The organism is Streptomyces sp. NPDC008125 (assembly GCF_042957125.1).
Classification (GTDB): Bacteria; Actinomycetota; Actinomycetes; order Streptomycetales; family Streptomycetaceae; genus Streptomyces.
On sequence record NZ_JBIBHR010000018.1, the window covers coordinates 97,686 to 155,356 of the forward strand.

Below are 57,671 nucleotides of genomic sequence, written 5' to 3' on the forward strand. Positions count from 1 at the left end.
AGAGCGAGGCCAAGGCGATGAAGCGCGACGACGCCGAGCCCGCCACGCCGGCCGCCGAGACCGTCGCGGACCCCGCGCCGCAGGCAGCCGCCACCCGTACCATCCAGGCCGCGCCGGGCGATGTCACCAGCTCCCGCCCCGTCGCCGAGCCCAAGCCCACCACCCAGAGCTGACGGCTGATCCGTTCCACCGACAGCTGCCGCACGAGACGAGGGAAGTGGGTTGCTCAAGTCTGCCCGCAAGCAGGAGAAGAACGACGAGGGGCGGATGCCCCTCATCGATCACCTGCGTGAGCTGCGTAACCGGCTTCTGAAGGCCGTTCTGGCCATCGTCGTGGTGACGATCGTCGCCGCCTTCTTCCAGAAGGACATCTACGACTTCCTTCTGAAGCCGATCCTCTCGTCGGTCGGCTGCAAGAACGGCGTGGTCACCGCGATCAACGGCAAGCCGTGCGCGCTGCTGAAGACCGACACCCTGATGGCGCCGTTCACCAACGCCCTCAAGGTCGCTCTGATGTCCGGCGTGCTTCTCGCCACGCCGGTCTGGCTCTACCAGCTCTGGGCCTTCGTGGCCCCGGGGCTGCACAAGAACGAGAAGCGGTACGCCTACGGCTTCGCCGTCCTCGGCGCCCCGCTCTTCCTGGCCGGCGGCTACCTCGCCTACCTGATCCTGCCGCAGACCGCGCAGATCATGCTCGGTTTCAGCCCGGACAGTGTGCAGAACCAGATCGGGCTCGACAGCTACCTCGACCTGCTGACCCGCATGATCGTGGTCTTCGGCCTGGCCTTCGAGCTGCCCCTGCTGCTCGTGGCGCTGAACCTCACCGGGATCGTCACCGGGAAGCGGATGCTCGGCTGGTGGCGCGGGATGATCGTCGGCCTCACCGCCTTCGCCGCCATCGCCACCCCCGGCGGTGAGCCGCTGTCGATGCTGTTGCTGGCCGGCCCGCTGGCCGTCCTGTACTTCTTCGCGACCGGCTTCTCGATCCTGAACGACAAGCGCCGCAACCGCGGCAACCCCGATGCCGACCTCGACGACGACGAGGCCTCGGAGCTCGATCTCACTCCCGAACGCATCGACACCGTGGAGAGCATGTCCGCGGGCCGGACCACCCTTCCCGGGCAGGCGTCGGGCGAGCAGGACGGTGCCGGATCGCAACGTCTCAACGGTTACGACGACATCACCTGACCTTGTAGGGTCCGCCGGGTGACCAGCGAGATCACCCTCTTCGTCAATCCCACCGCGGGCAGCGGCCGGGGCGCGCACGCCGCGCAGCCGGCCGCTTCCGCGTTGCGGGACGCCGGATTCTCCGTACGGACCGTGCTCGGCGAGGACGCGGACGACGCCCTGGGCCGGGCGCGGGAGGCGGTGGCCTCCGGCACCGGTGCGCTGATCGCGGTGGGCGGCGACGGCATGATCTCCCTCGCGCTCCAGGCGGTGGCCGGTACCCGGACCCCGCTCGGGGTGGTCGCCGTCGGCACCGGCAACGACTTCGCCCGGACGCTCGGACTGCCGGTGCGCGACCCGGCGGCGGCCGGGCGGCTCGCCGCCGAGGCCCTGAAGCGGGACCGCATACGCACCCTCGACCTCGGGCGGGCCGGTGACCGGTGGTTCGGCACCGTGCTGGCGTCCGGCTTCGACTCCCGGGTCAACGACCGGGGCAACCGGATGCGTTCGATCCCCGGCCGCTTCAAGTACGACCTGGCGATCCTCGCGGAGCTGGCCTCCTTCCGGCCGGTCCCGTACCGGATACGGCTGGACGGCGGGGCCGTCCGGGAGGTCGAGGCGACCCTCGTCGCCGTCGGCAACGGAACCTCCTACGGCGGCGGCATGCGGATCTGCGCGGACGCCGCCATGGACGACGGGCTCTTCGACGTGACCGTCGTCGGGGACTGCAGCCGCACCACCCTGCTGAAGGTCTTCCCGCGCGTCTACCGGGGCACCCACCTCACCCACCCCGTGGTCACCGTCCACCGTGCCGCCTCCGTCGAACTGGCCGCCGCCTCCACCACCGCCTACGCCGACGGCGAGCCCCTGGGAGCGCTCCCGGTGACGGCGGTGTGCGTCCCCGGCGCCGTCCGGGTGCTCACCGGCTGAGCCGGCCGCCCCGGCCGGGGCGGCCGGAAAAAGGGCGCATGGACTGTCGGAGGTGGCGGGTAGGCTCGTCGACAAGATGACAGAGGACCTCTCACCAGCCGAGCGCTACCACGCCTCCCGCCTCCGCCAGGCCGAGATGGCCACGGCGCTGTGGCCCTTCCGCGAGATGTACGAGTTCGAACTCGACCCCTTCCAGATCGAGGCCTGCAAGGCACTGGAAGCGGGCAAGGGCGTGCTGGTCGCGGCCCCGACCGGTTCGGGCAAGACCATCGTCGGCGAGTTCGCGGTGCACCTCGCCCTGGAGCAGGGGCGCAAGTGCTTCTACACCACGCCGATCAAGGCGCTCTCCAACCAGAAGTTCGCCGACCTGGTCAAGCGCTACGGCGCCGACAAGGTCGGCCTGCTGACCGGTGACAACAGCGTCAACTCCGAGGCGCCGGTGGTCGTGATGACCACCGAGGTCCTGCGGAACATGCTGTACGCGGGCTCCCAGTCCCTCAACGGACTCGGATACGTCGTGATGGACGAGGTGCACTACCTCTCCGACCGCTTCCGGGGCGCGGTCTGGGAGGAAGTGATCATCCACCTGCCCGACTCCGTGACCCTGGTCTCCCTCTCCGCGACCGTCTCCAACGCCGAGGAGTTCGGCGACTGGCTGGACACCGTGCGTGGCGACACCGAGGTCATCGTCTCCGAGGAGCGGCCGGTTCCGCTCTGGCAGCACGTGCTGGCCGGGCGGCGGATGTACGACCTCTTCGAGGAGGAGACCGACCACGGAGGCCGGAGCTCCGCCCGCCGTGAGACCAACCCCGACCTGATCCGGCTCGCGCGTATGGAGAGCCAGGGCGGGTACAACCCGCGCGACCGCCGCCGCGGCAAGATGGTGCGCGAGGCGGACCGGGAGCGCGAGCGCCGCCAGCGGAGCCGGATCTGGACGCCCTCGCGCCCCGAGGTGATCGACCGGCTGGACGCCGAGGGGCTGCTGCCCGCCATCACCTTCATCTTCAGCCGGGCCGGCTGCGAGGCGGCCGTGCAGCAGTGCCTCGCGGCCGGGCTGCGGCTCAACGACGAGGACAAGCGCCGCCTGGTGCGGGAGATCGTCGAGGAGCGGACCGCCTCCATCCCCGCCGAGGACCTGCACGTCCTCGGGTACTACGAATGGCTCGAAGGCCTGGAGCGGGGCATCGCCGCGCACCACGCGGGCATGCTGCCGACCTTCAAGGAGGTCGTGGAGGAGCTCTTCGTCCGCGGTCTGGTCAAGGCCGTCTTCGCCACCGAGACCCTCGCGCTCGGCATCAACATGCCGGCGCGCTCGGTGGTGCTGGAGAAGCTCGTCAAGTGGAACGGCGAGCAGCACGCGGACATCACGCCCGGCGAGTACACCCAGCTCACCGGGCGGGCGGGACGCCGTGGCATCGACGTCGAGGGCCACGCCGTGGTGCTCTGGCAGCGCGGCATGGACCCGGGCGCGCTGGCCGGACTCGCGGGGACGCGTACGTACCCGCTCCGCTCCAGCTTCCGTCCGTCGTACAACATGGCGGTCAACCTGGTGCAGCAGTTCGGGCGGCACCGCTCGCGCGAGCTGCTGGAGACCTCCTTCGCGCAGTTCCAGGCGGACCGCTCGGTCGTCGGTATCTCCCGCCAGGTCCAGCGGAACGAAGAGGGCCTGGAGGGGTACCGCGAGGGCATGACCTGCCATCTCGGGGACTTCGAGGAGTACGCCCGCCTGCGGCGGGACCTCAAGGACCGCGAGACCGACCTGGCCAAGCAGGGCGCCTCGCAGCGTCGTGCCGCCGCCGCCTCCTCCCTGGAGAAGCTCAAGCCGGGCGACATCATCCACGTGCCGACCGGCAAGTTCGCCGGGCTCGCGCTGGTGCTCGACCCCGGAATCCCCGCCGGACGGACCAACGGCCACCGCGGTTTCGACCAGCACGACGGTCCGCGCCCGCTGGTGCTCACCGCCGAGCGCCAGGTGAAGCGGCTGGCGTCGATGGACTTCCCGGTGCCGGTGGAGGCCGTGGAGCGGATGCGGGTACCCAAGACGTTCAACCCGCGCTCGCCGCAGTCCCGCCGCGACCTCGCCTCCGCCCTGCGGACCAAGGCCGGGCACATCGTGCCCGACCGCCACCGCAAGGGGCGCGCCGCCGCCGCCGACGACCGGGAGATCGCCCGCCTGCGCACCGAGCTGCGGGCCCATCCCTGCCACGGCTGCGACGAGCGCGAGGACCACGCGCGCTGGGCGGAGCGGTACCACCGCCTCAAGCGCGACACCCGGCAGCTGGAGAACCGCATCGAGGGACGGACGAACACCATCGCCCGTACCTTCGACCGGATCGTGGCCCTGCTGACCGAGCTGGACTACCTGCGCGCCAACGAGGTCACCGAGCACGGCCGACGACTGGCCCGGCTCTACGGCGAGCTCGACCTGCTGGCCAGCGAGTGCCTGCGGGACGGGGTCTGGGAAGGCCTCAACCCGGCCGAACTCGCGGCCTGCGTCTCGGCGCTGGTGTACGAGGCGCGGCAGGCGGACGACGCGGTGGCGCCCAAGCTGCCGTCCGGCCCGGCGAAGACGGCCATGGCCGAGATGGTCCGCATCTGGGGACGACTCGACGCCCTGGAGGAGGACTTCAAGATCAACCAAACCGAGGGGGTCGGCCAGCGCGAGCCCGACCTCGGCTTCGCCTGGGCGGTCTACATGTGGGCCTCCGGCCGCACCCTGGACGAGGTGCTGCGCGAGGCCGAGATGCCGGCCGGAGACTTCGTCCGCTGGTGCAAGCAGGTCATCGACGTGCTCGGTCAGGTGGCCGCCGCTGCCCCGCGCGAGGGCAGCACGGTCGCGAAGAACGCCCGCAAGGCCGTCGACGGCGTACTGCGCGGCGTGGTGGCGTACAGCTCGGTCGGGTGAGACGCGGCACGTACGAAGAGCGGGCCCGGGAGCGTGGTGCTCCCGGGCCCGCTCGTGCGTCGTGCTCCCGTCGGGGCGGGCGTCAGCGGACGGTGGTGGTCCGCTGCTCCCGCAGTGCCGCGCAGTTGGAGTTGTCCACCGACACGTACACGTTGTCGATGTTGCCGCCCCAGCTCACGCAGTGGCCCTTGCCGTAGACGCGGGCCGGACCCGCGTACGAGGTGTAGTTCCCGTAGTCCTCGGCGTAGCCGTCGGTGTCCGACACGTAGATGTACGCGGACATGGCCTTCAGCGTGCCCGGGTTGCTGCGGATGGTCGCGACGCAGTTGTTCCCGTTGGCGGAGTTGTAGGTCAGGTAGACGGTCCCCAGCGAACCGACGGGCGCCGAGTTCACCGTCTTGTAGCCACTGCCGCAGACCCCCTGCGGCGTGACGTTGGGCGCGGCCTCGGCGGTGGCGGCGAGTGCCACCGTGCTGCCCGCCAGGAGCGCGGTCAACGCTCCGACGGACGCGACAATGCGCGTGAATCCCATAATTTCCCCCTTGTGGCGCTGAGAGCGTTTGCTCCCACTTGATGTGACCCCCCAACGGCACGGATGGTTGCATGCGGATTTCGTGGAGTCACGGGGGAATCGGCCGGCTCAGCGGGGCGGGCTCCGGACGGTCGCGAGGGGGAGCGCCCGACCTGCACGGACGGGCGCGGGCGGACCACCGCGTCGGGGGCGTGGGGCCGGGCGGCCTCCGACGCCCGGCAGGCCAATCGTCCCCGCCGCGGGCCGTGATCCGCCCGGCTCCGGACCCGGATCAGGCGGCCGACGTCCTCGCGGCGTCCCGCTTGGCCACTTCCTCGCGCACGATCGGGATCACGTGGCGGCCGAAGTCGATCGCGTCGTCGAGCAGGTCGTAACCCCGGGCCGACAGGATCTCGACCCCCAGGTCGTAGTAGTCCAGCAGCGCCTGCGCGACCGTCTCCGGAGTGCCCACCAGTGCCGTGGAGTTGCCGGCGCCGCCCGTCTCGGCCGAGGTCGGCGTCCAGAGCGCGCGGTCGTGGCGCTCACCACGGTCCGCGACGGCGAGCAGCCGCTGCGAGCCCGCGTTCTGCGGGCTGGTCAGCGGGTGGCGGCGGCTCGGCGGGCCGCCCGCCTTGCGGGCCTTGATCCGGTCGAGCGTCCGGTGCGCCTTCTCCCAGGCGAGTTCCTCGGTCGGAGCGACGATCGGGCGGAACGCCACCTGGATCCTCGGCACGTCGGTGCGCCCCGCCGCCTTCGCCGCCGCCTTGACCGAGGCGATCTGCTCGGCGGTCTCGGCCAGGGGTTCGCCCCAGAGGCAGAAGATGTCGGCCTCGGCACCCCCGGCCGCGTACGCCGCGGGGGACGAACCCCCGAACGACACCTGCGGGTGCGGCTGCTGGACGGGGAAGGTGTCACTCACGAAGTCGTTGAACCGGTAGTGCGTGCCCTCGTGGTCGAAGGGCTCGTGGGAGGTCCACGCCTTCTTGATGATCTGGATGGCCTCGCGGGTGCGGGCGTACCGCTCGTCCTTGGTGAGGAAGTCGCCCTCGCGCTGCTGCTCGTGGTCGTTGCCGCCGGTGATGAAGTGGACGGCGAGCCGGCCGTCGCTGATCCGGTCGAGCGTGGCGAAGGTCTTCGCGGCGAACGTCGGGTACGAGACGTTGGGCCGGTGGGCCACGAGTATCTGGAGCCGTTCCGTACGGGCGGCGATGAAGGCCGCGGCCGGGGACGGGTCGGGGGAGCCGGAGCCGTACGCGAAGAGCACCCGGTCCCAGCCGTGGTCCTCGTGGGCGCGGGCCAGCTTGAGCGTGTACTCCTTGTCGAAGGACGCACCCGAGCGGGGCGTCACTTCGGAACCTTCGTTGGTCGCTGCGATGCCGAGGAACTCTACGGGCATGGCGAAGCCTCATCTTCCGCTGCGGGTGGAACCGGCCGGACGGCGCGGTGCTGTCGTACTGACGGAGAAGCAGTCAGGGACGACAGGACGCCGACCACACGCGACCGAAGTCGATGTGGTCGCGGGTGACCAGCCGCAGCTGAGGACGCATTCGCCCAGTGCACCAGTCGCATCGGTCCGGCGTCAACGGGGTGTCCGAACGGTGGGCACGTGATGCACGGGTCAGCCTTCAGCCGCCCAGACGGAGAGCGAGCGCCGTCAGCTCGGCGGTACGCAGGACCCGTTCCCCATGACCGGGCAGCGGTACGTGGAGCGGCTCCGTCCAGCGGGCGGGGATCGCGCTCATGCCGTGCACGGCGCCCGCGAGCGCGCCGGTCACGGCGGCCACCGTGTCGGTGTCCCCTCCGACGTCGATCGCCGCCCCGAGCGCCGCCTCGAACGAGGATGTCGTCCGCAGGGCCCAGACGGCGGTGCCCAGGCAGGGCCAGACCGCACCGTTGAACTCGGTCGCCAGGCCCGGGTGCCAGTCCGGGGCGAGCGCCGCGGCCCAGCGGGCGCGCTGGTCCTCGCCTACCTCGGCGAGGGCGGCGGGCAGGGCGGCGGTCGGGTCGCCGCCGTCCAGTGCCACCCGGACGAGTTCGTGGAGGAGGGCGGTGCCCTCCCAGGCGGCGGGGTCGCCGTGGGTCAGAGCCGCGATCCTCCGGGCGGCGTCCATCGTGGCGGCGCGGGCCCCGGCTTCGTCACCGGGAACGACTCCCGCCGCACGCGCGAAGCGGACGGCCGAACCGGCCGCCCGCATCAACGAGCCGTTGCCCGCCGCACGGCCCTCCACCTGGAAGTGGAGCGCGGCCGCCAGATCCCAGGGATCGCCGCCCAGCAGGACGATTTCCGTCTGGATACCGATGTCCTTGGGGCCGGCCGCGGCCCACCGCCGGAAACGGTCGAAGATGTCGGGGAGGTCGAGTCCGTCCCGTTCCAGCAGGGACTCGGCGACGAGTACGGCCATCTGGGTGTCGTCGGTCGCCTCGCCCGGGTCCCAGCCGCCGCCCCCGCACATCGTGCCGGTGCCGTCCGGGAAGCGGGCCGACCAGACTCCGGCCGGCCCGAACTCGAAAGGTGCTCCGAGCGCGTCCCCAACCGCCGAGCCGACGACGGTGCCCACCACCCGGTCCTGCCTGCTTCCCCATCCCATGGGGGCACCCTACGGCCCGTGTTCGGGGCGGGGCGTCAGCCGCGGGGACCCGGTGTTCCCCGTCCGCCGGCTGCCTTCGTCCCGGCCCGGCCGCCCGTCGAGCCTCCGCTCTTCATGGAGGCCGCCGCGCAGATCAGCCCCAGGACCACGGCGAGTCCGCCGATGATGACGTTGTTCAGAACGACCCCGAGATCGGGGCCGCTGCCCACGATCCACGGTGCGACGATCATCCAGGCTCCCATCGCGCAGATCGCCCAGCTCAGGCCGTACATCCGGGACGGGGACGCGGTGATGCCGAGGCCCAGCACGGCGAGGGCGATACCGATGATCAGGTTGTGCTGCACCAGCGCGGGCTGGCTCGACGTGAAGTGGAGCACCCAGGGCGACACCGCGCAGTACAGGCCGAGGAGGAACACCGGCGCGTCCACGAGGGCGACGTCGCGGCCGCCGAGCGTGCGGTTGTACCGCTCGCGCATCTCAGGGAGGTCCGGATGGTCCGCCATGTCGGCAGGTGCGTCCGCACGGGTGGCGGCACGGGTGTGTGAGAGGTCGGACATGAGTCGTCTCCTTTACGGTCCCGTGGGCCCACCCGCGCCGGCCCGATCCGGCCGGAACACCGGGCGCGAGCGGTACCTCTTTCCCCATGGTGCGCTTATCTCCCATTTACGCGCCGGGGCCGGGGGCGGCTGACTGCGCATATCGCGGCGTGTGCGCGGGTGCGGCCAACTGCCCCTGCGCGCACAGGGTGTGCCGGGTGGCGGCAGGACCTGTGCGCGCTCGTGGCCCGGGCGGGCCGGCCGTCGCCTACTGCGGCGGCATCAGGACCGAGTCGACGATGTAGACCGTGGCGTTGGCCGTCCGGACGTTGCCGCAGACGACCTTCGCGCTGTCGTTCACGGTGTACGTCATGTCCGAGCCGGACGTCGTCAGCTTGCCCTTCTCCAGGGTGGTGAAGGAGCCGTTCGACAGCTGCTTCGGGGCGATCTTCTCGCCGACCACGTGGTAGGTGAGCACCTTGGTCAGCTCCTCCTTGTTCGCGAGCAGCTTCTCCAGGTCGGCCTTCGGAACCTTGGCGAACGCCTCGTTGGTCGGCGCGAACACCGTGATGTTCTCGGCGCTGTTGAGCGTGTCCACCAGCCCCGCCGCCTTGACGGCGGTGACCAGGGTCGCGAGGTCCGGGTTGTTCGAGGCGGCGGTGGCGACGGGGTCCTGCGCCATGCCGTCGAAGGAACCCGCGCCGTTCTTCGGAACGGACGCACAGGCGGAGCCGAAGGGCTGGTCGTCCGAGGGGGCCGAGGCCGGCGCCGACGCACTGGCCGAGCCCGCCTTGTCGGGGCCGGAGCCGGAGGCGGAGTCCTTGGTGTCCGTGGAGGAGCAGGACGTGAGAGCCAGCGGCAGTACGGCGGCGACCGAGACGGCGACGGCGAGACGGCGGAGGTACAGGGCGTTCATGGTGTTTCTCCTGGTTCGGATGGTGGTGCTGGTCCGGTGCGGTCGGGCGGCCCGGACGGCGGGTTCCGGGCGGTCGATCGGCCCGGACGGTTCGGTCGTGGAAATGAAGGCTGAGCAGTGGTGGTGACGGTCTCTCAGTCCACGTCGACCACCACCGAATGCCAGCCGGTCGCACCGTCGGGGACGGTTCCGACCCGGTCGGCGGTCTGGGTCGCGCCGGTGCCGTCCGTCGCGCGGACTTCGAGGGTGTGGTGGCCGGAGGTGGCCGGCCACTCCCACACCCACTGGCGCCAGGTGTCCCGGCCGTCCTCCGCGCCCAGCCGCGCGGTGTGCCAGTCGCCGCCGTCCACCCGGACCTCGACGCGGGAGATGCCCCGGTGCTGGGCCCAGGCGACACCGCCGACCGGCACGGTGCCGGCCTTCGGCGAGGCGAAGGGGCGCGGGGTGTCGATCCGCGACTCCGTCTTGATGGGCGCCTGCCGGGCCCAGTCGCGCTTGACCCAGTAGGCGTCGTACGCGTCGAAGGTGGTGAGCTCGATGTCCTGGATCCACTTGCAGGCCGACACGTAGCCGTACAGACCCGGTACCAGCATCCGCACCGGGAATCCGTGCTCGAACGGCAGCGGTTCGCCGTTCATGCCGAGGGCGAGCATCGCGTCACGGCCGTCCAGGACGGTCTCGACGGGCGTGCCGATGGTCATCCCGTCCACCGAGCGCGAGACGAGCTGGTCGGCCGGACCGCCCTGCGACGGGGCCTTCACCCCGCCCTCGCGCAGCAGGTCCGCCAGCCGCACGCCGATCCACCGGGCGTTGCCGATGTACGGACCGCCGACCTCGTTGGAGACGCAGGCCAGGGTGATGTCCCGCTCGACGACCGTCCGCCGCAGCAGGTCCTGGTAGCCGAGGGTCAGCGGGCGGGCGACGCCCTCGCCGTGGATGCGCAGGCGCCAGCTGCCGGCGTCCACGCGGGGGACCACCAAGGCGGTGTCCACCCGGTAGAAGCTCTTGTTCGGTGTGACGAACGAGCTGATGCCCCGGACCCCCAGGTCCGCACCCCGGGGCACGGCGGGGGCGGCCGAGTCGGGTGTCGGCAGGGTGATGTCCGCGCGTGAGGCGGAGGCCCCGGCCTGCACGGAGGCGGTGAGGCGGCGCCCCACGTACCCCGCACCCGCCGAGGCCGCCGCGGCGGCGGTGGCGGCGATCACGAAACCACGCCGGTCGAAGGCGGGCCCGGTCCCGGCACCCGTCCCCGAGGCGGGTGCCGGTCCGGTCTCCGTCTTCCCAGCCGCGGGAGACGGGGACCGGACCGGAGTCAGCCGTCCGGCCAGGAGATACAGCACTCCCGCCGCGACGACCGCGCCGACCACCGAAGGCAGCGCGTCCGAGGGGCTGCCCTCGGGCCGCCCCACCGCCGACACCGCCCCGACCAGACCGAAGACCAGAACGGCGAAGGCGCCGACCCGTCGGTGCCGCAGTGCCAGGAGCCCCACGGCCATGGCGAAGAGCGCCAGCAGCACCAGGATGCCCAGCTGCAGCACCAACTTGTCGTCCGTGCCGAAGTTCCGTACGGCGAAGTCCTTCACGGCGGGGGGAGTGCGGTCGATGACCGCACCGCCCACCGCCGCGACCGGCCCCGCCTCGGGGCGCACGGCCGCCGCTGCCAACTCGGCGACGCACAGGGCGCAGAACCCGGCGATCAGCCCGCTGAGGGCGGCCAGTGCGGCGCGCACCCAGCGGGAGCGCCGGGACTCCGAAGGCCCCTGATTCCGCGCATCGTTCCGATCTGCTGTCACACCGGGGATTCGGCACCGGTCGGCCGGCGGATTGGTCGTTCACCCGAATGGATCACACCTCGGTTCCGGCCAATCCGCGGGGCATCCGGCGACGAACAACTCGGTGTGGCGCCTGTCCGTCAGGCGCCCGGCAGCTCCGGCCCCGCTCAGGGCGGTCGTGGGGGCGAGGGACCGACTCACGGAAGGTGCAGGGGATGGCAGCGGTACGGCGGCGCACGGCCGTGGTCGGAAGCGGGGTGGCGGGGCTGACCGCCGCCCACGTGTTGACGAAGGCCGACGATGTCACGCTCTACGAGGCGGACGACCGTCCCGGCGGACACGCGCACACCCACGACCTGACCTCGTCGGACGGCCGGGTGCACCGCGTCGACTCCGGCTTCATCGTCCACAACCGCAGGACCTATCCGCATCTGTTGCGGCTCTTCGACGAACTCGGGGTCCGCACCCAGGAGTCGGAGATGTCGATGTCCGTCCGGTGCGAGGGGTGCGGACTCGAATACGCGGGCGCCCGCGGGGTGTCCGGGCTCCTCGCCCAACCGCGCGCGGCCCTGCGCGGCGCCTATCTGCGGATGCTCGCCGAGGTGCCCCGGTTCCACCGGGCCGCCCGCGTGCTGCTCGCGGAGCCGGAGAGTACGGGCGGAGAAGGCCTGCTCACGCTGGGGGAGTTCGCTGAGCGCCACCGCTTCTCCCCTTATTTCCGCGCCCACTTCCTCACCCCGGTGGTCTCCGCCGTCTGGTCCTGCGACCCGGTCACGGCGCTCCGCCACCCGGCCCGCCATCTGTTCCGCTTCCTGGCGCACCACGGCATGCTCTCCGTCGGCGGCTCACCGGTCTGGCGCACCGTCACCGGCGGCTCCCGCTCCTACGTCGACCTTCTGACGAAGCGACTCTCCGCGGTGCGCACGGCCACTCCGGTCCGGGCCCTGCGCCGGCACCACGACGGCGTCGAACTGGTCACCGAGGACGGGACCACGGAGGGGTACGACCGCGTGGTCGTCGCCACCCATCCCGACCAGGCCCTGCGGCTGCTCGCCGACCCCACCGACGCGGAGACCCGTGTCCTCGGCGCGTTCCGGTACTCCCGCAACACCACGCTGCTGCACACCGACACCACGCTCCTGCCGGACGCCGCGAGGGCCCGTGCCTCCTGGAACTACCTGATGCCCTCGTGCGCGGCCGACGCCCGCCAGGTCACGGTCAGCTACGACATGACACGGCTCCAACGGCTCGACGCTCCCGAGACCTTCGTCGTCACACTGAACGACGGCGGACGGGTGGACCCCGGGAGTGTCCGGGCCCGGATGGTCTACGAGCACCCGGTCTTCACGCCGGAGTCGATCGCCGCGCAGGCACGGCTGCCCGCCCTCTCCGGACCGGTGACCGCTTTCGCCGGCGCGTACCACGGCTGGGGTTTCCACGAGGACGGCTGCCGCTCCGGTGTCGAGGCGGCCCTCTCGCTCGGGGTGACCTGGTGACGGGCGCTCCCGGCGCCGCGGCGCTCTACCCGTGCACCGTCACCCATGTACGGACGCGGCCGGGACGCTACGTCTTCCGCCACCGCACCTACCTCTGGTTCATCGACCCCGACCGCCCCCCGCGCCTGCCCCGCCCGTTGGCCCCGCTCGCCCGGTTCGACGCCCGGGACCACTTCGGCGGCACGGCACCGGGCATCCGCGCCGGCCTCACCCGCTTCCTGGCGGCCCACGGCGTCGAACTGGGCGACGGCACGGTGCGGATGCTCACCCAGGCCCGGGTGTTCGGCCATGTCTTCAACCCCCTCACCGTGTACTGGTGCCACCGGCCGGACGGCTCCCCGCTCTGCGTCGTCGCCGAGGTGCACAACACGTACGGGGAACGCCACGCCTACCTCCTGCGGCCCGGCACGGACGGCGTTGCCTCGGCCGACAAGGACTTCTACGTCTCGCCGTTCTTCCCCGTCGACGGCTCCTACCGGATGCGGCTGCCGGAACCCGGGGCCAGGCTCGCCCTGACCATCCACCTGGAACGCGCGGGCCGACGCCCGTTCACGGCCACCGTGCGGGGCACCGGACGTCCCGCCGGGCCCGCCGCGCTGCTGCGGCTGGCCGCACGCCACCCCTGGTCCACCGCCGCGGTCTCCCTGGCGATCCGGTTCCACGGCATCCGCCTCCTCCTGCGCGGACTGCCGGTGGTCCCGCGCCCCCGTTCCCGTACCCAGAAAGGCATGCGGTGAAGGTGTCCGCCTCTCCCTGCTCCCCGTCCGTGCTCCCCGCTCCCGACCCGGAGCGCTGGCCCGACATCGTCCGGCCCCGACGCGCCTCCCGGCCGAGGACCGCCGTCGCCGAACGTGTCGTCCGGCACGCCCTGGGCCGTCTCCCGCTGCGCGCCCGGCTCGCGGGCGGCGACAGTCTCGGCCTGGGCGGCCCGCTGCTGGAGATCCACCGCCCCGAGGCGTTCTTCCGCCGGATCGGGGTCAACGGCCTCATCGGCTTCGGCGAGTCGTACATGGCGGCGGAGTGGGACGCTCCCGATCCCGTCGCGGTGCTCTCCGTGCTCGCCGGACACGTCGCCGAACTCGTCCCCGCCCCGCTCCAGCGGCTGCGCCCGTTCTGGGCGCCTCGGCAGCCCGCCGCGCAGGCCAACACACCGGACGGCGCCCGGGACAACATCAGCCACCACTACGACCTCTCGAACGAACTCTTCGCGCTCTTCCTCGACGAGACCATGACCTACTCCGCCGCCCTCTTCCGGGGGTTTCCGGCCGACCAGTCCTTGCTCCCGGCAGCGCAGCACCGCAAAATCGACCGGCTGCTCGATCTGACGGAGGCGGGCCCCGGCACCCGGCTGCTGGAGATCGGCACCGGCTGGGGCGAACTGGCGTTGCGCGCCGCGGCCAGGGGCGCCCAGGTCACCACGGTCACGCTCTCCGCCGAACAGCGGGACCTCGCGCGTCGTCGTGTCCGGGACGCCGGACTGGAGGACCGGATCGACGTCCGCCTCCGCGACTACCGGCAGGTCACCGGGGAGTACGACGCGATCGTCAGCGTCGAGATGATCGAGGCCGTCGGAGAGGAGTACTGGCCCGTCTACTTCCGCACCCTGGAGGCGCGGCTCGCTCCCGGCGGCCGGATCGCGCTCCAGGCCATCACCATGCCGGACGACCGTATGCGGGCGGCCGGCGCCACCCACACCTGGATCCAGAAGTACATCTTCCCCGGCGGGCTGATCCCCTCCAGCCGGGCACTGGAGGAGAACGCGGCACGCGCCGGCCTGCGGACCGACCGGCGCGCGCGGTTCGGCACCCACTACGCCGAGACCCTGCGCCTGTGGCGGGAACGATTCCACGAACGTGCCGAGGAGGTCGACGCCCTCGGCTTTGACGCCACCTTCCGGCGGATGTGGACCTTCTACCTCGCCTACTCCGAAGCCGGCTTCCGCTCGGGCTACCTCAACGTCGAACAGGTCCTGCTCGCGCGCCCGGAGACCCCGTGACCCCCGCCGCCAGCCCGCCCGCCCGCCGCCCGGCCCTTCCCCGACCGGAGGAAAGCACCGTGAACCCCCCGCAGGACCCCGCCGCACCCGGCTCCGGAGCGACCGGTGCCCGGCACACCGCGGACCCCGAGGGCGTGCCGCGCCCCCGGAGCACCCTGGACGCCCTCACGCCCGGTGCCGCATCGAACGGTGCCTCCTCGAACGGTGCCTCCTCGAACGGTGTCGCATCGAACGGTGCCGTATCGACCGGTGCCGCCCAGCTCGTCGGACCGCTGGCCGAGCGGTTCCTCGGCGGCGCGCTACCGGTACGCGTACGCATGTGGGACGGCAGCGAGACCGGTCCCGCCGACGCGCCGACCGTGCACGTGCGCTCCCGCCGCGCCCTGCGCCGGCTGCTCTGGCAGCCCGGCGAACTCGGCCTCGCCGAGGCGTACATCACCGGCGACATCGACCTCGCGGACGACCTCGCCGACGGGCTGCGTGTCATGCGCGGGGCCGCCCGGGAGAGGGGGCTGCGCCCACCCGCGCCGGGGCTCGGAGACCGGATCAGGGCGGCGGTCACCGCGGTACGGCTCGGCGCGGTAGGAACCCGCCCGCCGGTGCCCGCCTCGCGGGCGGGGCTGCGGGGCGCCGTCCACAGCAAGGCACGGGACCGCGCCGCGATCAGCCACCACTACGACCTGTCCAACGCCTTCTACACACTCCTGCTGGACGGGACGATGGCGTACTCCTGCGGCTACTGGACGGGCGAGGGAGAGCCCGGTTACGGCCCTGCCGACGCCCAGCGGGACAAGCTCGAACTGATCTGCCGGAAACTCGGACTCGGCCCCGGCGGAAGGCTCCTGGACATCGGCTGCGGCTGGGGATCCCTCACCCTGTACGCGGCCCGCCACCACGGCGTCCGGGTCACCGCCGTCACCCTCGCCGCGGAACAGGCCGCCCACGTCACCCGGAAAGTCGGTGAACTCGGTCTGGAGGACCGTGTCGAAGTGCTCCACAGCGACTACCGGGACGTCCGGGGCCTGCCGGACTTCCGGGCCGGTTACGACGCGGTCTCCACCGTCGAGATGGGCGAGCACGTCGGCGACGCCGAATATCCCGCGTTCACCGCACTGCTGCACGACGTGTTGCGCCCCGGCGGCCGGGCCTTCGTCCAGCAGATGTCCCGCGGCACCACGGCGCCGGGGGGCGGCGCCTTCATCGAGTCCTACATCGCCCCCGACATGCACATGCGGCCGCTCGGCGAGACGGTCGGGCTGTTGGAGGGCGCCGGACTCGAAGTGCGCGACACCGAATCGCTGCGCGAGCACTACGTCCTGACGGTGGAGGCGTGGCGGCGCACGCTGGAGGCGCGCTGGCCGGAGTTCGTGGCCCTCGTGGGCGAGGAGACCGCCCGGGTCTGGCGGCTCTACCTGGTGGGCGGCGCCCTCGCCTTCGAGGAACGGCGGATGGGCGTCGACCAGATCCTCTGCGTGCGCCCCGACGCCTCGGGAGCGGCGGCGATGCCCGCCACCCGGCACGGCTGGTACGAGAAACTGGGCGCGGCCCGGTGACCGGCTTCGGCTGGGCGGCGTTCGCACAGGGGCTCGCCCCCGCGGCGGGCGCCGCCCTGGCGGTCATGCTCGTCACCTTCACGGTGGCCCTGCGCCAAGGAGTGCACCGGGTGGTGGACGTCGCCTGGGGGCTCGGGTTCGCGGCCGTCGCCCTCGTCTCGTACCGCGTGTCGGCGGGCGAGGGCGACGGAGTGCGACGGCTCCTGGTGACCGTCCTCACGGTGGTCTGGGGCCTGCGCCTCGCCCTGCACATCGCGCGCCGCGGACGCGGCCACGGCGAGGACCCGCGTTACCGGGCCATGCTGGACCGGGCCCCGTGCCACCCCGACCTCTACGCGCTGCGCAAGGTGTACCTGCTGCAGGGATCCCTGGTCTGGCTGGTCTCCGCCCCCGTGCAGGCCGCGCAGTACGTCGAGGGCCCGCCCAGCCGGTGGGTCTGGGCCGGATGCGCGCTGTGGTCGGTGGGGCTGGTCTTCGAGGCGGTGGGGGATCGTCAGCTGGCACGGTTCAAGGCCGATCCCGCGCATCGCGGCCTGATCATGGACAGGGGCCTGTGGTCCTGGACCCGGCACCCCAACTACTTCGGGGACTTCTGCGTCTGGTGGGGTCTGTTCCTGTTCGTCGCGGACAGTCCGGCCGCCGCGGCGGCGACCGTCGTCGCCCCCGCGCTGATGAGCTACCTGCTCATCGGCGGAAGCGGCAAGGCCCTGCTGGAACGCCACATGGCCGACAGGCCGGGCTGGGCCTCCTATCGGGCGCGTACCAGCGGCTTCGTCCCGCTGCCACCCCGGCGGAACTGAACCGCGGCAGCCCGTGCGCCTTGCGTCGTGCGTACTCCACCCGTGCGTACGCCCGGAGCCCGGGACCTTTGGGGAGGTCCCGGGCCACCCTCCCGACGGCGCTCCCCGATCAGGCCGTCGGGAAGTCCATCAGCGCGAGAGGGGCCGAGGTGGGCGACGTCGAGCCACCCGCCGGCTCGACGGTGACGCCCATGCCCGACGCACCGTCGACCGGGCCGGCCAGGAGGACCGCGTCGCCCGTCGCGTCCGGGTCCATCAGCCCGGCCGAACGCATCGTCCCGCCGTCCGCGAACCACAGTTGATAGACCTTGCCGACGGGCGGGCGCTCCAGCCCGGAGGAGAGGAACACGGCCCGGTTCTCGCTCGACGACACGACGACCGTGCCGCGTGCCCGCGGGGCGAACTCCGCCGAGACCGTCCTCGCGTCGGGCGCGGACAGCACGCGCGCCAGCACTTCGTTCCGCTGGTTGGCGCTGTCCGCCTCCTCCTGGGCGGCGCGTGCCACCTGGTTCTGCCACACCGCGACCCCACCGAGGGAGGCCGCGGCGGCCAGGCAGGCGGCCAGGGCGTACCGGGTCCACCGGCCGGGCCGCCCGGGAACGGCGGCCGGACCGCCGGGAGCGCCGTGCCCCGGCGCCTCCTGACGTACCGTCGTGATCCGGAGCAGCACCTCGTCGCGCATAGCGCGCGGGGGAGTCGCGGAGACCGCGAGGGCCAGCCGGGAGGCGGTGGCCGAGAGCTCCGCCACCTCCTGCTCGCAGGCGCCGCATTCGGCCAAGTGCCGTTCGAATGCCTGGCGTTCGTCCTCGGGGAGGGCGTGCAGCGCGTAGGCGCCGGTCAACGTGTGCAGTTCCGCCGTGGTGCTCATGCGCTCACCCCCAGGCAGTCACGCATCCGGATCAGACCGTCGCGCAGTCGCGTCTTGATGGTTCCCAGCGGTACGGCGAGGAGTTCGGCCACCTCGCGGTAGGTCAGGCCGCGGTAGTAGGCGAGGGTCACCGACTCGCGCTGCAGCTCGGACAGGGTCCGAAGGCAGCGGCGCACCTGTTCGCGCTCCAGCCGGCTCTCGACCTGCTCGGTCACCTCGTCGTACGCCGGTGTGCGCTCCAGCAGGGCGGCCCGGTGCTCCCGCGCCGCCGACGCCTCCGCCGAGCGGACCCGGTCCACGGCCCGGTGATGGGCCAGCGTCAGCACCCAGTTCATGGCGCCGCCGCGGGACGGCTGGTAGCGCGACGCGGTCCGCCACACCTCCACCAGCACCTCCTGGGCGACCTCCTCGGACTGGGCGGGATCGCGCAGGACGGTGCGGATCAGGCCCAGGACCGGTCCGCAGACGGTGTCGTAGACCTGGGCGAAGGCGTCCTGGTCCCCCCGGGCGACCTGGACCAGGAGGTCCTGGAGATCGGGTCCGGCCGAAGGCACGGGGCCGATGTACACGGCTTCTTTCAACGCGGCTTCCTCCCAGGAGGTTTATGGACTCCCCTTGATTCGGAGCAGCGGGCCGTTCGGATTGGTCGCCGGTGCGGTGCGAAGGGGGCGGCCTTTCGGGTGATCAGCCGGCCGGGCGGGCGGGTGCCGGACCTGGGCGGGCCGGTGGGGGCCGGTGGAAAAATCCTTCCACGGACCGGCCGGCCGGCGGCCGGACATCCGTGGAACTCCGGACACGCGGGAGCCCCGGCCGTCCTCCGAGGACAGCCGGGGCTCCCGCGCGGACGCCGGGTCAGCCGGTGGCGGGGCCGGCCTCCTGCTCGCGCTCGACCTGCTCGTTCCACTCGCGCTTGACGGCACGCCAGGCGTCGTCGTTCTGGCCGAGACGCCAGTAGCCCGAGATCGACAACTGGCCCAGTGGGATCTGGCGTTCGACCCGCAGGTACCGCCTGATCTCCTTGACGAAGCCCGCCTCGCCGTGGACGAAGGCCTGCACCTCGCCCTCCGGGAAGTCCAGTCCCAGCACGGCGGCGGTGGCGAGCTCGCCGACCGGGCGCTCGCCCCGGTGCAGCCAGTTCACCGACACCCCGGCGGGGACGGTCACCTTCTGCTCCTCGGCGGCGTCGGACACCTCGATGAACACGTGTCCCCGGGCGCCCGCGGGCATCTGCTCCAGCGCCACCGCGATGGCGGGCAGTGCGCTCTCGTCGCCCACCAGGAGGTGCCAGCCGGCCGACTCCTGCGGGGCGTAGCCGCCGCCCGGGCCGAGGAGCGTCATCGGGTCGCCGGGAGAGGCGTGGGCCGCCCAGGGACCGGCCAGACCCTCGTCGCCGTGCACGACGAAGTCGATCGCGAGCTCGCGAGCGGCCGGGTCCCAGGAGCGGACGGTGTACGTACGCGTGGTCGGCCACAGCTCGCGCGGGTACGACTCGCGGATCGCCGCCATGTCGAAGGGATGGGCGTAGTCGGCGCCCTCGGGCGCGAAGCAGAGCTTCACGTAGTGGTCGGCGAAGCCCTCGGTCCCGAAGGAGGCGAGGCCCTCGCCCCCCAGGACCACCCGCACCATGTGGGGGGTGATCTGTTCGGTGCGCACGACCTGCGCACCCTTGCCCTTGGGCGGTTGCCGCGTCGGACGTGCCACGTGGATCTCCCTGTGCCGTAATGATGCGGGGACCCGGGTGCCGGGGGCCGGCACCCGGGGTCGAAACTTAGGTCTGCCTAAGCTAGCACCGGCCGGGCGATCCGGACACGGTCGGTCCCGTAAGCATTGGATGCGCGGAGCCTCCCGCGGGGCGGACGCACGACCGGTGGCCGCCCCGCCAGGAGACCACGGCTTGCTGTGAGCCGCCGGGCTCCCGGGAGAGCAGCGGCGACGCTCTCAGGAGTGCAGCGCCGACAGGAGCCGCTGCAGCGCGCCGCGCAGCCCCCACCGCTCGGCCAGCTCCGCGAGGGCGGCCGGGTCGCGTGCCTCGCGGGGCAGTACCGGGTCGAACTCGGGAAGCGGTACGTCCCCGGCGACCCGCACCACCTTCGGCGCGACCGCGACGTACGCACGGGCCTCGTCCAGCCGTCTGCGCTGCGAGGGGGTCAGCTTCGCCGCCGGGTCGTCCACCGCGGCCATGATCCCGGCGAGATCTCCGAAGGCGTCCAGGAGCTTCGCGGCGGTTTTCTCGCCGATCCCGGGGACGCCGGGAAGGCCGTCGCTGGGATCGCCGCGCAGCAGGGCCAGGTCGACGTACCCCCGGCCGTCCACGCCGTACTTCTCGCGCAGCGCCGCCTCGTCGGTCACCTGGAGCGTGCCGACACCCTTGAGGGGATAGAGCACCCGCACCCCGCGCGCGTCGTCCACCAGCTGGTAGAGGTCGCGGTCGCCGGTGACGATGTCCACCGGTCCGGTCGCGCGTCCGGTGAGCGTACCGATGACGTCGTCCGCCTCGTACGGTGCGACGCCCACGCGGGCGATGCCCACCGCGTCCAGCACCGCCTCGATCACCGGGACCTGCGGGGCGAGGGTGTCCGGGGTCTCCTCCTCGTCCGCCTGGCCCGCCGGGGTCTCCACCGCCACCCGGTGCGCCTTGTAGGTCGGGATCAGCTCGACCCGCCAGGCCGGGCGCCAGTCCGCGTCCATGCAGGCGACCAGGTCGTCGGGATGGTGGTCCTGGACCAGCCGGCCGATGAAGTCCAGCAGCCCGCGCACGGCGTTGACCGGGGTGCCGTCCGGTGCGCGCACCGAGTCCGGCACGCCGAAGTAGGCGCGGTAGTACAGGGAGGCGGTGTCGAGGAGCATCAGGCGTCGCGTCACCCCCCGATCATGCCCCACGGCACCGACACCGGCCCGGGGCGGCGTCGCCGTACGGACGGCGTGAGCCGGGCGGTGAAAAGTGAGCTGAGCCACATAAATGTTTGCTGCGGATAAGTGCGGGCAGGCGCGGCACCGGAGCGGAGCACGTCCAAATTTCAACTTGTGTATGTGCCATGCGGACAGATTCCGTGCCGCTCCACGGTCCGCCGACGCGGGGGTGTGGCGGACCGTTTCCGGTTCAACCCGCGAGGTGTATGTGTCAAGGCTGCAGGCCGAACACCTGTACAAGGTGTTCGGCAGACGACCCGATCAGGCCGTGGAGAAACTCGAAGCCGGCGCGAGCCGGGACGAGCTGCGCGCCGACGGAACGACCGCAGCGGTGATCGACGCGTCGTTCACCGTGGAACCGGGACAGATCTTCGTCGTGATGGGTCTCTCGGGCTCGGGCAAGTCCACGCTTCTGCGGATGCTCAACGGACTCCTGGACCCCACAGCCGGAAGCGTGCTGTTCGACGGCCAGGACCTGACCTCCCTGAGCCCCCGCGAGCTCCGCCACGTCCGCTCGTCCAGGATCAGCATGGTCTTCCAGCACTTCGCGCTCTTCCCGCACCGCAGTGTGCTGGAGAACGCCGCGTACGGCCTGGAAGTGCAGGGCGTCGCCAAGGCGGAGCGCGAGAAGCGCGCCGCCGAGGCGCTGGAGCTGACCGGGCTCGGCGGCTGGGAGAAGTCCTGGCCCGACGAGCTGTCGGGCGGTATGCAGCAGCGCGTCGGACTGGCCCGCGCGCTCGCCACCGACGCCGACCTGCTGCTGATGGACGAGTCCTTCAGCGCGCTGGACCCGCTGATCCGCCGCGACATGCAGGACCAGCTCCTGGAGCTCCAGAAGCGCCTGAAGAAGACCATCGTCTTCATCACCCACGACCTCAACGAGGCCATGCGCCTCGGCGACAGCATCGCGGTGATGCGGAACGGCGAGATAGTCCAGCTCGGCTCCGCCGAGGACATCCTCGTCACCCCGGCCAACGACTACGTCGCCTCCTTCACCCAGGACGTCGACCGCGCCCGGGTGCTGACCGCCGGCGCCATCATGGCCGAACCGCACACCGTCATGGGCTCCACCACCGAGGACGGCACCGAACTGCGCACCCCGCAGGACGTGCTGGACGCGGCCCCCGCCACGGTCGCCGAGGCCACACCGATCATCGAACTCTTCACCCCCTGCGCGTCGAGCGGCACCCCGGTCGCCGTGACCGACGAACGGGGCAGGCTCGTCGGGGTCGTTCCGCGCGAGCGGCTCCTCGCCGTGCTGGGCGAGCCGATGAAGCCCGCCGCGCCGATGCCCGCCGCCGAGGACACCGCGCCCTCCGCGAAGTCCACCGGAGCGGACGACGCCGGCGACCTCACCGCGAAGAAGGTGGCCCGTGTTTAGGCTCCCTCTCGGTGCATGGGTCAACTCCGCCGTCGACTGGCTGCAGACCCACCTCTCCTGGCTCTTCGACGCCATCAGCTCGATCGTCAGCGGCATGTTCGACGGCATCGCGGCCGTCCTCTCCGCGCCCGCCCCGCTGCTCTTCGCGGGCATCGTCGCCGTCATCGCCTGGTGGCTGCGCGGACTGCCCGCCGGTGTCCTCGCGTTCGTGGGATTCGCCCTCATCGACTCCATCGAGCTGTGGGACGAGGCGATGGACACCCTCACCCTGGTGCTCGTCGCCACCATCGTCACGCTGGTCCTGGCGGTCCCGCTCGGCATCTGGGCCTCCCGGTCCAAGAACGTCAGCGCGGTGACCCGGCCGGTGCTGGACTTCATGCAGACCATGCCCGCCATGGTCTACCTCATCCCCGGCGTCATCTTCTTCGGCGTCGGTGTCGTCCCCGGCATCATTGCCACCATCATCTTCGCGCTGCCTCCGGGCGTCCGGATGACCGAACTCGGCATCCGCCAGGTCGACGGCGAACTCGTCGAGGCGGCCGAGGCGTTCGGCACCACCTCCCGCAACACCCTGCTGCGCGTGCAGCTCCCGCTCGCGCTGCCCACCATCATGGCGGGCATCAACCAGGTCATCATGCTGGGCCTGTCCATGGTGGTCATCGCCGGCATGGTCGGCGGCGGCGGCCTCGGCGGCTCCGTCTACCGTGCCATCGGCAACGTCGACGTGGGCCTCGGGTTCGAGGCGGGCATCTCCATCGTCATCCTCGCCATGTACCTGGACCGGATGACGGGCGCGCTGGGGCGCGAGGTCTCCCCGCTGGGCCGCCGGGCGCTCGCCAAGGCCCAGGCCCTGGCCGGCGGCCCGAAGTTCTGGAACTACCGCCCGCAGGGTGCCGTCGCGCTCACCGGCGTGGTGATCCTCGCGCTCGTCGCCGGAGGCATGGGCGTCTTCGGCGGTGGCGGCCCCGCCACCGCCGCGTCCTCCTCGTCCGTCGGCGCGGGCAAGAAGATCAGCATGGGGTACATCCCCTGGGACGAGGGCATCGCCTCCACGTACCTGTGGAAGGAGCTGCTGGAGCGGCAGGGCTTCGAGGTCGACGTCAAGCAGTACGAGGCCGGAGCGCTGTACACCGGCATGGCCAACGGCCAGATCGACTTCGAGACCGACTCCTGGCTGCCCGTCACCCACGCCAGCTACTGGAAGAAGTACCAGGACCGCCTGGACGACCTGGGTTCCTGGTACGGCCCCACCTCGCTGGAGCTGGCCGTCCCGAGTTACGTGAAGGACGTCAAGACCCTCGACGACCTCAAGGGCAAGGGCGCCTCGTTCAAGAACCGGATCGTCGGCATCGAGCCGAGCGCCGGTGAGTCCGCCCTCCTGAAGGACAAGATCCTGCCGGGCTACGGCCTGGACGGCGAGTACAAGGTCGTCGACGGCTCCACGCCCTCGATGCTGGCCGAGCTCAAGCGCGCGTACGCGAAGAAGGAACCGATCGTCGTTCCGCTCTGGTCTCCGCACTGGGCCTACGACAGTTACGACCTGACGAAGCTCAAGGACACCAAGAACCTCTGGGGCAAGGGCGACGGCGTCCACACCCTGTCCCGCAAGGGCTTCGCCGCGGACAATCCCGAGGCCGCGTCCTGGCTGAAGAACTTCAAGATGAGCGAGAAGCAGCTCACCAGCCTGGAGGCCGAGGTCCAGAAGGCGGGCGCGGGCAAGGAGCAGGACGCCGTCCGCACCTGGCTGAAGGCCCACCCGGACGCCGCCGCGAAGTGGACCCCGTCGGCGAAGGCGTCGAAGGCCGCCGACGGCAAGGACGAGCGCGACCGCGCGCTGAACGTCGCCTGGTTCCCGTGGGAGGAGGACATCGCCGCCACCTACCTGTGGAAGGCCGTCCTGGAACAGCGCGGCTACACCATCAACCTCAAGCAGTTCGAGGTCGGCCCCATGTACGCGGCCATGTCGCGCGGCCAGATCGACGTCCAGTTCGACGGCTGGCTGCCGTACACGCAGGCGAACTACTGGAAGAAGTACCAGAAGGATCTGACCGACGTCGGCTCCTGGTACGGCCCCACGTCCATCGAGGTCGCGGTGCCCTCCTACGTCAAGGACGTGCACACGCTCGCCGACCTCAAGGGCAAGTCCTCGGAGTTCAAGGGGCGCGTCGTCGGCATCGAGCCCGGCACCGCCACCATGGAGAACCTGAAGAACAACGTCCTGCCGGCCTACGGGCTGGACAAGGAGTACAAGGTCGTCGACTCCTCCACGCCCGGCATGCTCGCCGAGCTGAAGCGGGCGTACGCCAAGAAGGAGCCGATCGCCGTCGTGCTCTGGACCCCGCACTGGGCGTACGACCAGTACGACCTCACCAAGCTGCAGGACCCCAAGAAGGGCTTCGGCACCGGTGACCGGCTGCACACGGTCGCGAGCAAGGAGTTCCCGGAGAACTACCCGCAGCTCGCGAAGTGGTTCAAGAACTTCAAGCTGAGCGAGGACCAGCTCGCCGGACTGGAGAACGGCATCGCCAAGGCCGGTACCGGTCACGAGGAGGAAGCCGTGAAGTCCTGGATGGACGCCCATCCGGGAATCGTGGACACGATGGCGCCGCAGTAGCCTCGAAATCCGCTCGCACGCAGGTCAGGGGTGGTCACCGCCGGGAGGCGGGGGCCGCCCCTCGCGCGTTGCCGGGAGTTCTCCTCGGTGAGGGAATCACGCAACCATGTGCGTAAGGTGCTGGCAGCCGGGAGGATGGCCGGACGGGAGGGAGCCGACATGGGCGAGATGGACGAGAAGGAAGCACTGCGGGTGGGCTCCGCCGTGCGCCGACGCCGAAGAACCCTGGGGCTCACGCTGGCCGCCGTGGCCGCGCGGAGCGGCCTCTCGGTGCCCTTCCTGAGCCAGATCGAGAACGAGCGCGCCCGGCCCAGCGCCCAGTCGCTCACCCGGGTCGCCGAAGCGCTGGAGACCACCACCGCCAAACTCCGCGAGGCCGCCGACTCGGCGCGCGCCGTGGACGTGGTGCGTGGCGGCGACGAGGACGGCGCCCGCCGGGTGGTGCGCGGCCGCCACCAGCTCAGCGCCCTGGAGTTCATCGGGGAGCAGGACCTCGGCCGCGAGTTCCAGCACCGCAACGACGAGCTCATGTACGTCGTCGAGGGCGCCGTCGACGTCGAGGCCGAAGGCCAGGCCTACCGCCTCGACCGCGGCGACACGCTCTTCCTCTCCGGCGGGGTCCGCCACCGCTGGAGGGCCACCCTCCCCGGCACCCGGCTGCTGGTCGTCGCGGTGGCCGAGCACATCGACGCCACCTACGACTCCCGCCGCTGACGGGCTCCGGGACGCTACGGCCCGGAGTTCAGGCCGTCCCGACGGCAGGAGGGCGCACCGGTACCGGCGGCGCGAGCAGTGTGCCGCCGAGCAGCCCCCGTACGGTCCGCGCCCCGGCCACCGCCCACGCGGCCACCAGGCAGACGAACAGCGCCTCGGCCAGCCAGCCGAAGGCGTGCAGGCCGGTGTGGCGGGCCAGGCCCGCCGCGCCGGTGACGCAGGTGCCGAGCGGGAAGGTGAAGCCCCACCACGTCATCGCGAAGCCCATCCCGGTCCGCAGGGCGCGCACGGTCAAGGCGGTCGAGAGGGCGAGCCAGAGCAGGGCGAACCCCATCACGGGCACCCCGTACAGCACCGCCAGCGCCCCGAGCCCGGTCGCGTACGGGGCGCCGATCGCCCCCGGCGCGACGTCGGCCAGCTGGTTCACGGCGGTGGTCGACTGGCCGAGCGGCCCCAGCACCAGGAAGAGCGTCGGCGTCAGCGCGAGCGGCAGCGGCCCGTGGTGCAGCAGCCGCGCGAGAACGAGGGGCAGCACGGCGAGGGTCGCCAGCACGGTCAGCCCGAACATCGCGTAGCAGCCCAGGAGCAGCGCCTCACGTCCCTGGCCCGCCGGGAGCTTGTGGATCAGGAGCGGGCCGAGCGAGGCGCTGACCAGGGGCGGGACCAGCGGCAGCAGCCACGCGGGGGCGGCGCTGCCGGGTTCGATGCGGTGGCGCACCACCATCAGGTACGGCACGGTCACCGCGACGGCCAGCCCCAGCAGAGAGCCCGCCGAGTACAGCACCACGTCCACGGCCAGTGCGGCCCGTTCGCCCAGCACCGGCGTACCGGCCACCATCGTGGCCCCGCCGACCGAGAGCAGCGCCATCGGCAGGCACCCGAGGAACGGGGCGACCGCCGGGTCCAGCAGATGGGTTCTGGCCTGGTCCCGGTGGTGGCGCCAGTGCCCGGCCCGGGCGGTGAGCACGGCCACCAGCAGGACGGCGGAGAGCGCCCAGACGACGGTGCACGCGCCCCGCAGCCCGGGGACGTCCACCGGAAGAGCCTCACCGGCGCTCGCCAGGATCGCGGTGCCCATCACCGTCGCGTACCAGTTCGGACCGAAGGCGCGCAGCGCCGGCCGCTTCGGTGCGGCGGGAACCGGTGCGTCGTGACGTGTGATCGGCGGCCGGATCAGGGTCCGCTCATGGATGGCCATGACACGATTCTCTGCCGCACGTACCGCCCCCACCAGGCACGTCGCTTCTATGAGGTCATAAGCTGACGTTATGCCCCATGTCCCCGACGACCCCGCTCACGTTCCCCTCTCCCACCGCGTGCCCGACTTCGGGGCGCTGGAGCTGCTGCTCGCCGTCGCCCGCCTCGGCAGCCTGGGCCGCGCCGCCAGGGACCTGGGCATCAGCCAGCCCGCCGCCTCCAGCCGGGTCCGCACGATGGAACGGCAACTCGGTGTCGCCCTGCTGGACCGCTCGCCGCGCGGCTCCACCCTCACCGACGCGGGCGCCCTGGTCACCGACTGGGCCCGTCGCGTCGTCGAGGCGGCCGAGGCCTTCGACGCGGGCGCCCAGGCGCTGCGGGACCGGCGGGACTCCCGGCTCCGGATCGCGGCCAGCATGACGATCGCCGAGTACCTCCTGCCGGGCTGGCTGATCGCGCTGCGCGCCGAACGCCCCGGTACCGCCGTCTCGCTGCTCGCCGGGAACTCCGGACAGGTGGCCCGCCGGCTCCTCCTCGGCGAGGCCGACCTCGGATTCGTGGAGGGCCTCACCACCCCGGAGGGGCTCGACGGCACGGTCGTCGCCCACGACCGCCTGGTGGTCGTCGTCGCCCCCGTCCATCCCTGGGCCCGTCGCCGCTCCCTGCTGACCCCGCAGGAACTCGCCGCGACCCCGCTGATCCTCCGCGAGCGTGGCTCGGGCACCCGCCAGGTCCTGGACGCCGCCCTCGCCGTGCACGGCGGACTGGCCCAGCCCCTGTTGGAGCTCTCCTCCACGACCGCCGTGAAGAGCGCCGCCGAGAGCGGCGCCGGACCCTGTGTCCTGAGCGAGCTGGCCCTCGGCGAGGAGCTCTCCGCCCGCCGCCTGGTCCCCGTCCAGCTCGCCGGTGTACGGCTCCGGCGCCAGCTGCGGGCGGTCTGGCCCACCGGACACCGCCCGGCCGGCCCCGCCCGCGACCTGCTCTCGCTGACGGCGCGGGCGGGCTGAGAGCCCCTCGGGCAGCCCCCGGCCGGATGCGTCACCTCGCGCTCCTGGGGCGGCCCTAGGCTACGCCCATGATCAGAAAGAGACTCATTCCGGCCCTCGCCATCGGAGGCCTGCTGGCGATGGCGGCTCCGTCCGCCTCGGCCGTAGCGTCGACCTACGTGTCCACGGGCGCCATCTTCAACAACCCCAAGGGGCCGCAGGCCGAACAGAACGCGATCCTCGGACACGTCGGCCGGCTCATCAACGGTGCGTTGCCCGGATCGACGATCAAGATATCGATGTACGCCTTCGGGTCCAGCTGGACCGCGGACCGGCTCGTCGAAGCCCATCACCGGGGCGTGAACGTCCAGGTCCTCGTGGACGACGACACCATCAGCGAAGCCTGGATGGGACAGTCCGGCAGGACGGTCCGCGACAAACTCGTCTCCGCCTTCGCCGAGACCCCGCCCTCCGGCACCACGTACGGCACCTCCTGGTTCAGGGTGTGCGAGTACAACAAGCCGTGCCTGGCGGACAGTTCGATCGGCGGCGTCAACCACAACAAGTTCTTCCTCTTCTCCCGCACGACCGGCAGCGGTTCGCCCACCACCGGGGTCCCGGTGGACGACGTCGTCGTCCAGTCCTCGGGCAACCTCACCGGGCAGGACCTCAGCTCGCTCTGGAACGACGCGATGACCGTCGTGGACAACCAGGCCCTCTACGCCGGCTACACGGCCTACTTCGACCGGCTGACCCGGGCGCAGGCGGACAAGTCGAGGGTCAAGGACTACTCGGCCGACGTGGAGGCCGGGGTCGCCAAGGCGTACTTCTTCCCGCGGGCCTCGACGGACGTGGTCGTCAACATCCTCAACACGGTGGGCACCGGCGTGGACGGCGTGGCGCCCACGGGCGGCACGTACCCCGGGTGCTCGGGGAACAGCGCGGGACACGGCACCGCCGACGGGCGCACGGTGATCCGGATCGCCAACGGCCAGATCTCCCGTCCGGCCGTGGCCCAGAAGCTCTGGGAGATGGCCGACGACGGCTGCTACATCGACGTCGTCTACGGCAAGCTCGCCGACTACGCGGCGGAGGGAGCGCACCGCGAGACGGCGTACTGGCTCACCCGGTCGACCAGGCTCGGCAAGATCTCCCTGCACCGTCTGGACAATCAGGGGCTCTCCGGTCCGGCGACGACCGACGGCACCGCTCCGGACACCGGCAGCAGCTCCCACACCAAATACATGGTCATCGACGGTTCCTACAGGGCCAAGAAGGACCAGCGGATCGTCTTCACGGGCAGCCACACCTTCACGGGCATGGCACTGACCGACAACGACGAGACGCTGCTGAAGTACGAGGACAAGAGCGCGGACGCCGGCGTCTTCAACGCCTATGTGGCGAACTTCCGCGCCCAGCGCGCCGAAGCGGCGGCCGAGGCCGAGTACGGCGGCGTCTGGTAGCGGCCCGGTGGCGGCGCGGCGTCCACCGTCGCCACGGGCGAAGAGCTGCCGCCCACCCGGCAGGAAGGACGGACGTCCGCGCCACCCACGCGAACGTTCCTGTTCACCCGGGCCCGGGGAGGTCCCCGGCGGGCAGCGCGCCAGGCCCCGCAGGCTCCTCCCCGCTCAGCGCCACCCCCGAGAGCCCGAGCCGCTTCGCCCCCGCGACCAGGGAGGCGACCGTGCGGGCGGCCGCCCGGTAGCCGAGCCCGGCCGGCGGGTGGATGTTGGAGACGCAGTTGCGCTCCGCGTCCCGCCGCCCGCTCCGGGGCCCGTACGTCAGATACACCCCGAGGCTGTCGGCGGCGCTGAGCCCGGGGCGTTCACCGATCAGGACGAGCACCAGCCGGGCGCCGACCCGCTCGCCGATCTCGTCCCCGAGCGCCACCCGCGCCTGGGAGGCGAGGACCACCGGAACGGCCTCCCGGCCGGCGCGCGTGCCCTCGCCTGCACCTGTGCCGCTGCCTGTGCCTTCGCCTGTGTCTTCGCCCAGCAGCGGCACCAGCGCCTCCAGCAGCGGCAGCGCGTGGAGCTGGACCGCCGTGGCGGAGAGCCCGTCCGCGATCACCACCAGCGTCCCGCCGCCGGGCAGCCCCGCCAGGCGCGGCCCGTCGTCCGGATGCAGCCTCCGGCCCAGGTCGGGGCGGCGCAGGTAGGCCGCCCGGTCGGGGGCCGCGCTGCGCACCCCGGCGACCGGATGGCCCGTCAGCCCCGTACGCAGGGCGTCGAAGTCCACCGCCCGGTGGACCGCGTCCCGTGCCAGGGCGTGCGCGGCCTGGAACTCCAGCAGATGCCGCAACGGCAGAGCATGGCCCGTCCGCCCGAGCCCCACCCGGGCCGGCGTGTGCCGCCGCAGCGGCTCCCAGAGGCCGGGGCCGTTCTCCGCGGCCTCCCCCGTGTCCGTCACGCTTCTCCGATCATCGCGGCGAGACCGGCGGCCAGCGGGCTGTGCGCGACGGGCGCCACCGCCCGGCCCTCGGAGTCGTACATCCCCATCCGCTCCATCCACGCCTCGAACTCCGGCGCCGGACGCAGCCCCAGCACGGACCGTACGTACAGCGCGTCGTGGAAGGAGGTGGACTGGTAGTTCAGCATCACGTCGTCGGAGCCCGGGACCCCCATCACGAAGGTGCAGCCCGCCACCCCGAGCAGCGTCAGCAGGCTGTCCATGTCGTCCTGGTCGGCCTCGGCATGGTTGGTGTAACAGACGTCGACGCCCATCGGCAGACCGAGCAGCTTGCCGCAGAAGTGGTCCTCCAGGCCCGCCCGGATGATCTGCTTGCCGTCGTAGAGGTACTCCGGGCCGATGAACCCGACCACCGTGTTGACCAGCAGCGGGCGGAACCGCCGGGCCACGGCGTAGGCGCGGGCCTCCAGCGTCTGCTGGTCGACGCCGTGATGCGCGTCCGCCGAGAGCGCGCTGCCCTGGCCGGTCTCGAAGTACATGACATTGTCGCCGAGTTGGCCCCGCCCCAGCGAGAGGCCCGCGTCGTGGGCCTCCGCGAGCAGGGCCAGATCGATACCGAAGGCGCGGTTGGCGGCCTCGGTCCCGGCGACGGACTGGAAGACCAGGTCGACCGGTGCGCCCCGCTCGATCGCCCGGAGCGTACGGGTGACATGGGTGAGCACACAGGTCTGCGTCGGGATCGCGTACCGCTGCCGGATCTCGTCCGTCAGCCGCAGCAGATCCGTCACCGAGGACAGCGAGTCGGACGCCGGATTGATGCCGATGACCGCGTCCCCGCAGCCGTACAGCAGCCCGTCGAGCACGGAGGCCGCGACGCCCCGGGGATCGTCCGTCGGATGGTTGGGCTGGAGGCGCACCGAGAGCCGCCCCGGCAGTCCGATCGTGTTCCGGAACCGGGTGACGACCGTGCACGCCCGGGCGACCTGGACCAGGTCCTGGTTGCGCATCAGCTTGCTCACCGCGGCGGCCATCTCCGGGGTGAGCCCCGGCGCCAGCGCCGCGAGCGCCGTAGGGGTCGCCCGGTAGGAGAGCAGCCAGTCGCGGAACTCGCCGACCGTCAGCCCGGCGACGGGCGCGAACGCACCGGCGTCATGGGTGTCGACGATCAGCCGGGTGACCTCGTCGTCCTCGTAGGGCACCACCGGGTCTTCGAGGAAGGCCCGCAACTCCACCTCGGCCAGCGCGATCCGGGCCGCCGTGCGCTCCGCGTCGCTCCGCGCGGCGACCCCCGCCAGCTCGTCCCCCGAACGCGCCGGGCCGGCCCGCCCGAGCAGCTCCCGCAACCCGTCGAACCGGAAACCGGCCACCCCGACGGAGGCCGTGTACTGGGGCATGGCCGCACTCCTTCACCCGGCAGGCGCTGAGACCCTGAGCCTGCCACACGGCGGAGCGTCCTCAGAGGAAGGTCCGCCCCTCACCCCGGTACGTCGGCACGGTGGCCGTGATCCGGTCGCCCTCGATCAGCCGCAACGCGTCGAACCGTTCGCAGAGTTCGCCCGCCTTCGCGTGCCGGAACCACACCTTGTCGCCGATCAGCAGATCGTCGGCGGCCGAGCCCAGCAGCGGCGTCTGGACCTCGCCGGGTCCCTCCTGGGGGTCGTACCGCAGCCCTTCGGGGAGGTACGGGACGGGGAGCCGGTCCGGGCCCGCCGCGCCGGACGCCGGATAGCCGCCGCCGAGCACCGTCACCACGCCCACCCCGGGCCTGCGCACGACGGGCTGCGCGAAGAGCGCCGCCGGACGCCCGGTGAACGACGTGTAGTTGTCGAAGAGACGGGGGACGTACAGCCCCGATCCGGCCGCGATCTCCGTCACCGCGGACTCCGCGGCGGTGTGCTGCACGCTGCCGGTGCCGCCCCCGTTGACGAACTCCAGGTCGGGCACGACCGCGCGCACCGCACGCACCACCTCGGCCCGGCGCACCACCAGCTCCCGGCGGGCCGTGGCCTGCATCAGCCGGACGGCACGGGACCGCAGCGGACGTCCCGGGACCGCGTCCCCGACCCCCGCGATGTGCCCCTCGTACGCCATGAGGCCCACCAGACGGAACCCCGGCCGCCGGGACACCGACCGGGCCAGGTCGGCGAGTCGGGCGGGGGAGCGCAGCGGGGAGCGGAGCGCGCCGATCCGGACCCGGCCGCCCAGCAGGCGCAGCGAGGTGTCCAGCTCCAGCGCGACCCGGATCTCCTCCGTGCCGCCCGCGCGGGACGCGTCGATCAGCTCCAGCTGCGCCGGGTCGTCCACCATCACCGTCACCGAGGCGGCGAGCTTCGGATCGGCGGCCAGCTCGGCGAAGGCGGAGCGGTCGGCGGACGGGTAGGCGAGCAGTATGTCGTCGAAGCCCGCCCGGGCCAGCCAGAGCGACTCCGCCAGGGTGAAGGACATGATCCCCGCGAACCCCGGCCGGGCGAGCACCCGTTCCAGCAGGGCCCGGCAGCGGACGGACTTGCTCGCCACCCGGATCGGCTTCCCGGCGGCGCGGGCGACGAGGTCGTCCGCGTTGGCGTCGAACGCCTCCAGGTCGACCACCGCGAGCGGTGCGTCGAGATGGGCGGTGGCCCGGTCGTAACGGGCCCGGTCAGTGGCGCGCACAGTCATGGCGGCAGCTTGCCAGAGAGGCGTACCCATCGGTAAGGGCCTGCGAAGAATCGCTGGTCGCCCTCCTCGCGCCCGGCCGGACCCGGCACGGGGCGCCGCCCGGGGAACGAACGGCGCGGATGCGACGCCCGGACCGACCCGCTCCCCGCGGCCCGCCCGCAGCCCGTAGAGTGACCGGCACGCGGCGACCAACGGGCTTGCCCGGGTGCGTGTTCCGCGAGCGGTACGCGAGGTGAACCAGGGGGACGGGATGAGTACCGAGGCGCAGCACGCTCCCGTGCCGCCCCGCCCACCGGCCCCGCCCGGCACCACCACGCCCCCGCCTCCCGTAACTCCCACACCGGCCCCGGGCACCGCCGCCGCTCCGGCCGGTGCCGTCGGTCCCGAGCCGGCCGTACCTCCCGCGCCTTCCGTCGCCCCGCCTGCCGTACCTCCCGTACCTCCCGTACCTCTCGTACCTCCCGCCCGGGCGACCGCGCGGCCCGTCGTGCCCCCGCCGCAGGGCCCCGCGCCCGCCTTCCCCTCCGGCCCGCCCCCGTCCGGCACCGGGCAGATTCCCTCCGGGACCACCCGGCGCCTGCGCCCGGGGGCCTCTGCCGCGCGGCCCCCCGTACTGCCGTCGGCACCACCGCCCGTCCCCGCGCCGACGCCGTCCGAGACCACCACCCGGCTGCGGCCCGTCCCGGCCGCCCCCGCGCGCCCCGCGCCGCAGGTCCCCGGCGCCCGGCCCCCGGTCGCGCCCGCCCGGCCGCCCGCCGCCCAGCCGCCCGCGCCGCCACCCGCCGCCCGGCGCAGGCCCGTCGGTGCGGTGGACCTCACCCCGCCGCCCGGCGCCCCGCCCGGCCCGCCGCGAGCCCCGTACGGGACGGGGCACCCCGGCCCGTACCCCGTACCGCCGCGTTACGGCTTCCCCGAGACGCCGATGGAACGGACCACCCGGCTGCGGCCGGTCCGGCCGGAGCCCCGGCAGCGGGCCAGGACGGTCGCCGCGGCCGTCTGCGTCGTGCTCGGCATCGGCCTGATCGGCGGGGCGGCGGCCGGGGCGTGGCTCACCGACGACGCCTCCGCCTCGTCCGGCGCAAACACCTCCTGGTCCACCGCCCGCAGCGCCTGGCACAGCCTCCCCGTCGACACGCTCTTCCCCCGCACCCTCCAGGGCAAGGGAGCCGGACCGGGCGGAGCCGACCGGGTGTGGACCCGGCTCGGGGTGGCCGCCGACGGCGACTGCGCCGAGGCCCTCGACCCGCTGCTGGTACGCGCCCTCGGGCCGGTCGGCTGCGTACGCGTGGTCCGCGCCACCTACACCGACGCGACGCGCAGCACGGTCACCACCGTCGGCATGGTCTTCACCGAGGCGGACGCCACCGCGATGCGGGCGCTCGCCACCCGGTTCGCCGATCAGAAGCTCGGGGGGCGCAAGGACCTGATGCCCCGTACGTACCCCGTGCCGGGCACCGCCGCAGGGGGGTTCGGGGCCGCCCAGCGGGCCGCCTGGACGACGCACGTACTCACTGAGCTGCCCGTCCTCGTCTACGCGGTCTCCGGGTTCGCGGACGGACGGGCCGTCACCGATCCGCAGCCCGCCGCCCGCGCCATGGCCCGGGACGCCACCACGGCCGTCGCCGAGGCGGGTCTCGGCAACGACGCCGAGGGCGTCGCCGACTGGGTGGAACGCGCCCTGCGCACGACGCTCGCCGACCTGACGGAGAAGAAGCCGCGATGAGCCCCCGATCCGCCGCCGCCCGCTCCACCGCCGCACCCGGGCGTGCGCGGGCCGCGCGGGCCCTCGTCGCCGCCTGTGCCGCCGGGCTGCTCGCGCTGCTGCCCGCCACCCCGGCGCGGGCCGATGCCATCCGCGACCGGCAGTGGGCCCTCGCCTCCCTCCACACCGACCAGGCCTGGCGGACCACCAAGGGCCGGGGCATCACCGTCGCGGTGCTCGACACCGGCGTCGACGACAGCCACCCCGACCTCGTCGGCGGAGTACTGCCCGGCAAGGACCTCATCGGCTTCGGCGCGGGCCCGGGCGACAAGGCATGGGCCCTGCACGGCACCGCCATGGCCGGCATCATCGCCGGGCACGGCAACGGAGCCGGTCAGAGCGACGGCGTGCTCGGCGTCGCACCCGAGGCGAAGATCCTGCCGGTCCGGGTGATCCTGGAATCCACCGACGCCGCCCGGGCGAAGGCGCGCACGTCCCGGGGCACCGCCCTCGCCGACGGCATCCGCTGGGCCGCCGACCACGGCGCCGACGTCATCAACCTCTCGCTGGGCGACGACAGCAAGTCCGCCCACGCGGACGCCTCCGAGGACAACGCCATCCAGTACGCCCTCGCCAAGGGCGTCTCCGTCGTCGCCTCGGCGGGCAACAGCGGGGAGAAGGGGGACAGCACCTCCTACCCGGCGGCCTACCCCGGCGTCATCGCCGTCGCCGCCGTCGACAAGTACGGCACCCACGCCTCGTTCTCCACCCGGCACTGGTACGCCACTGTCAGCGCACCCGGCGACGACATCGTCGTCGCCAACCCGGACCGGCACTACTACATCGAGTGGGGCACCTCGGCCGCCGCGGCCTTCGTCTCCGGCGCCGTCGCCCTGGTCCGCGCCGCGCACCCCGACCTCACCCCGGCGCAGATCAAGACGCTCCTCGCGAAGACGGCCCGCGACGCCCCGGCCGGTGGGCGGGACGACACCCACGGCTACGGGACCGTCGATCCGTCGGCGGCCATCGCGGAGGGCGGGGACGCCGCACGGGCGGACAGCAAGGCCGCCGCGGCCGGTTACGGCAAGAAGTACTTCGGTTCCGGGCCCGACCCCGCGACCGGCGCCGGCGGACCGGCCGCCTGGACCGCCCCGGCCGCCGGAGTGGCCGGCGTCCTGTTCCTGGCGGCCGCCGTGGTGCTGTGGCGCGGCAGGAACCGCACGGCTTCCTCCTTCGGCTGACCGCACTGCTGCCCGTCCACGAGCGGCACGGGGCGGGCGGCGCCGTCAGCCCGCCGCCGCGACCGCTCCCACCGCGGCCTTCGCCGCCGCCTCGGCCAGGGCGATGCCCGCCTGCTGGGTGGCGTGGCCGTCGCTGAGCACGGCCACCAGATACGTGCGGCCGTCCGACTCGACCCGCCCCACGCTGTTGATGTCCCACAGTCCGGTGGTGGTCCGGGGCATCCAGCCGTTCTTCAGGAGCACGTCGCCGCCCGCCGCGGACACGCCCCACCGCTGGTCCGCCTCGACCCGGCCCATCAGCTCCTGGACGTAGGCCCGCGACTCCGCCGACAGCGGGGAGCTCGCGGGAGAGGCCGGCGGGGCGAAGACCGCCTCCAGCAGCCGCACCTGGTCGGCCGCGGTGGTCCGGCTCAGCCCCCACGCGTGGGAGGCGGTCGTACCGGTCAGCCCCAGCCGCTCGTTCGCCGCGTCGAGCGCGCTCTCGCCGCCGACCACCTGGAGCAGCCGCGTCGCCGAGGCGTTGTCACTGTTCTCGATCATGGTGGCCGCCGAGGCGCGCTCGCTCGCGGTCAGCTCCCGGCCCTCGTCCTGCGCGGTCAGCAGCAGCGCGGCCAGGATGTCCACCTTCACGATGCTCGCCGTGTCGAAGGTCTGCCCGGCGGCGCTCTCGTACGTGCCGCCCGCCCCGCTCTCCGTGTCGAGGACGGCGACCGAAAGCCGCGCGTCACCTGCCACCGGCCGGACGGCCGCCGCCACCAGCGCGTCGTACTCCACCGCGGGCTCCTCACTCGTCGCGCTCGCCGTCGCGGACGGTGTACCGCCCCCCGGCGAGGCGGCCCGCGACGAGGCCGAGGCTACCGAGGCCACCGGGGTGGCCACGCCGTCGGCCGCGTGGCTCGTCAGGTACGCGCCGCCGGCCGCCGTACCGGCCAGCACGACCAACGTCGTCACCGAGGCGGACATCACTGACCTGCGTATTCTCCGTCGGGGCATGGCCGCACGCTAGGAACCGCAGCTGAGAGGAGCCTGTGGCGAACCTGTCGTCAGGGTGAGAAAAGGAACCCACTAGGCTCGTCCCGTGGAGCTCAAGAACATCCCGGACCCCGGTTTCTCCGACGACGACGGCACCGCCGCCCCCGAGCTGACGGCGGCGCTCGCCGCCTGGTCGAAGGACAGGTCGGCCGTCGGGCCGGTGCTCGCCGCCCTCCGGGACGCCCGGCTCCTGGTGCCCGTCGTCGCCGTCCTCGGCGAGGTGGAAGAGGACGAGAACGGGCTGCGCCGCGAGAAGACCAGCGACATGGCGGTCCCCACCCTCCGTGCGGGGAACCGGCGCGCACTCCCCGCCTTCACCTCCACCGCGTCCCTGGCGCTCTGGGACCCGCAGGCCCGCCCCGTCGCCGTGCCCCTGCACCAGGCGCTCCAGGCCGCCGCCCACGAAAAGGCGGACACGGTCGTGCTGGACCTCGCCGGGCCCGTCGCCTTCGAACTCTCCGGGTCCGCACTGCGCGCCCTCGCCGAGGGACGGACCAGCGCCGACCCGCTGGAAGACCCCGCCGTCGTCGCGGCCGTACGGGACGTCGTCGCCGCCGAATCCGCCGTGCTCCGCGCCCACCTGGGCCCCGGGAACGCCGACGGCACCCTCGCGCTCGTCCTCGCCCCGGACGCCGTCCCCGCCGAGGCCGCACGCCGGGTGGCCTCCGCGCTCTCCGCCAGCGAGGTGCTGCGCGCCCGGCTCGTACGCGGCCTCGACCTCGCCGTGCTGCCGGCCGGAGCGCCCGCTCCCGGTGCGGCGCTCTTCACCCGCTGACCGCACGGCCTCCCGAGCCCGCCGGGCGCACGGTCGGCCAACGGAGCCCGCGAGGCGCACGGCCTCCCGAGCCTGCGAGGCGCACGGCGGCCCCGGGAGCGGCCACCGCCACCCGAACGGCCCAGCGAGGGCGCCCGCCACTTCCTCCCGGGACGGGGCGACGCGAATGAAGCCGGAAACTCCTCGCCAGGGGGGTGCCTCTCGCCAGGTGGTCGGATGCGGACGCGGACGGTTGTCTCGGAGTTCGGGTCATCGCCGCGCTCGCCCACCGTCTGACGCATCCGGCCTCGACCGGTGCCGCCGAGGCGGGCGACGTTCCGGCCGACGAGGCGGGGACGGCCTGAGCGACACCCCGGCGCGCGGAAGCGCCGGATCCCGCGGAGCCCGCCGCCCCATCCGGGGGCGACGGGCTCCGTAGGAGCGAACCCGCCCCGCTGGGGGCGCCCTTGAGGCGTATGAGGCGTATGGGAGCCTGGAGAGGCACAGTGTGACGCTTCGTCAAGGGGGGAACCTTGAACACGGACAGTTCGGCGCAGGACGCCGGGAGGCCGCGCGGCCTGCTCCGCACAGTGGGGATCGTCGCGATACCGGTGGGCATCGCCGCGGTCGTCGTCGCCCTGGTGGCCGCTCTGCTGGATTCGGAGGGCTATCTGCCGGGGGGCGCGATGGTCCGCAGCTGGGAGGCCCCGCGCGATCTGAACGCCGCTGACCACGGCAACGGCGGGTGGCTGGTGGACGACACCGTGGTCCGTACCCGTTTCGACGCGGTGACCGGGTTCGGCGCGGCCGACGGCAAGGAGCGCTGGGAGTACGTGGTGCCCGGCCGGGCCGAGATATGCGCCGTCGGCACCACCACCGCCGACGGGATCGGCCTGATCGCCTACGGCGAGGACGGTGACGTGGAGAAGGGCGGGGGCTGCGCCACGGCCGCCGCGATCGACCTGAGGACGGGCGACGAGCTGTGGCACACCCCGGTCGCCGCGGACACGGACGTCCTTGAGGAGCAGCCGGACCTGGTCGCCGTGGGCGGCGGGCTCGCCGTCTTGCGCGACAGCGACGCGGACTGGGCCTACGAGCCCCACCCGCACGACGATCCCGAGGACCGGCTGGCCGGCACCGAGGCACTGCGTGCCGTCGATGCCCGTACCGGAGCGGCGCGGTGGAAGGCGGCGATGCCCAAGGGGTGTGTCCCGTACCGGGTTTCGGCGACGGAGAAGCAGGTTCTCGCCGTACTGGCCTGTGAACTCAAGGACCTGGAACTGGCCGCCTTCGACCCGGCGGACGGCGCGCTGCGGTGGGCTGCGCCGCTCGACGCACGACGCAGCGTAGCCGTCGACGCGGAGGTGTCCGTCCTCTCCGCGGACCCGCCGGTCGTCCAGGTCGCGGAGAGCGCGGACCGTGGGGTGCATGCCTTCCTCGCCTTCTCGGCGGACGGCCGACCGCAGGGGCGGATCGAGTTCGACGGAGCGTACGGCGAGATTCCCGCGGACCGCTCGCGCGCCAAGGTCGCGGTGAGCGACGGCAGGCTCGTCGCGGTCGCCGCGTACCCGTACAAGGGCTTCACCTACGACCAGCTGGTCGCCTTCGATCTGAAGAGCGGCGACGAGGCGTGGCGCGCCAAGCCGAGGAAGCGCGACTTCTCCGGGCTGTACGTGGGAGGCGGCCGGGTCACCGCGATCTCCGACCCCAACGAGAAGGACACGTCCGACGACAAACTCGACGTCTACGACCTGGAGACCGGCGACGAGAAGGACGACCGTTCGTTCCGCGAGGACGTGGACAACGACAGCCGCGAGCTCGCCGACGTGTACGCGTACAAGGACCTGCTGATCCTGGCGCGCTGGGGCGACGCGGTGCACCCGCTGACCGCGTACAAGAAGTGGTGACCGGCGCCGGGTGAACCCGGCGGGCCGCCTTCCGGGCGCCGCACCGGTTCCCGCGTTCCGCCCCGGACACCTCGGAGCCCGCCCTCCACGGGGGAGGGCGGGCTCCGAGGTGAGTCTCCGGGTGCTGCTAGCCGTAGACCGGGCCCGTGTACTTCTCACCCGGGCCGGTGCCCGGCTCGTCCGGGACGAGCGAGGCCTCGCGGAAGGCGAGCTGCAGGGACTTCAGCCCGTCGCGCAGCGGCGAGGCGTGGAAGGTGCTGATCTCGGTCGTGCTGGCGTCCAGCAGGCCGGCGAGGGCGTGCACGAGCTTGCGGGCCTCGTCGAGGTCCTTGTGCTCCTCGCCCTCCTCGGTCAGGCCGAGCTTCACGGCCGCGGCGCTCATCAGGTTGACCGCGACGGTCACGATCACCTCGACGGCGGGGACCTCCGCGATGTCGCGGGCCATTTCGTCGAAGCCGGGGTTCTCGGTGCTGGGGGCGTCACTCATGCCCCACACGATACGGCGGGTCCCGTACGTCCCCGCGCGCGGGAGCCGCCCGCCCGGGCGGGCGGGTGCAGCCGATTTACGTTCTCGTCCGGCGGCTGCTAACCTTGTGTAACGACCGGCCGGACACCTATGTGCTCGGCCCACAAGTGGAGGCTCCGATCTCCCACCCGATCACCCTCAGGGCGACGGGTCACCGGTCAGGCGGCCACCATCGTTCCGTACGGACGATGGAGCCGTCCGATGCGCCCCGCGGATTGCACGCGGCGGTGTTCCGGTATTTCCAGGAGCCCCGCCTGTGTTCCCGTCCGGGGCATTTTTCATGTTCCGGCGTGGTTGGTCTTGTCGAAAACAGACGTTACGGGGCTGTCCGCCAGGCGGTCCCGTGGTGCTACCTAGGAGGATCCATCAGCGCCGAGCCCCGCATCAACGACAGGATTCGCGTTCCCGAGGTGCGACTTGTCGGACCCAGCGGCGAGCAGGTCGGGATTGTTCCGCTTGCCAAGGCCCTGGAGCTCGCACAGGAGTACGACCTCGACCTGGTCGAGGTGGCGGCGACTGCCCGTCCGCCCGTGTGCAAGCTCATGGACTACGGGAAGTTCAAGTACGAGTCGGCCATGAAGGCCCGTGAGGCGCGCAAGAACCAGGCGCACACGGTCATCAAGGAGATGAAGCTCCGGCCGAAGATCGACCCGCACGACTATGACACCAAGAAGGGTCACGTCGTCCGGTTCCTGAAGCAGGGCGACAAGGTCAAGATCACGATCATGTTCCGTGGTCGTGAGCAGTCCCGCCCGGAGCTCGGTTTCCGCCTGCTCCAGCGTCTTGCTTCGGACGTCGAGGAACTCGGCTTCATCGAGTCCAACCCCAAGCAGGACGGCCGGAACATGATCATGGTTCTGGGCCCGCACAAGAAGAAGACCGAAGCCATGGCGGAGGCCCGCGAGGCGCAGGCCGCCCGCAAGGCCGAGCGCCAGGGCACTACCCAGGACGCCGAGTCCGAGGGTGAGTCCCAGGAGCAGGCCGAGGCACCCGCCGAGGCTCCTGCCGAGGCTTCGGCCGAGACACCTTCCGAGGCGTGACCTCGGGGCCGCCATCCAGGCGGCCCCCGGTCCTCTTGGAATCCACAGAGATCTGACGCCCCTGATTGCGCGGTGCCCGCACCGTGAGGGGCGCCACTGACGAGGAGAGAACGGCGCGATGCCGAAGAACAAGACGCACAGCGGTACCAGCAAGCGCTTCAAGATCACCGGCTCCGGCAAGGTGCTCCGCGAGAAGGCGGGCAAGCGCCACCTCCTGGAGCACAAGTCGTCCAAGAAGACCCGCTCGCTGACCGGCACGGTCGTCGTGGCTCCGGCCGACGCCAAGAAGATCAAGAAGCTTCTCGGCAAGTGAGGTCCTGGCCCCCGGTGAATACGGGAGGCCGACCTCGATCACACCGGGACCAATTCGTTTCCGGGCTGGGTGCGTCGAAGACATGAACACCAGCCCCGCTACAAGGAGTTAAAAGTGGCACGCGTCAAGCGGGCAGTAAACGCCCACAAGAAGCGCCGGGCGATCCTCGAGGCCGCCAGTGGTTACCGCGGTCAGCGTTCGCGCCTGTACCGCAAGGCCAAGGAGCAGGTCACCCACTCCCTGGTCTACAACTACAACGACCGCAAGAAGCGCAAGGGCGACTTCCGCCAGCTCTGGATCCAGCGCATCAACGCCGCTGCCCGCCAGAACGGCATGACCTACAACCGCCTCATCCAGGGTCTGAAGGCCGCCAACATCGAGGTGGACCGCAAGATCCTGGCCGAGCTCGCGGTCAACGACGCCAACGCGTTCGCCGCCCTCGTCGAGGTCGCGAAGAAGGCCCTCCCGGCCGACGTGAACGCCCCCAAGGCCGCCTGACCCAGGCGTACTTGAAGGTGCTTGACCCGGACCCGCAGGCGCTCGTCGCCTGCGGGTCCGGTGCGTCACGCGCCTTTCCGGTGTGTCACACGCCCTCCGGGGGCGCGTGACCCTGACCCGCCGGACACCCCCGAGTCCCGCCGCACGCAGAGAGGCCCGCCGCCGACCATGGGCATCCCCGAACTGATCTCCCCGCGTTCGCCCCGCGTCGCCGCGGCCCGGAGGCTGGCCAAGCGGAACTTCCGTGTCAAGGAGCGCCGGTTCATCGCCGAGGGGCCGCAGGCCGTGCGCGAGGCCGCCGTGCACCGGGGCGCCGACGGCGAACCCACCCTGGTCGAGCTGTTCGCCACCGTGGAAGCCGCCGAGCGGTACACGGAGATCATCGACGCCGCCCACGCGGCCGGTGCCCGGGTGCACCTCGCCGACACGGACGTCCTCGCCGACGTCTCGCAGACCGTCACCCCCCAGGGCCTGATCGGCGTCTGCCGCTTCCTGGACTCGCCGTTCGAGGACATCCTCGCCGCGAAGCCCCGCCTGGTGGCCGTCCTGGCGAACGTACGCGACCCCGGCAACGCCGGTACGGTGCTGCGCTGCGCCGACGCCGCGGGCGCGGACGCCGTGGTCCTCACCGACGCCTCGGTCGACCTGTACAACCCCAAGTCGGTGCGCGCATCGGTCGGTTCGCACTTCCACCTGCCGGTCGCGATCGGCGTACCGGTCGAGCTGGCCGTCCAGGGGCTGCGGGACGCCGGTGCGCGGGTGCTCGCCGCGGACGGGGCCGGCACGGCCGACCTCGACGACGAACTCGACGCGGGCACCATGGGCGGCCCCACCGCGTGGGTCTTCGGCAACGAGGCCTGGGGCCTCCCCGAGGAGACCCGCGCCCTCGCCGACGCCGTGGTGCGGGTGCCCATCCACGGCAAGGCGGAGAGCCTCAACCTGGCCACCGCCGCCGCCGTCTGCCTCTACGCCTCCGCCCGCGCGCAGCGCCCCCGTACGGCTTCCTGACCCGGGCACCCCGCCCCAAGATCTTCATCAGTCTTCTGGCCCGGAGCGGCCCCCGTCCGGTCTCCCGCCCCGGGCGCCGCATCTGCCCCGCACGCCGGTGCGCCCGCGCGTGGACTCGGCCGTCGGCCCGCGTGCGACCCGGCGTGCGGGGCCTTCCCGCGCCTGTACGTGCGCGGCGTGCGCCCCGGCGTGAGGCGATCGGGCAGGTCCCGGCCGTACATGAGCCGGTGTTCCACGATGCGCCCTTCCGCGCGCCCCCGCAGGGTGTCGCGGGCTCACCGACGCCTAGTAGGGTGACGGGCTCGGGGCCCACTGCACCGGTGCGAGAGGTGGGGTACGGGAAAATGACTGTCGGCATGAGCAGGCCGCGTCGGACGACGACCACCGTCGTCCGCCCCGGGGCGGACACGCACGCGCCGGACGGCTCCGCCCCCTCGGACCTCCTCCTCGGCGCCGAGCCGGACGACCTGCCGGACGGACTGGTCGTCGCCGACCGGGCCGGGCGCATCGTCTGCTTCAACGCCGCCGCCGTCAAGATCACCTCCGTGGCCAAGGAAGCCGCCCTCGGCAGCCGGCTGGAACAGGCGCTGCCCCTCGAAGACCTCAAGGGCCGCCGCTGGTGGACCCTGACCGATCCCTACGGCGGCCTCGCCACCCGGGTCGGCCAGCCGGAGCGGAACCTGCTGCTCCCCGGCGGGCGCGAGGTCCTGGTCACCGCGCGGTACGTCCGCGACCACCCCACCGGCCCCGTCCGGCGGGTGGTCGTCCAGCTCCGCTCGACCGAGGCCCGCCGCCGCACCGAGCGCAGCCACTCCGACCTCATCGCCACCGTCGCCCACGAGCTGCGCTCCCCGCTGACCTCGGTCAAGGGGTTCACCGCCACGCTGCTCGCCAAGTGGGAACGTTTCTCCGACGACCAGAAGCGGCTCATGCTGGAGACGGTCGACGCCGACGCCGGCCGCATCACCCGCCTCATCGCCGAACTGCTCGACATCTCCCGGATCGACTCGGGCCGCCTGGAGCTGCGCCGCCAGCCCGTCGACATCTCCGCCGCCGTCGCCCGCCACGTACAGGCGCTCGTCGCCAGCGGTCAGTCGCCCGACCGCTTCCTCGTCCGTACCGAGCAGCCGCTGCCCGATCTCTGGGCCGACCCCGACAAGATCGACCAGGTGCTCGGCAACCTGCTGGAAAACGCGGTGCGCCACGGCGAGGGAACTGTCACCATCGACATCGCACCCGCCCCGGCGGACAACGACGAGACAGGAACGGCGGTCACCGTGAGCGACGAAGGGCCCGGCATCCCCGAGGAGTCGATGGCCCGCGTCTTCACCCGCTTCTGGCGCGGCAGCAAGCGCGGCGGCACCGGCCTGGGCCTCTATATCGTCAAGGGCATCGTCGCCGCCCACGGCGGCACCATCACGGTCGACCGGGCGCCCGGCGGGGGCGCGGAGTTTCGATTTATCCTGCCCGTGAGCACCCCCGCGTACCTGCGATAACCAGGATCGCGCGGAGGGATCGGGCGCCTTCGCACCATGCGGTGGAGGGCCCCCGAGCAGCCCACGGGCTTCGTACCGCCCCCACGGCCTTTAGACTCGACCTTTGGCACCTTTGCGTCCTCCTGCCGTCGAGCAGGGCCACGGGGGTCTCGGGGTGTCCCCCGATACGGGCAGTATCAGCCAATCGGAAGCACGGGAAGAGATGTCGGCACCGAACAAGTCGTACGACCCAGTCGAGGTCGAGGCACTGAAACCGGAAGAGATCGAGCGCATGCGGGACGAGGCGTTCGCCGCCTTCGCCGCCGCGGGCGACCTCGACGCGCTCGCCCAGGCGAAGACCGCGCACACCGGGGGTACCTCGCCGCTGTCGCTCGCCAACCGCGAGATCGGAGCCCTGCCGCCGCAGGCCAAGGCCGAGGCGGGCAAGCGCGTGGGCCAGGCCCGCGGCGCCGTCTCCAAGGCCCTGGCCGCGCGCCAGGCCGAGCTGGAGGCCGAGCGGGACGCCCGGGTGCTCGTCGAGGAGGCCGTGGACGTCACGCTGCCCTACGACCGCGTCCCGGCCGGCGCCCGCCACCCGCTGACGACCATCATGGAGCGCGTCGCGGACGTCTTCGTGGCCATGGGCTACGAGATCGCGGAGGGCCCCGAGGTCGAGGCGGAGTGGTTCAACTTCGACGCCCTCAACTTCGTGCCCGACCACCCGGCGCGCCAGATGCAGGACACCTTCTTCGTCCGCGGCACGACGGCCGACGGCCGTCCCACCGAGGGCGACGAGTCCGGCGTCGTACTGCGGACCCACACCTCGCCCGTCCAGGCGCGGTCGCTGCTCAGCCGCACGCCCCCCGTCTACGTGGTCTGCCCCGGCCGGGTCTATCGCACCGACGAGCTCGACGCGACGCACACCCCGGTCTTCCACCAGATCGAGCTGCTCGCGATCGACGAGGGCCTCACCATGGCCGACCTCAAGGGCACCCTGGACCACATGGTGCAGGCGCTGTTCGGGGCGGACATGAAGACCCGGCTGCGGCCGAACTACTTCCCGTTCACCGAGCCGTCCGCCGAGATGGACATGGTCTGTTTCGTCTGCCGCGGCGAGTCCGTCGGCAACCCCGACCGCCCCTGCCGCACCTGTGGCAGCGAGGGCTGGATCGAGCTGGGCGGCTGCGGCATGGTCAACCCGAAGGTGCTCGTCGCCTGCGGTGTGGACCCCGAGAAGTACAGCGGATTCGCTTTCGGCTTCGGCATCGAACGGATGCTGATGTTCCGCCACAACGTCGAAGACATGCGAGACCTGGTCGAGGGTGACATCCGGTTCACCCGACCGTTCGGGATGGAGATCTGATGCGCGTCCCGCTTTCCTGGCTGCGGGAATACGTCGACCTGCCGGCTTCCGAGACCGGCCGTGACGTGCAGGCCAAGCTCGTGGCCGCCGGCTTCGAGGTCGAGACCGTCGAGCAGACCGGCGCCGGCCTCACCGGGCCGCTGGTCGTCGGAGAGGTACTGACCATCGAGGAGCTGGAGGGCTTCAAGAAGCCCATCCGCTTCTGCACCGTCGACGTCGGCACCGCCAACGGCACCGGCGCACCGCAGGAGATCGTCTGCGGCGCCCGCAACTTCGCCGTCGGCGACAAGGTCGTCGTGGTCCTGCCCGGCGCCGTCCTGCCCGGCGACTTCGCGATCGCCGCGCGCAAGACGTACGGCAGGACCTCGCACGGCATGATCTGCTCCACCGACGAGCTCGGCATGGGCGACGACGGTACCCACGGCATCATCGTGCTGTCCCCGGAGACCGCGGCGGGCACCGACGCGATCGAGCTGCTCCAGCTCGTCGACGAGGTCCTCGACATCGCCGTCACCCCGGACCGCGGCTACGCCCTGTCGATGCGCGGCATCGCCCGCGAGACCGCCACCGCGTACGGCCTGCCGCTGCGCGACCCGGCGCTGCTCGACGTACCCGCGCCGAACGCGTTCGGCTACCCGGTCCGGATCAGCGACCCGTTCGGCTGCCCGCGCTTCACCGCGCGCACCGTCACCGGTCTCGACCCCGAGGCCCGCTCGCCGCTCTGGATGACGCGCCGGCTGCAGAAGGCCGGCATGCGCGCCGTCTCGCTCGCCGTCGACATCACCAACTACGTGATGCTGGAGCTCGGCCAGCCGCTGCACGCCTACGACCGCACGCGCGTCGAAGGCCCCATCGGCGTCCGCCGCGCCCAGCAGGGCGAGAAGCTCACCACCCTCGACGGTGTCGTCCGCGTCCTGGACGCCGAGGACCTCGTCATCACCGACGACCGGGGCCCCATCGGCCTGGCCGGTGTCATGGGCGGCGCCCACACGGAGATCGCCGACGCCGGCACCGGGTCCGCCACGACCGAGGTCGTCGTCGAGGCCGCGAACTTCGACGCGCTCTCGATCGCCCGCACCTCGCGCCGGCACAAGCTGTCCTCCGAGGCGTCCCGGCGCTTCGAGCGCGGCGTGGACCCGCAGGCCGCCGCCGCTGCCGCGCAGCGCACGGTCGACCTCCTGGTACTGCTGGCCGGCGGGACCGCCGAGGCGGGCGTCACCGAGATCACCGCCCCGTCCGCGCCCCGTACCATCGCGATGCCCGCGGACCACCCCAGCCGTGTGGCCGGAGTCGACTACGGCCGTGAGATCGTCGTCCGCCGCCTCCAGGAGGTCGGCTGCGACGTCTACGGGCAGGACGAGCTGCTGGTCACCGCGCCGTCCTGGCGCCCCGACCTCAGCGAGCCGAACGACCTCGCCGAAGAGGTCATCCGGCTGGAGGGGTACGAGAACCTCCCGTCCACCCTGCCGACCCCGCCCTCCGGCCGCGGTCTCACCGACCGCCAGCGGCTGGCCCGCCGCATCGGCCGGGCGCTGGCCGGCGCCGGTTACGTCGAGGCGCTGAACTACCCGTTCATCGGGAACACCGTCCTCGACCAGCTCGGCCTGGACACCGACGACGCCCGGCGCCGCACGGTCCTCCTCGCCAACCCGCTCTCCGACGAGGAGCCGGCGCTGCGCACCACGCTGCTGCCGGGCCTCCTCGGCGCACTGCGGCGCAACGACGGCCGCGGCTCCCACGACCTCGCGCTCTTCGAGACCGGGCTGGTCTTCCGGCCGACCGGTCACGAGGCGCAGGCCGTCCGGCTCCCGGTGGACCGGCGTCCCTCGGAAGAGGAGATCGCCGCGCTCGACACCTCCCTGCCGCGTCAGCCGCGCCACGCCGCCGTCGTCCTCGCGGGCGCCCGCGAGCAGGCCGGCTGGTGGGGCAAGGGCCGCCCGGCCACCTGGGCGGACTCCGTCGAGGCGGCACGCACCCTCGCCCGTGAGGCGGGTGTCGAGGTGACGGTCCGCGCCGACCGGCACGCCCCGTGGCACCCCGGCCGCTGCGCCGCGCTGTACGTCACGGTGAACGGCGAGGAGACCCTCCTCGGCCACGCGGGGGAACTCCACCCGCGCGTCGTCAAGGAGCTGCACCTCCCCGAGCGCACCAGCGCCATGGAGATCGAGATCGACGTCCTGGAGCGGGCTGCCGCAGGCGCGCTCCGCGCTCCCCGGATCTCCACCTTCCCGGTGGCGACCCAGGACATCGCGCTCATCGTCCCCACCGACGTCCCCGCCGCCGAGGTCGAGGCGACGCTCCGCGAGGGCGCGGGCGAACTCCTCGAATCGCTCCGGCTGTTCGACGTGTTCACCGGCGACCAGATCGGCGAGGGCCGCAAGTCGCTCGCGTACGCGCTGCGCTTCCGCGCCCCGGACCGCACACTGACGGTCGACGAGGCGTCGGCCGCCCGTGACGCCGCCGTGGCGCTCGCCGCCGAGCGCAACGGCGCGGTGCTGCGCGGGGCGTGACGCCCCGCGCGGCGGTCGCCGCAGCACGGTGAGGAGGGACGCATCCGGTCACCGGATGCGTCCCTCCTCCGTCTCGCCGTCCGCGGGGGACCGCACCCGGGCCCGGAGTCGGGACCAGAAGCGTTTCGGCCCCGGCCTCCGTCCCGTGGCCACCCCTCCTGTTCGTTCGGGCAGTGGGACCGTGCGGTCCCGCACCGCCCGCCCTGCCGTGGTGTGTCGGGCAGGCCGGCAGGGCGGGCGGTGCGGACGAGGGCCGTCGGAGCTTTACGAGGGGGAGCCGCGACGACCCGGCCGCGATCCGGCGAGACGCCCAGTCAACCCACGGCCGTCCCCGTGCGGGAGGGCGCACAGGGGGACGGTTCGGGCATTCCGTTCACACCCCGTGTGAATCGGTGCTTGGCTGGAACCTTGCGGCGTACGCGTCCGGCACAGGCCCGACCCACCTGTCCGGCCCGGCGCGGGAAGGGGGACGCGTGGAGCGCGACCGTACGGAGCCCAACATCCTGCTGGAGTCCCTCGTGGAGGAGGCAGGGGTCTCGCGGGCCGGGCTCGCCGGCCACGTGAACCGGGCCGGCCAGGCCAGGGGACTGCGGCTGCGGTACGAACACACCGCCGTGTCGCGCTGGTTGAAGGGCCAGCGTCCGCGCGGGGAGGTACCCGACCTGATCTGCGAGGTTCTCGGGCGGCGCCTCGGGCGCCCCGTCGCCCTCGACGACATCGGTATGGGCGCGGCCGGCGCACCGGCCGTTCCGTCCCCCGGCACCCCGCTCGCCGGGTTCGTCGAACGGGCCACCGCGCTCTGGCGGGCGGACGGGCAGCACAGCCCGCGGCTGACAGGTGTCCCCGCCGTCACCGGGACCGAGGCCGTGATGCCCGTCTGGGAGTGGGAGAACCCGCCCGAGGACAGGGACGTCTCCCGCCCCGGCCCGTCCCGCATCGGCCCCGCCGACCTGGAGATCCTGCGCGCCGCCCGCAACCACTACGAGCACCTCTACCGCAAGGCCGGCGGCATCGCCACCAGAGGCCGGGTGGTGGGCTTCCTCAACGCCGGGGCGGCCCCGCTGCTGCACGCCGGCCACGACGACGCCACGGGGCGACGGCTGCACCGCGCGACCGCCGGACTCGTCGCGCTCGCGGGCATCTGCGCCTACGACTCCGACGCCCACGGACTGGCCCAGCGCTACTTCCACCAGGCGCTGCGCCTCGCCAAGTCGAGCGGCGACCGGGCGCTCGGCGGCTACGTGATCGCTCTGCTGGTCAACCAGTCCCTCCACCTGGGGGAGTTGCGCCGCGCGGTCGCCTTCGCCGAGGCGGCGATACGGGCCGCCGGACACCGCATCACCCCCGCGCTCGCCGCGGACCTCCACGCCATGCAGGCCAAGGCGTACGCCCGCCTCGGGGACGACTGGTCCGCCCGCGAGCGCATCGGCCGCGCCGAAACACTGGCGGCCCGCATCCTCCCCGGCGCGGAGCCGGAGGAGACCGCGTACGTCCAGCCCGGTCTGGTGGACGTCCAGGTCGCCGAGGCCCTGCTCGGCCTCGGCGATCTCAAGGCCGCGAGGGAGCACGCGGCGCTGGCCGTGTGCGCCCCGGCGCATGACCGGGGACGCGTGCACCGGCTCGCCATGCTGACCCAGGTGGAGCTGCGCCTCGGGGAGCCGGACCGGGCGGCGCGCACGGCCACGGAGATGGCGGAAAGCGCGCGCGGGGTCGAGTCCCGCAGGCTGCGCGAGCGGATGGGCGCCGTCCGCGACGACCTCGCGGCCAGCAAAAGCACGGAGGCCGCGCGGGCCGCCGAGGTGATCGCGGGAGCGCTGCGCGTGCCCCTGTGAGCCCCGGCGCATTCCCGAGCGCACGTGTCCCCACCCCGCCGCCCCTGCTGCGATGTTGCCACCGAACGAACGAAAGGTGGCAGAACTGTGCAATGGGCGAACCTGAACGAACAATCCGTCTATGAGAACCGCTGGTTCCGAGTGAACCTCGCGGACGTCCGACTCCCCGACGGCAGGCACCTCGACCACTACGTCATCCGGCTGCGCCCGGTCGCCGCCGCCACCGTCGTCAACGACGCCGACGAGGTCCTGCTGCTCTGGCGGCACCGCTTCATCACCGACAGCTGGGGCTGGGAACTCGCCGCCGGCGTCGTGGAGGACGGCGAGGACGTCGCCCGCGCCGCCGCCCGGGAGATGGAGGAGGAGACCGGCTGGCGCCCCGGCCCGCTGCGCCCGCTGATGACGGTGGAGCCCTCCAACGGACTCACCGACGCCCGCCACCACCTCTACTGGGCCGAGGAAGCCCACTGGACCGGGCCGCCCACCGACGGATTCGAGTCCTCGCGCCGGGAGTGGGTGCCCCTCAAGTCCGTACCCGACCTCATCGCCCGGGGCCGGGTGCCCGCGGCCGGCATGGCGGCCGGACTGCTGATGCTGCACCACCTCAGGATGGGCTGAGGGCCGCGCGCGGACGAAGCCGGGGCGGCGGGCGCGCCGGGGGGACCGGAGGGGCGGTCGGGGTAGCGGGCAGCCCCTCCGGGGAGAGGGCGGAGCCGAGGGCGACGGGCAGCGGGCCCCACCGTCGGGCGGCGGCCTCCGGGGTCTATGCCGCGGGAGCGGTGTTGTCGAAGACCACGTGGGTGTCCGGCGACGCGTGGGAGAGGGTCATCAGGCCGATGGCGCAGACGACGGCGACGATGAGGAGGACCAGAACCGCGACGACGCACCGGCGCCGGTACTCCCGGCGGCGCCAGCGGGCCTGCTCCTCGCGGTACGAGGTCGCCGAACCGTCCGGTACCGACGCGGCGAGGTCGCTCAGCACCTTGCGCAGCAGGTCCTCGGTGTCCCTGCTCACCCGGCTGCTCCCTTCATGACACTCGTCAGCTTCGCCATGCCCCTGGCCGTGTGCGACTTCACCGCTCCGACGGAGATCTTCATCGTCTCGGCGATCTCGGTCTCCTTCAGGTCCAGCCAGTACTTCAGCACCAGGACCTGCCGCTGCCGGGACGACAGCGTACCCAATGCCGCGACGAGTTCACGCTGGTCCTGGTTGAGGAGTACCTGCTGCTCGGCGGAGCGGACCAGGTCTTCCGGCACGCGGTAGGTGTGGCGGCGGACGACCCGGATGCGGCGTATCCGCATCCGCGCCAGGTTGCAGACTATGGAGCGGAGGTAGCTCGCCGCGGCCTCGGGCGTCTTCAGTTTCGCCCACCGGTAGTGGAGTTGGCAGAACGCCTCCGAGACGAGGTCCTCCGCGTCCTGTTCGGCGCCGAGCAGCACCGCGAGGCGCACCAGCCCGGTGTAGTGATGGTCGTAGATGTGAGCGATCGCCACTTCCCGGTCGGCGTCGCGCAGGTTGAGGGTGGCGTCCTCGTCGAGCGGCTCCAGGGGAGCGAGCGGCGGGACCGCGACGTCGCGTGGCAGCGGGACCGCGGGCGCGAGGGACCGGAGCGGTTCGCCGTGTCGTGGCAGGAGGGGCTTCACGGGGTGGGTTCCTCACTCATTCGACGACGAAGGCGTACTTGGAGCCGCGGCGTTCGAACCCCGCTCCTCCGGCCGTGCCGTCCGTGCCCCGCGGCACGCCGAGTGCGTCGAGCAGGGGCGTGAGCAGGGCGGCGACCGCGAGGTTGAGCGCGAGGGCGATCAGGGCGACGTACACCGGCGCGTGCACCGGGCCGACGCCGATGTCGACCACGGTGGAGAAGCCGCGCAGACCCAGCAGGACGGTGCCGGAGACCATGCCCAGCGCCCAGCCGAGGAACAGCGCGCGCCGGTGGAACCAGCGGGTGAACAGCGACACCGCGACGGCGGGCAGGATCTGCAGGATCCAGACGCCGCCGAGCAGATGGAGGTTGATGGCGTCCTGCGGCTTCATGAGCAACGCGAAGACGATGGCCCCTGCCATGATCACGAGCGCGGGGCCGCGGGCGACCCGCACCTCGTGCTTGGGGGTGGCCGTGGGGTTGAGGTATTCGACGTAGACGTTGCGTACGAACAGCATCGCCGTGCTCATCGCCATCACGACGGCGGGCAGCAGGCCGGCCACGGCGAGTGCGCCGAAGAGCAGCCCGGCGAGCCAGTCCGGGGCCAGCTCACGGACGAGCGTGGGGACGGCCAGCTCGCCGTGCCCGGGCGAGGTCGTCACCCCCGCGGCAAGGGCGGCGATCCCGAAGAAGGCCCAGAGCCCGAGCGTCATGCTCCACGCGGGCAGGAACGTGGTGGCGGCCCGCAGCGTCTCCTTGGACCTGCTGGCCATGGCGACCAGGAGGACCTGGGGATACATGAGTTGGGCGAGTGCGGAGCCGAGGGCGAGCGTGGCGTACGTGGTGAAGTGCTGGGTCGGCACGCCGAAGGACCGCCCCATCGCGGGGCCGCGCCCGCCCGCGAGTTCGAAGATGTGTCCCGGTGTGCCGAGCCGGGTGACGGTCAGGACGAGCAGCACAGCGACGGCGGCGCCGATGAGTACGGCCTTGAGCAGGGAGAGCCGGGCGCACGCGCGCAGGCCCCCGGGCTGGGTCACCAGGGCGAAGGCCAGGAAGAGCACGACGAGAACCGTGCAGCCGGCGAACCCGTCGGGGGCCAGCCCGATGGAGCGCAACACGGCCGCCATGCCCACGACTTGGAGCCCGAGGTAGGGCATGGTCGCCAGAATGCCGGTGAGGGCCGTCGCGAGTGCCAGCGGATGGGAGCCGTGCCGGAGGCGGACGTAGTCGGCCGCGGTGATCAGACCGTGCTTCTCCCCGATGTCGCGCAGCCGTGGCAGCAGGATCAGGATCAGCGGCGAGAGCAGCATGGTGTAGACGAGGGAGTACAGCGCCAGCCCACCGGTGCCGAACATGAGGCCCGGCACGGCGATGTAGGTGTACGACGTGTAGATGGTGCCGCCGAGCAACAGGCAGGTGGTGGCGGTGCCGAAGCCGCGGCCGCCGAGCGCCCAGCGGGTGGGGTGCGGCAGTTCGTCGCGCGGCGGACGACGGGCCCCGGCCAGCAGGGCACAGCAGACGACGACGACGAACCCCACAGCGATCGCGTGGCTGATGACGCCCCCTCGGCTCGGAACAAGGGATCTGCGGGGGACTGTGCCGGCCGGTAGGCCGAGTGCCCGAAGTCGCCCGGTGTGAGGCTTCCCTCGTCCGCTCTTCTGCGTATTTCGTCAACCGGATTCTGCTCAGCGGCACTTTAGGTCGCGCCCGAGCGAGGGGTCAAGGACGGTCCGGAGGGCGGAACCGAATGATCACGCTTGCGCGGGCATGCGTCCTGTCTCATGAAATACGGGGCTTCGCGGACGCGGAACGTGACCCACGCCACTCGACAAAAACAGCGTCCGCGTAAACCCTCCGCCCGGGGCGCGCAACCAACACCCGTAGCCGGCGGCCGGAGCGCGAGGACGCTCCCGCCGTCGAGCTCCGCGGGAGTCCGCACCCACGCGCCGCGCCGTGCCGGACCGCCTCTTCGCGCACTCCCGTCTTCTTCGCCGGCCAAGACCCGTGACCCTCGGGCTGCCGGTCATCGGATGCGTCAACGACTCGGAGGGGTGCGGTTGTGCCACTGAAGGCTGCGGGAGACGAGTGCGTCGGGAGCGGGAGCGGGAGCGGACGCAGGTCTGCGCGGCGCGCGGCCCGGTGGGCCCTGTTACTTCTGCCGTTGGCCGCCGCGGCGGCGACGCTCGCGGTGCCGCCCGACCGTCCCCTGCTGTTCGGGATTCCCCTCTTCTACGTACTGCACGTCGTCGTCTGCCTGCTGAGCGCGGCGATCGCCCCCCTGCTGCGGCGCCTGTACAGGACCTCCGACGAGCCGCCCGGCCCGACGCTGCCGCAGGGGGGCTCCCCACCGAAGCGATGAATCCCCGGCGAGAGGACGGGGCGCCGCCCGGGCCCGGGTTGCGGCTGTGCGTGCGCCGCCCATGGCTCGGGTGGCGCGTCGTACGCCGCCGGTGGCTCACCGCTGGGCTTCACGGTGACTCAGGTCACATCAACTTTCCGCAGTCGGGCGTAACCCGAACGACATCGCCAGGCAACTGTTGTGAGTGAAGGGGGTGCCGGGCGCTGTTCCGGAGCGCCTCCGAGGAGACGCCCATACGCTCCGCGGGTGGCCGGTCGGCGCCGCGCGGGCACGAGTCGATGGAGGTTCGGTGCGACCGCTGAAGGTTCGACGGGCGGGTGAGGGCTCCCGGTCGTCCTCGCGCACTTCGCCGGCGGACACCGCCGGTGCCGCCGAAGTCCTGCGGGCAATTTTCTCTCTGCGGGGTATCCCATGCTGATCCGAACGCATCCGGTATCGAGGGGAAATTCTTAGCGAAGCGTTGCCGCCGCGCGCAGGTGTGCGCGGTGGCCCCGGGCGGCCCCTATTTCCGTTGAAATGCCCGGCGGGGCTGAATTCGCCGACATCATCCTCGGCCGAGGACGGAGCGATCCCTTCCCGGCCGCCCGCCCCGGACGGACGGGGGGCGTCGCCCGGGCGCAGGAGCCCCGGAAGCCCGGGCAGGCCTTGCAGGGGCTGAGGCGACCCCATGTCCGTCGGCTGACGGACCGAGGGGCTCGATGCCGAGGACCTCGGCACGTGCGGTCGTCGACCTCGCTCTCCCGGCGAATTCAGCCCTTCTCTTGCCGGAGGGTCTGTTCGTCGTTCCTTTTTACTGCTCGGATTCCGGCTGGAAACACCCCCTTGACCTCGGCGGTCGATTCACTTAGCTTTCCCTCTGGCAGAAATTGGATCCGCCTTCTGGAATTCCCTGAAACGGTGCAGGTTCATCCGCGGCAGTGAGCTCGAGTTTGAGCGCTCCTGCCCACTCTCAACCCGAGGAGCCCTTTTCGTGAGCGTCAACACCGATGTCGTCAGGACCCTGACGAACGAAATCGCCACCGAACTCACCACCGAGACGCTGCTCAAGCTGGCCAACCGCGAGATCGGCGCGATCCACGTCCGCGGCTACTACCCCGTCGACATCGCCGAGGGCGTCGCGCAGAAGGCGATCAACCACCAGGCGCTCGGCAACTACCACAAGCAGCACACCAGCAGCGTCGGCCGCGTCTACATGCCGCACATCGACACCAAGTGGGACACGGAGCTGACGAACAAGTACCACGAGCAGGCCCTGCCGGCCATCCAGGACGTCCGCTCGATGTTCCACCCCTACCTCTCTCCGGTGGACCGGGTCCGCCTGGAGCTGCAGGAGCTGTGGCCGGCGGGCGCCAACCTGTTGCGCCTGCGCGGGCGCGCCTGCTTCGTGGGCGCCTTCCGGGTCTTCCAGCCCTCCACCTCGGAGTTCTACCCGCACAACGACGCGATCGACCAGGAGAGCGACGCCCCGGAGATCGAGGGCGTGGTCAACCAGCTCGTCGCCAACATCTACCTCCAGGTGCCGGAGGACGGCGGCGACCTGCACCTCTGGCTCCGTGAGCCCACCGAGGACGAGACCAGGACCATCCTCGACGTCGAGGGGCTGGAGCCGGATTCCGTCGAGGAGCCGGTGCACGTCATCCACCCCGAAGCCGGAGACCTCATCATCTTCAGCCCCCGCATGCTGCACGCCGTGACCGCCGGACAGGGCGAACACCGCGTCGGCGCCGCCGCGTTCATCGCCTCCAAGGGGCCGCAGGAGCCGCTCGTCTTCTGGAGCTGATCCCTGCTCACCGGCACCCCCTCCGACCGCCCGCCCACACGCAGAGGACTACGGCATGCTCCCGGCTCTGGTTCGTACGCACGCGACGGCCCACCCGAACCGAACGGCCGTCGCCGTGGGTCAGGACCGCCTGACCTACGCGCAGCTCGACGACCGGGTGTCCCGGCTGATCCACCAGCTGCGCGGCCGGGGCATCGGCCGTGGTTCTCTCGTGGGCATCCACCTCGACCGCTCCCCGGACGTGGTGGTGGCCCTCCTCGCCGTGCTCGGAACGGGCGCGGCGTACACGGTCGTCGAGCCCACCGACCCGGTGGCGGAAGGGGCCGGCCGGCTCGTCGCAGCCGCCCCCGGCCTCCTCCTCAGCTCCCGGCGGTACCGCGACGAGCTCACCCGGTCGGGGTTCGACGTCCTGGAGGTGGGCGCGGAGGGGACCGGTACCGCCGACCCGGCCCCGCTCGCCGAGCCGGGCCCCGACGACATCGCGTACGTCCTCTACACCTCGGGATCGACCGGCGTCCCCAAGGGCGTCATGGTCACCCACGCCAACGTGCGGCACTACACCACGTCGCTGCTGGCCCGGCTCGACATCGCCGAGCCGCTCTCGTACGCACACGTCACCACGCTCGCGGCGGACCTCGGCAACACCTGCCTCTTCCTGGCCCTGTGGACCGGCGGCACCCTGCACCTCGTCGACGACGCCACGCGCCGCGACCCCATGGGCCTGCTGCGCCATCTGCACGCCGAGCGCATCGACGTGCTCAAGACGACCCCCTCGCACTGGGGCGTCCTCTTCCGGGCCTTCGGCCACGACGCGACGACCCGGCCCCAGCTGCGCGTCCTGCTGCTCGGCGGCGAACTGATGCCGGTGTCCCTGGCCCGCCGCGTCCTCGCCTCGGGCGTCACGCGCACCCTGGTCAACCACTACGGCCCCACCGAGGCCACCGTGGGCATCGCGGCACAGGTGCTGCGCGACGAGGCCGCCCTGGACGCGATCGGCGACGCCGCGTCCGTGCCCATCGGCACCGCGTTCGGCGAGACCCGCCTGTTCGTCCGCACCGAGGACGGGAGCTTCCACCAGCGCGACGCGGTCGGCGAGCTCTACGTCGCCGGGCCCTCGGTCACCCAGGGCTACCGCAACGACGCCGAGGCCACCGCCAAGGCGTTCACCGGCGAACTCGACGACGCCATGCCGGGACTGGGCACGGCCTACCGCACCGGCGACACGGTACGGGCCGACGGCCGGGGCGTCCTGGAGTTCCTCGGCCGCGGCGACCGCCAGGTCAAGGTCGGCGGCTACCGCGTGGAGCTCGGGCACGTGGAGGCGGGCCTGCGCCGGCTGCCCGCGGTCTCCGACGCCCTCGCCCTCCGACCGACCGCCGAGCGGCCCGCGCTCGTCGCGGCCGTCACCGCCGCGGGCACGACCACGGAGGCCCAGCCGGCCCGGATACGGGCCCAGTTGAGGGACATCCTGCCCGCGTACATGATTCCGGACCGCATCGAGGTCTTCGACGACTTCCCGCGCAACGACAACGGGAAGACCGACCAGGCCGCGCTGCGCCGGCTCGTCGAGGACCGCCTCAGCGACCGCGCCGAGCGCACCCAGGACGTCGACGAGGACGACCCGGTCCTCTCCGAGGTGCTCGCGGCCTGGCGCCGCCACCTGGGCCACGGCGACTTCGGGGTGCACGACGACTTCACCCTGGTCGGCGGCAGCTCCATCGGCGCCATCCAGATCATCGCCGACCTGCAGGCCAAGGGCCACCAGGTGTCGGCGGCCGCGT

General features: G+C 72.5%; 49 protein-coding genes (2 of these 49 cut by a window edge). 30 read left to right on the forward strand and 19 right to left on the reverse strand.

The annotated features are described in order from the left end of the window. The 4 genes from tatA to ACFZAX_RS27325 form a co-directional block, all read left to right on the forward strand. Window positions 1–173, forward strand: the 3' portion of a protein-coding gene (tatA, locus tag ACFZAX_RS27310; protein ID WP_327174832.1) for a Sec-independent protein translocase subunit TatA. The gene continues 121 nt to the left of window position 1, outside the view; only the last 173 of its 294 coding nucleotides appear in the window; its start codon lies beyond the left edge, outside the window; it ends in the stop codon at window positions 171–173. Between the two features lie 49 nt (window positions 174–222). After that, the gene (tatC, locus tag ACFZAX_RS27315; RefSeq protein WP_390964925.1) at window positions 223–1,188 is read left to right on the forward strand and encodes a twin-arginine translocase subunit TatC; all 966 of its coding nucleotides are present in this window, start codon (window positions 223–225) and stop codon (window positions 1,186–1,188) included. An 18-nt stretch (window positions 1,189–1,206) separates the two neighbouring features. Further along, window positions 1,207–2,097: a diacylglycerol kinase gene (locus ACFZAX_RS27320; RefSeq protein ID WP_390964926.1), complete on the forward strand. Its 891-nt coding sequence runs from the start codon at window positions 1,207–1,209 to the stop codon at window positions 2,095–2,097. Window positions 2,098–2,173: 76 nt separating this feature from the next. Beyond that, window positions 2,174–5,002 (forward strand): DEAD/DEAH box helicase, encoded by a 2,829-nt coding sequence (locus ACFZAX_RS27325; protein WP_390964927.1) that lies wholly within the window; start codon window positions 2,174–2,176, stop codon window positions 5,000–5,002. Window positions 5,003–5,084: 82 nt separating this feature from the next. On the opposite strand, the gene ACFZAX_RS27330 is transcribed toward ACFZAX_RS27325, so the two are convergent. From ACFZAX_RS27330 to ACFZAX_RS27355, 6 genes are all read right to left on the reverse strand, one after another. Further along, window positions 5,085–5,534: a spore-associated protein gene (locus ACFZAX_RS27330; RefSeq protein ID WP_390964928.1), complete on the reverse strand. Its 450-nt coding sequence runs from the start codon at window positions 5,532–5,534 to the stop codon at window positions 5,085–5,087. 271 nt (window positions 5,535–5,805) lie between these two features. Beyond that, the gene (locus tag ACFZAX_RS27335; RefSeq protein ID WP_390964929.1) at window positions 5,806–6,909 is read right to left on the reverse strand and encodes an LLM class flavin-dependent oxidoreductase; all 1,104 of its coding nucleotides are present in this window, start codon (window positions 6,907–6,909) and stop codon (window positions 5,806–5,808) included. Window positions 6,910–7,138: 229 nt separating this feature from the next. Beyond that, a complete protein-coding gene (locus ACFZAX_RS27340) occupies window positions 7,139–8,101 on the reverse strand; it encodes an ADP-ribosylglycohydrolase family protein (RefSeq protein ID WP_390964930.1) in 963 nt (320 codons plus the stop codon). A 35-nt stretch (window positions 8,102–8,136) separates the two neighbouring features. Then, entirely contained in the window at window positions 8,137–8,658 is a 522-nt protein-coding gene (locus tag ACFZAX_RS27345) for an SPW repeat protein (RefSeq protein ID WP_390964931.1), read from the reverse strand. A 247-nt stretch (window positions 8,659–8,905) separates the two neighbouring features. After that, entirely contained in the window at window positions 8,906–9,553 is a 648-nt protein-coding gene (locus ACFZAX_RS27350) for a fasciclin domain-containing protein (protein WP_390964932.1), read from the reverse strand. A gap of 134 nt (window positions 9,554–9,687) precedes the next feature. Further along, window positions 9,688–11,283 carry a molybdopterin-dependent oxidoreductase gene (locus ACFZAX_RS27355; protein WP_390964933.1) on the reverse strand — a complete coding sequence of 532 codons (1,596 nt, stop codon included), beginning with the start codon at window positions 11,281–11,283 and terminating at the stop codon, window positions 9,688–9,690. Window positions 11,284–11,540: 257 nt separating this feature from the next. On the opposite strand from ACFZAX_RS27355, the gene ACFZAX_RS27360 reads away from it, so the two are divergent. From ACFZAX_RS27360 to ACFZAX_RS27380, 5 genes are all read left to right on the forward strand, one after another. After that, window positions 11,541–12,821 carry an FAD-dependent oxidoreductase gene (locus ACFZAX_RS27360; protein WP_390964934.1) on the forward strand — a complete coding sequence of 427 codons (1,281 nt, stop codon included), beginning with the start codon at window positions 11,541–11,543 and terminating at the stop codon, window positions 12,819–12,821. Then, a complete protein-coding gene (locus tag ACFZAX_RS27365) occupies window positions 12,818–13,558 on the forward strand; it encodes a DUF1365 family protein (RefSeq protein WP_390964935.1) in 741 nt (246 codons plus the stop codon). Before ACFZAX_RS27360 ends, ACFZAX_RS27365 begins: the two co-directional genes overlap by 4 nt. 2 nt (window positions 13,559–13,560) lie before the next feature. After that, window positions 13,561–14,817: a class I SAM-dependent methyltransferase gene (locus tag ACFZAX_RS27370; protein WP_390964936.1), complete on the forward strand. Its 1,257-nt coding sequence runs from the start codon at window positions 13,561–13,563 to the stop codon at window positions 14,815–14,817. Window positions 14,818–15,089: 272 nt separating this feature from the next. Continuing rightward, window positions 15,090–16,370 carry a class I SAM-dependent methyltransferase gene (locus tag ACFZAX_RS27375; protein ID WP_390964982.1) on the forward strand — a complete coding sequence of 427 codons (1,281 nt, stop codon included), beginning with the start codon at window positions 15,090–15,092 and terminating at the stop codon, window positions 16,368–16,370. Continuing rightward, window positions 16,367–17,170 (forward strand): DUF1295 domain-containing protein, encoded by an 804-nt coding sequence (locus tag ACFZAX_RS27380; RefSeq protein WP_390964937.1) that lies wholly within the window; start codon window positions 16,367–16,369, stop codon window positions 17,168–17,170. Before ACFZAX_RS27375 ends, ACFZAX_RS27380 begins: the two co-directional genes overlap by 4 nt. 109 nt (window positions 17,171–17,279) lie before the next feature. Here the strand turns inward: ACFZAX_RS27380 and ACFZAX_RS27385 are convergent, their stop codons facing one another. The 4 genes from ACFZAX_RS27385 to ACFZAX_RS27400 form a co-directional block, all read right to left on the reverse strand. Next, window positions 17,280–18,038, reverse strand: coding sequence for an anti-sigma factor domain-containing protein (locus ACFZAX_RS27385; RefSeq protein WP_390964939.1), 759 nt, complete (start codon window positions 18,036–18,038; stop codon window positions 17,280–17,282). Then, the gene (locus tag ACFZAX_RS27390) at window positions 18,035–18,619 is read right to left on the reverse strand and encodes an ECF RNA polymerase sigma factor SigK (protein WP_390964940.1); all 585 of its coding nucleotides are present in this window, start codon (window positions 18,617–18,619) and stop codon (window positions 18,035–18,037) included. The genes ACFZAX_RS27385 and ACFZAX_RS27390 overlap by 4 nt, the downstream gene beginning before the upstream one ends. A 271-nt stretch (window positions 18,620–18,890) precedes the next feature. After that, the gene (locus tag ACFZAX_RS27395) at window positions 18,891–19,739 is read right to left on the reverse strand and encodes a siderophore-interacting protein (protein WP_390964941.1); all 849 of its coding nucleotides are present in this window, start codon (window positions 19,737–19,739) and stop codon (window positions 18,891–18,893) included. A 237-nt stretch (window positions 19,740–19,976) separates the two neighbouring features. Beyond that, complete coding sequence (locus ACFZAX_RS27400) at window positions 19,977–20,885, reverse strand: 5'-3' exonuclease H3TH domain-containing protein (protein ID WP_390964983.1); 909 nt, start codon at window positions 20,883–20,885, stop codon at window positions 19,977–19,979. Between the two features lie 271 nt (window positions 20,886–21,156). Between ACFZAX_RS27400 and ACFZAX_RS27405 the strand changes: the two genes are divergently transcribed. The 3 genes from ACFZAX_RS27405 (at window position 21,157) to ACFZAX_RS27415 (ending at window position 25,657) form a co-directional block, all read left to right on the forward strand. Then, the gene (locus tag ACFZAX_RS27405; RefSeq protein WP_390964942.1) at window positions 21,157–22,329 is read left to right on the forward strand and encodes a betaine/proline/choline family ABC transporter ATP-binding protein; all 1,173 of its coding nucleotides are present in this window, start codon (window positions 21,157–21,159) and stop codon (window positions 22,327–22,329) included. Then, window positions 22,322–24,943, forward strand: coding sequence for a glycine betaine ABC transporter substrate-binding protein (locus ACFZAX_RS27410; RefSeq protein WP_390964943.1), 2,622 nt, complete (start codon window positions 22,322–22,324; stop codon window positions 24,941–24,943). Before ACFZAX_RS27405 ends, ACFZAX_RS27410 begins: the two co-directional genes overlap by 8 nt. Window positions 24,944–25,111: 168 nt before the next feature. Continuing rightward, window positions 25,112–25,657 (forward strand): helix-turn-helix domain-containing protein, encoded by a 546-nt coding sequence (locus ACFZAX_RS27415; RefSeq protein ID WP_386889039.1) that lies wholly within the window; start codon window positions 25,112–25,114, stop codon window positions 25,655–25,657. Between the two features lie 28 nt (window positions 25,658–25,685). Here the strand turns inward: ACFZAX_RS27415 and ACFZAX_RS27420 are convergent, their stop codons facing one another. Beyond that, window positions 25,686–26,855 carry a TDT family transporter gene (locus tag ACFZAX_RS27420; RefSeq protein ID WP_390964944.1) on the reverse strand — a complete coding sequence of 390 codons (1,170 nt, stop codon included), beginning with the start codon at window positions 26,853–26,855 and terminating at the stop codon, window positions 25,686–25,688. A 70-nt stretch (window positions 26,856–26,925) separates the two neighbouring features. Between ACFZAX_RS27420 and ACFZAX_RS27425 the strand changes: the two genes are divergently transcribed. Then, window positions 26,926–27,861 carry a LysR substrate-binding domain-containing protein gene (locus tag ACFZAX_RS27425; RefSeq protein WP_390964945.1) on the forward strand — a complete coding sequence of 312 codons (936 nt, stop codon included), beginning with the start codon at window positions 26,926–26,928 and terminating at the stop codon, window positions 27,859–27,861. Between the two features lie 68 nt (window positions 27,862–27,929). Beyond that, window positions 27,930–29,303 (forward strand): phospholipase D-like domain-containing protein, encoded by a 1,374-nt coding sequence (locus ACFZAX_RS27430; RefSeq protein ID WP_390964946.1) that lies wholly within the window; start codon window positions 27,930–27,932, stop codon window positions 29,301–29,303. Window positions 29,304–29,406: 103 nt separating this feature from the next. Here the strand turns inward: ACFZAX_RS27430 and eutC are convergent, their stop codons facing one another. The 3 genes from eutC to ACFZAX_RS27445 form a co-directional block, all read right to left on the reverse strand. Continuing rightward, window positions 29,407–30,249 carry an ethanolamine ammonia-lyase subunit EutC gene (eutC, locus tag ACFZAX_RS27435; RefSeq protein WP_390964947.1) on the reverse strand — a complete coding sequence of 281 codons (843 nt, stop codon included), beginning with the start codon at window positions 30,247–30,249 and terminating at the stop codon, window positions 29,407–29,409. Beyond that, window positions 30,246–31,643 carry an ethanolamine ammonia-lyase subunit EutB gene (locus tag ACFZAX_RS27440; RefSeq protein ID WP_390964948.1) on the reverse strand — a complete coding sequence of 466 codons (1,398 nt, stop codon included), beginning with the start codon at window positions 31,641–31,643 and terminating at the stop codon, window positions 30,246–30,248. The genes eutC and ACFZAX_RS27440 overlap by 4 nt, the downstream gene beginning before the upstream one ends. Before the next feature lie 61 nt (window positions 31,644–31,704). Then, window positions 31,705–32,907 (reverse strand): alanine racemase, encoded by a 1,203-nt coding sequence (locus ACFZAX_RS27445; RefSeq protein ID WP_390964949.1) that lies wholly within the window; start codon window positions 32,905–32,907, stop codon window positions 31,705–31,707. Window positions 32,908–33,829: 922 nt separating this feature from the next. Between ACFZAX_RS27445 and ACFZAX_RS27450 the strand changes: the two genes are divergently transcribed. After that, a complete protein-coding gene (locus ACFZAX_RS27450) occupies window positions 33,830–34,630 on the forward strand; it encodes a hypothetical protein (protein ID WP_390964950.1) in 801 nt (266 codons plus the stop codon). Then, window positions 34,627–35,850: a type VII secretion-associated serine protease mycosin gene (gene mycP, locus ACFZAX_RS27455; protein WP_390964951.1), complete on the forward strand. Its 1,224-nt coding sequence runs from the start codon at window positions 34,627–34,629 to the stop codon at window positions 35,848–35,850. Before ACFZAX_RS27450 ends, mycP begins: the two co-directional genes overlap by 4 nt. A 45-nt stretch (window positions 35,851–35,895) precedes the next feature. On the opposite strand, the gene ACFZAX_RS27460 is transcribed toward mycP, so the two are convergent. Then, on the reverse strand, window positions 35,896–36,843 hold the full coding sequence (locus ACFZAX_RS27460; protein WP_390964952.1) for a serine hydrolase: 948 nt from the start codon (window positions 36,841–36,843) through the stop codon (window positions 35,896–35,898). 85 nt (window positions 36,844–36,928) lie between these two features. Between ACFZAX_RS27460 and ACFZAX_RS27465 the strand changes: the two genes are divergently transcribed. Further along, complete coding sequence (locus ACFZAX_RS27465; RefSeq protein WP_390964953.1) at window positions 36,929–37,657, forward strand: SseB family protein; 729 nt, start codon at window positions 36,929–36,931, stop codon at window positions 37,655–37,657. Between the two features lie 512 nt (window positions 37,658–38,169). Further along, entirely contained in the window at window positions 38,170–39,543 is a 1,374-nt protein-coding gene (locus ACFZAX_RS27470; RefSeq protein ID WP_390964954.1) for a PQQ-binding-like beta-propeller repeat protein, read from the forward strand. Window positions 39,544–39,670: 127 nt separating this feature from the next. Here the strand turns inward: ACFZAX_RS27470 and ACFZAX_RS27475 are convergent, their stop codons facing one another. Continuing rightward, window positions 39,671–40,030: a DUF1844 domain-containing protein gene (locus tag ACFZAX_RS27475; RefSeq protein ID WP_266702546.1), complete on the reverse strand. Its 360-nt coding sequence runs from the start codon at window positions 40,028–40,030 to the stop codon at window positions 39,671–39,673. Window positions 40,031–40,359: 329 nt separating this feature from the next. Here ACFZAX_RS27475 and infC point away from each other — a divergent pair, with 329 nt between their 5' ends. The 9 genes from infC to ACFZAX_RS27520 all read left to right on the forward strand — a co-directional run bounded on the left by infC (window position 40,360) and on the right by ACFZAX_RS27520 (window position 50,726). Then, window positions 40,360–41,109, forward strand: coding sequence for a translation initiation factor IF-3 (gene infC / locus ACFZAX_RS27480; RefSeq protein ID WP_390964955.1), 750 nt, complete (start codon window positions 40,360–40,362; stop codon window positions 41,107–41,109). Window positions 41,110–41,227: 118 nt separating this feature from the next. Further along, window positions 41,228–41,422: a 50S ribosomal protein L35 gene (rpmI, locus tag ACFZAX_RS27485; protein WP_266702544.1), complete on the forward strand. Its 195-nt coding sequence runs from the start codon at window positions 41,228–41,230 to the stop codon at window positions 41,420–41,422. 114 nt (window positions 41,423–41,536) lie between these two features. Then, complete coding sequence (rplT, locus tag ACFZAX_RS27490) at window positions 41,537–41,920, forward strand: 50S ribosomal protein L20 (RefSeq protein ID WP_266702543.1); 384 nt, start codon at window positions 41,537–41,539, stop codon at window positions 41,918–41,920. A gap of 168 nt (window positions 41,921–42,088) precedes the next feature. Beyond that, on the forward strand, window positions 42,089–42,928 hold the full coding sequence (locus ACFZAX_RS27495) for a TrmH family RNA methyltransferase (protein WP_390964956.1): 840 nt from the start codon (window positions 42,089–42,091) through the stop codon (window positions 42,926–42,928). Window positions 42,929–43,272: 344 nt separating this feature from the next. Then, window positions 43,273–44,424 carry an ATP-binding protein gene (locus ACFZAX_RS27500; protein ID WP_390964957.1) on the forward strand — a complete coding sequence of 384 codons (1,152 nt, stop codon included), beginning with the start codon at window positions 43,273–43,275 and terminating at the stop codon, window positions 44,422–44,424. A 202-nt stretch (window positions 44,425–44,626) separates the two neighbouring features. Then, window positions 44,627–45,766 carry a phenylalanine--tRNA ligase subunit alpha gene (gene pheS, locus ACFZAX_RS27505; protein WP_390964958.1) on the forward strand — a complete coding sequence of 380 codons (1,140 nt, stop codon included), beginning with the start codon at window positions 44,627–44,629 and terminating at the stop codon, window positions 45,764–45,766. Continuing rightward, entirely contained in the window at window positions 45,766–48,276 is a 2,511-nt protein-coding gene (gene pheT, locus ACFZAX_RS27510; protein WP_390964959.1) for a phenylalanine--tRNA ligase subunit beta, read from the forward strand. Before pheS ends, pheT begins: the two co-directional genes overlap by 1 nt. A gap of 473 nt (window positions 48,277–48,749) precedes the next feature. Further along, window positions 48,750–50,108 (forward strand): transcriptional regulator, encoded by a 1,359-nt coding sequence (locus ACFZAX_RS27515; RefSeq protein ID WP_390964960.1) that lies wholly within the window; start codon window positions 48,750–48,752, stop codon window positions 50,106–50,108. An 87-nt stretch (window positions 50,109–50,195) separates the two neighbouring features. Beyond that, on the forward strand, window positions 50,196–50,726 hold the full coding sequence (locus ACFZAX_RS27520) for an NUDIX domain-containing protein (protein WP_390964961.1): 531 nt from the start codon (window positions 50,196–50,198) through the stop codon (window positions 50,724–50,726). Window positions 50,727–50,871: 145 nt separating this feature from the next. Here the strand turns inward: ACFZAX_RS27520 and ACFZAX_RS27525 are convergent, their stop codons facing one another. The 3 genes from ACFZAX_RS27525 to ACFZAX_RS27535 are packed head-to-tail and all read right to left on the reverse strand — an operon-like array spanning window position 50,872 to window position 53,289. Beyond that, a complete protein-coding gene (locus tag ACFZAX_RS27525; RefSeq protein ID WP_390964962.1) occupies window positions 50,872–51,123 on the reverse strand; it encodes a hypothetical protein in 252 nt (83 codons plus the stop codon). Then, window positions 51,120–51,752 carry a sigma-70 family RNA polymerase sigma factor gene (locus ACFZAX_RS27530; RefSeq protein WP_390964963.1) on the reverse strand — a complete coding sequence of 211 codons (633 nt, stop codon included), beginning with the start codon at window positions 51,750–51,752 and terminating at the stop codon, window positions 51,120–51,122. The genes ACFZAX_RS27525 and ACFZAX_RS27530 overlap by 4 nt, the downstream gene beginning before the upstream one ends. 16 nt (window positions 51,753–51,768) lie before the next feature. Further along, window positions 51,769–53,289, reverse strand: coding sequence for a sodium:solute symporter (locus ACFZAX_RS27535; protein ID WP_390964964.1), 1,521 nt, complete (start codon window positions 53,287–53,289; stop codon window positions 51,769–51,771). A gap of 623 nt (window positions 53,290–53,912) precedes the next feature. Here ACFZAX_RS27535 and ACFZAX_RS27540 point away from each other — a divergent pair. The 3 genes from ACFZAX_RS27540 to ACFZAX_RS27550 all read left to right on the forward strand — a co-directional run. After that, window positions 53,913–54,110, forward strand: coding sequence for a hypothetical protein (locus ACFZAX_RS27540; protein WP_390964965.1), 198 nt, complete (start codon window positions 53,913–53,915; stop codon window positions 54,108–54,110). 970 nt (window positions 54,111–55,080) lie between these two features. Further along, window positions 55,081–55,890, forward strand: a complete 810-nt coding sequence (locus tag ACFZAX_RS27545; protein ID WP_390964966.1) for a 2OG-Fe(II) oxygenase — start codon at window positions 55,081–55,083, stop codon at window positions 55,888–55,890. A 55-nt stretch (window positions 55,891–55,945) separates the two neighbouring features. Continuing rightward, window positions 55,946–57,671: the beginning of an amino acid adenylation domain-containing protein gene (locus tag ACFZAX_RS27550; RefSeq protein ID WP_390964967.1), read on the forward strand. 2,600 nt of this gene lie beyond the right edge of the window; the window shows 1,726 of its 4,326 coding nt (coding positions 1–1,726); it begins with the start codon at window positions 55,946–55,948; the stop codon falls past the right edge of the window.

Coding starts and splice junctions, on each gene's coding strand:
- ACFZAX_RS27325 (WP_390964927.1), top strand. CDS start 2,174: ATGACAGAGGACCTCTCACCAGCCGAGCGCTACCACGCCTCCCGCCTC.
- ACFZAX_RS27330 (WP_390964928.1), bottom strand. CDS start 5,534: ATGGGATTCACGCGCATTGTCGCGTCCGTCGGAGCGTTGACCGCGCTC.
- ACFZAX_RS27335 (WP_390964929.1), bottom strand. CDS start 6,909: ATGCCCGTAGAGTTCCTCGGCATCGCAGCGACCAACGAAGGTTCCGAA.
- ACFZAX_RS27340 (WP_390964930.1), bottom strand. CDS start 8,101: ATGGGATGGGGAAGCAGGCAGGACCGGGTGGTGGGCACCGTCGTCGGC.
- ACFZAX_RS27345 (WP_390964931.1), bottom strand. CDS start 8,658: ATGTCCGACCTCTCACACACCCGTGCCGCCACCCGTGCGGACGCACCT.
- ACFZAX_RS27350 (WP_390964932.1), bottom strand. CDS start 9,553: ATGAACGCCCTGTACCTCCGCCGTCTCGCCGTCGCCGTCTCGGTCGCC.
- ACFZAX_RS27360 (WP_390964934.1), top strand. CDS start 11,541: ATGGCAGCGGTACGGCGGCGCACGGCCGTGGTCGGAAGCGGGGTGGCG.
- ACFZAX_RS27385 (WP_390964939.1), bottom strand. CDS start 18,038: ATGAGCACCACGGCGGAACTGCACACGTTGACCGGCGCCTACGCGCTG.
- ACFZAX_RS27400 (WP_390964983.1), bottom strand. CDS start 20,885: ATGCTCCTCGACACCGCCTCCCTGTACTACCGCGCCTACTTCGGCGTG.
- ACFZAX_RS27415 (WP_386889039.1), top strand. CDS start 25,112: ATGGACGAGAAGGAAGCACTGCGGGTGGGCTCCGCCGTGCGCCGACGC.
- ACFZAX_RS27420 (WP_390964944.1), bottom strand. CDS start 26,855: ATGGCCATCCATGAGCGGACCCTGATCCGGCCGCCGATCACACGTCAC.
- ACFZAX_RS27425 (WP_390964945.1), top strand. CDS start 26,926: ATGCCCCATGTCCCCGACGACCCCGCTCACGTTCCCCTCTCCCACCGC.
- ACFZAX_RS27430 (WP_390964946.1), top strand. CDS start 27,930: ATGATCAGAAAGAGACTCATTCCGGCCCTCGCCATCGGAGGCCTGCTG.
- ACFZAX_RS27440 (WP_390964948.1), bottom strand. CDS start 31,643: ATGCCCCAGTACACGGCCTCCGTCGGGGTGGCCGGTTTCCGGTTCGAC.
- ACFZAX_RS27445 (WP_390964949.1), bottom strand. CDS start 32,907: ATGACTGTGCGCGCCACTGACCGGGCCCGTTACGACCGGGCCACCGCC.
- ACFZAX_RS27450 (WP_390964950.1), top strand. CDS start 33,830: ATGGAACGGACCACCCGGCTGCGGCCGGTCCGGCCGGAGCCCCGGCAG.
- mycP (WP_390964951.1), top strand. CDS start 34,627: ATGAGCCCCCGATCCGCCGCCGCCCGCTCCACCGCCGCACCCGGGCGT.
- ACFZAX_RS27460 (WP_390964952.1), bottom strand. CDS start 36,843: ATGCCCCGACGGAGAATACGCAGGTCAGTGATGTCCGCCTCGGTGACG.
- ACFZAX_RS27475 (WP_266702546.1), bottom strand. CDS start 40,030: ATGAGTGACGCCCCCAGCACCGAGAACCCCGGCTTCGACGAAATGGCC.
- rpmI (WP_266702544.1), top strand. CDS start 41,228: ATGCCGAAGAACAAGACGCACAGCGGTACCAGCAAGCGCTTCAAGATC.
- ACFZAX_RS27495 (WP_390964956.1), top strand. CDS start 42,089: ATGGGCATCCCCGAACTGATCTCCCCGCGTTCGCCCCGCGTCGCCGCG.
- ACFZAX_RS27500 (WP_390964957.1), top strand. CDS start 43,273: ATGACTGTCGGCATGAGCAGGCCGCGTCGGACGACGACCACCGTCGTC.
- pheS (WP_390964958.1), top strand. CDS start 44,627: ATGTCGGCACCGAACAAGTCGTACGACCCAGTCGAGGTCGAGGCACTG.
- pheT (WP_390964959.1), top strand. CDS start 45,766: ATGCGCGTCCCGCTTTCCTGGCTGCGGGAATACGTCGACCTGCCGGCT.